Below are 52,439 nucleotides of genomic sequence, written 5' to 3'. Positions count from 1 at the left end.
GAATATTTATAGTACGAGATCTAAATTATAGTTGTTAGTTTTTCCCTGAAATTAGTTTTTATCTGGAATTGACTCTCAAGGAGTTGATGTTATTTGTAGTATGTATATACTTCAAAAAGAAACATGTCTGTGACTTTGAGAGAAATCGATCAAGATAACTGGCAAGAGTGTATTAAACTAAAGCCCGATGAGACACAAGTAAACTTCGTCGCTTCTAATGTTTACTCACTTCTAGAATCTAAGTTTGAAAAATCTGTTTTTCCTCTAGGAATCTACAACAACCAAACGATGGTAGGTTTTGTGATGTATGGTTTGGATAAAGATGATGATAATTGGTGGATTATTCGTTTGATGGTAGATCGAAACCATCAAAAAAATGGGTATGGTAAAGCTGCAATGTTAAAAGCGATCGAGATCTTGAAAAATAAGCCAGGGTGCGACTGCATTTTTACAAGTTATGTCCCCGAAAATTTGGTCGCTGAAAAATTATATTTGAGTCTGGGTTTTGAAAAAACCGGAAAGATAGAAGACGGAGAAATCGTAGTTTGTCTTCCACTGGACAAAAAAATCGATCGCTAAGTTAAGTTTTGACTAAATTTCTTAAGAAGGAGATATTGTCATGGAACCAAAATTTACTGGTGGTTGTCTGTGCGGATCTGTCCGCTACGAATGTTCAGCAGAACCTATTGCAATGGGAAATTGTCATTGTCGCGATTGTCAACGGGTGACAGGAAGTGGTTACGCTTCTGGTATGTTAGTTCCACGGAGTGCAGTCACAATCACCGGGAATGTGAAATATTATGAGGTGACTGGCGATAGCGGAAGCACAGTTGGTCGAGGCTTTTGTCCTAATTGTGGTTCCCGATTATTCAGCAAACCCCCAAATCCAGAACTGATGGGAATTATGGCTGGAAGTCTTGACGATCCAAGTTATTTTCAACCAACCATGGATATTTACACCGACAGTGCTCAACCTTGGGATTATATGAATCCAGATCTACCCAAGTTCGCCAAAATGCCAGTAATTTAACTACCAAGCAAATTAATTAGCAAGCAAACGAATCTTGAACAAACTGAGCCAGGGATATTAATTTTATTCTCTCATCATTCTTGGCAGCTTCTCGCTCTGAGGCTGTATTGTATCCCCAACTCGCAAGAAAAAGCTTCACATCCTGTAAATCCGGGAGCTTCTTAACTACTTGTAAGGTTTTTAATCTATCTTCTACAAACCAAACATTTCCAGGCGAAATATTATGTTTTTTTATTAATTCTCTGATAATTTCATACTTTGGACGTTTGACTTCCTTACCAAAAATCAGTTCGGAGTTTAATTCAACCCCCCATCTTTGCAAAAGCTGTTTGACAAAACGTCCTTCCTTAGTAGTAATGATATACAGTTGAACAGAACTGCTTGCAATAGACCGAATTTTCTCAATTGTACCGGGATAAAATCGATTTAAGCTTAACCACCCATCTAAATCATTTTTGATCCATTCATCCCGGATATTATCTAGTTTTTTGGCAACATTTTGAGATTTGAGATTATCTTTCTCTAGAATCTGTTTAGAAATATCATGCCATCCTTGATAAATTTGTTCTTCAGGAACTCCTTCAATAAGTGCTTTGATTAAAACAGGCATTTCCCAACCTGTTTCAATTACAGCTCGCAGTGGGTAAAATGTTTCCGCCAGACCATCAGGAGGTATTTTGTTCTCGACATACCAAACTCCACAGTAAGCACGCCAAGCGACCTGAAAATATTCAATTAGTCCATCACAAATAACACCATCAAAGTCCAAAGCTAATATAGAAGGACTATTTTCCATCATGCTGTCAAGTATATAAGCTGCTTTTTCAGCTTACCTGAAGGAAGATTTTTTTTGTGTTCAACAACATATTTCATTGAGAACCTCCAGGAAATCTAGCAATAACTTAAGCCTAATGTATATAGCTTTTAGGGTTAATATATTTGCTAACGTGCCTTCGTAGCCCTATAAATATCCTCAAATCGTCTTTACCAGTTACAAAATTTTTCCAGTTGTCAGTTACCCTATGATTACTTTTTACATCTGAAACACACTCCTGGGACAGGGCACTGACCGACTCGCTAAGATTTTACAATAGGTGTTTGTACTTGCAAATTCACAGGTGAATTTACATGCAAGTTTGCAGAAGAATTTACGGGTGATTTCATTGGTAAATTTATAGGAGAATTTACAGGCAAATTAACAGATAAATTCGCACATGAATTTCCACCCGAAGACTGACCAAGCTTTTTTCTTAGCCAAGCAGCTTTATCAGTTATGGCTTTCCAGTTACCACTAGCTACTAAATTCTTAGGAAATAGTTGTGTACCCACACCTACCGCAAGAGCTCCAGCAGCGAGAAATTCTTCGGCATTTTCTAAGGTGATTCCACCGCACGGAATTAACGGTATTTGACCCAGTGGGCCCTGCAAGCTCCTAATATAATTGGGACCACCAACTGGTTGTACGGGAAATACCTTGACACATGTTGCACCCCATTGCCAAGCAGTAATAATTTCTGTAGGGGTTAGCGCCCCTGGAATTATTGGTAAGTCCGAATCTTTTGCCGCTTTAATCATTAGAGGGTCTACGTGAGGAGCAAAGAGAAATTGTGCCCCAGCCATGATCGCCTCTTTCACTTGAGTTGGATTCATTAGCGTACCCGTACCAATAATGCAATTTGGTAATTGAACTCGTAGCTGAGAAATCAATTCTGCAGAGCGAGGACTATTCCAAGTAATTTCAATTAACTCCATTCCTCCTTGCGCTGCAGCTAACGCCATTTTTCTTCCAAGCTCGATTTCCGAAGCACGAATCACTGCAATTGCACGATTTTTTTTCAGTAAGGTTAACCAAGAGTAAAGTAACATTTTTAAAGTGAAGGGAATTGTAGCTGTAGGAGTTTGCCACCAGTTATAGTTATCTTTTTACTGAGTAAACATCAGTAAATCAATAAAAAATCTCTTTATGAAGATGTTTTTTGATTTTTAAAGACCACCAGTGACAATAAATATTAGTACGCAATTTAACAGAAACTAGGGAATTTATATGTATTTTAAATCACAAGGCTTCCAGCTTCATCAACTCGTTACACAACGAACAAGTAAACTTAACTTTAAGAAATAATTAATTAAGTACCTGCTTCACTAGGATGCAGCACGAGTTAAGAACATTTATCTTCAGAGTTTGTGAATATATTAATTTTTGCAACGATTTTTCCCTTGTAGTCCTTACATATCTCCATGATTAGCAAAAATGCTGGAAAACCCCTATGAGTTAAATCACAAATCCTATTACGAAAACAAATTCTTAGGGTATTTCCTGATTTGCAAGAGGTCTATTATTTATGACTGTTTTTAGGCTGCTGAGATATGAACTGTAAGATATTGGCAAATTGTAAATGGCGTAGTTTATGTGTGGACAAGAAGCAACCATTTTGTGTTTGTAAAACTCCATAGAGCGCCAGTAATGAGTTTTATCCACACCTAACCAGAAATTCTATCTACGCAGCAAAGATCCGTGATAAAGCAGTACTCAAACTACCTTAACGTTATCTTAACTAGCTCAAACAGCCCTTTCTAAGTTGTGAAAGCACAAGCCGTCAAGACCAAGATATATAAGAAAACAGAAAAAATGAGGTGTGTCTTGATTAGTCAAACACCCTATTTTTCTCTTGGGAGGCGTGTTATGTATATTCAACCAAAAGAATATCTACCAGAGATATTCTGCTCTCAAAAGAATAGATAAAAATCCTATTTACCAAGCAAAAGACCGCATCATTAGAATTTAGAATTTGAACTATTTTCAAATTCTATGAAATGTTGATTTTTATCAGACGTATGCCAACTAATGTTAAGACTTTAAGGCTTACAAAAATAACTATCTAAAGAAATACAAAAAAATTACAATTTGGGATAAACAACAAAAAGATTGGCAGACAACCCAATAACGACCGCAAAGAATATTATAATCGGCATTTAGAATTTAATAAAATACAGCTTTAAAGGTACTGAAGAATCGAGTTACGATACTTTTTTATTCGCTTATTTAGCACCCACTCCAGATAACCTTAAATTACCGATTATAAATTAGCTTCTAAGAACTTCTAATAGTCACCATCAGAGAGTCGAAAACTAAAATAATTCAATCTGATGCACAAATATCGCTTCCTCTGATTTGGAGATAGATAAGATGGAGAAATATTAATTATGACGGCGTGGTAAACCATAAAATGTTACCTGTCAACTAATCGGATTTGTATTGTCAACAAAACAAAATATTCAATCTAGACGTTAAAAAAACTTATTTCCAAATAATTTGGCATTGACTTGTGGTTAATGTTGCGTCCAGTGATGTTGACATTAATAGCCAATACTTTACAGCTGATATGCGATCTATTACACATATCTGCACAAAAACTAAATATTAAGAAATGCTTATTAAAAAATATTGCATAAGCTTGATGAAGTTGTTAGTGTGTGTTTGTGCGACAATGCTGACAATCGTTTATGTCCAAAATATCTAAACCGATACCTGTAATTAAATTGCATAGGCTTATGTTTTGAGTCAATAATGCTTATCTTTCTTGGTAAAACTTGGGTGGTGCTGCGCCTAGAAATTTGTACATTTTGTACTGAATAATAATAAAAGTGGCTCCTCACCATTGGTCAGAACTTAGCCTTAGCAGGAATTATAGGTATTGTAGGGTTGTATTTCTCTTCTAAACATTCTATTGAGAATCAGAGCTTGCGTAAGCAAAACTAATCATTGACTTCATAACAGGAAATCAAAGCTTTGTATTAGACATCTCCAGAAATGAGATATCACCCCTGACTACATAAGGCTTTTATATTCTTTTTCGGAGATGTCTATTGGTAAAATTGCAGATTTATTGAGGTTTAATAGACGAGTATCCTAATGTTAGATAGAAACTAGATTAACTATTTTGCCATTTGTGTGACCTTAGATCGGGCTCACAACATAAAAACTTACTACCACGACAAAGTCTCAACGAAAAAAAACGACGTGGTAGGACTTTAAATTTTAGGGGGAAACCATGAATATTCAAAACAAAGTTGCTCTGGTAACAGGAGCATCAAGGGGTATTGGGCGTGCGATCGCCATTAAATTAGCACAACAAGGTGTAAAACGATTGATACTCATAGCGCGCGATCGACAAAAATTAGTGACCGTAGCCCGAGAAGTAGAAGAAATGGGAACGGAAGCAGTAACAATGGCTCTAGATCTGACCAAAACTACCTTCGTTCATATTGCTGTTGCTCAGTTATGGCGCAGTTATGGACCAATTCATTTGCTGGTTAATTGTGCGGGTGTTGCACATCAAAACTCTTTTTTGCGTTCTAAATTACCTCAAGTGCAAGAAGAGTTATCTCTCAATGTGTTAGGAACCTATACTCTTACCCAAACCATGGCGCGTCGAATGGCGACCAAAGAGGAAGGGACTATAGTCAACGTCTCTAGTTTGATGGGGAAAATCGCCGCACCAACCATGGCTACATATTCAGCAACTAAATTTGCACTCCTAGGTTTTACTCAAGCTTTACGTCGCGAATTAGCTCCACAAAACATCAGGGTAATAGCCTTGCTACCTTCTCTGACAGATACAGAAATGGTTAGAGATTTGCAGTTATTTCGCTGGGTTAGACCAATTACACCAGAGCAAGTTGCTGATGCATTAGTCATTGGTTTGAAAAAAAAATCGCCAGAAATCCTAGTCGGATGGCAAAGTTATCTTGCTGTTTGGTGTCAACGCTTTGCTCCTTGGTTGTTGGAGGTAATTTTACATATAGCTAGACCTCCAATTAAGCCTTCTCAAAGATCACCAACTCGACAGGAAAACGAGTCCAAGCGATCGATAGAACGTTTGCGAAAAATTAATCCTTGGAAGAGGGTAAATGCTATGCGCTAAGTACTTTTGGAAGTCAGGATTCACGAGTCAAGATTTAAGAGTTATTCCCCAGTATGTCCTTCCAAATGCCTAATCTCCAAACTCCCCACACTTCTCACATTTCCCACACTCCCCACACTTCCCCAATCCCCAACACACACCAAAAAGCGTCATACTTAAAATTGTGTATCCGAACTCACCATAAATAGCCATGCTTCCTACAACAGCTAGCCTTCCTTCCTTACCAGAAATTATTGATGGTTTACCAAATATTTCTGGTTGGGAATCAGAAGTTCTCGATACCGTCAACCACGACCGAACAGTATTTTTACCAAGGACTAACATCTCCTTAGACAATATCAAAGCAACTTTTGCGATCGCCCTACACATGCACCAACCAACAATTCCCGCAGGTGCAAATGGGGAATTGATTGGTAATTTGCAATATATGTTTGAACATCAGGGTGAAGGAGATAACCACAATGCTGGACCTTTTGCTTGGTGTTACAGTCGCATGGGGGAGTTTATTCCTGAGTTGGTAAATCAGGGTTGTAATCCTCGCATTATGTTGGATTACTCGGGTAATCTTTTATGGGGACTGCAACAAATGGGTCGGAAAGATATTCTGGATAATCTCAAGCGGATAACTTGTGATTCTACCTATCAACCATACGTTGAGTGGTTAGGTACAATGTGGGGTCATGCGGTTGTTCCATCTACACCCATACCAGATATCAAACTGCATATATTAGCTTGGCAACATCATTTTGCAGCAATTTTTGGTTGGGAAGCATTGGCGCGAGTTAAGGGTTTTTCACCTCCAGAGATGCACTTACCAAATCACCCCGATACATTATTTGAATTTATCAAAGCCTTGAAAGAGTGTGGATATCGTTGGTTGCTGGTTCAAGAACATTCGGTGGAAACACTAACAGGTGAAGGATTGAAAGACAAACATTTACCCCACCGTTTAGTTGCTCGCAATTCCCAGGGTGAAACCATTAGTATTACAGCTTTAATCAAGACTCAGGGCTCAGATACAAAGTTAGTTGCTCAAATGCAACCTTATTATGAGGCAAAAAGTTTATCTCGATTCAAGCCACCAGCAATAGTTAGCCAAATTGGTGACGGTGAAAATGGTGGGGTAATGATGAATGAATTTCCCAGCGCTTTCAAACAAGCTTGGCATGAAATAACCCCTGATTCAGATGTTGTTGGCGTGACGGGAACAGAATATTTAGAATTAATTGCAGCAGCTGGTTTTAGTTCTGATGACTATATACCCTGTCAGCCAGTAGGACAACATTTAATTTGGGAGCGAGTTTCACCGAAAAATGCAACTTCCAATGCTGTTGAAAATATCATTACACAACTAAAGCAAGAAAATCCCCAGTTTCATATGGAAGGAGCTTCTTGGACAAATCATATTAGTTGGGTTGAAGGGTACGAAAATGTTTTGGCTCCGATGAATGAACTTAGTAGTTTATTTCATCAGAAAATTAATACCTTATCTCATGAAGATGGATCTGAACCTTTCACTAGAAGTTCGGATTATCGCCAAGCTTTACTGTATAACTTCTTGTTGCAAACTAGTTGCTTTCGTTATTGGGGACAAGGAACCTGGACTGAATATGCAAAAACAATTTACGAGCGCGGCAAAAATTTAATGTGAATTAGTAAGTGAATCAGTCACGCCAAATTTTACAGCAACAAAAATCGCTAATTTGTAATTCATCACCTCACCTATGGGCTAAATCATTACGAATTACGAATTACGAATTACGAATTATCAATAATTTCGTATACTAGCCTACTGATACATTTTGTCCCACGTGCATTCACCATGGTCTTATCGGAACAACCCGGTCAATTCAATCCCGAGGAATGGGTAATAGACGATAATGGAAAAATGGCATTATCGATTCGCATTCAGGGTGATCGCATTTTTCATGAAGTTTCTCCTTATCAAACTGTAGAAGTTTTTGATACTCCCGGAAATGGGAAAATGCTGACTATTGACCGTATGGTGATGTGCACTGAAGCAGATGAGGCAGCTTACCATGAAATGATTGTCCATGTGCCGATGTTAACTCATCCCCAAGTCAAAGATGTTTTAGTAATTGGTGCTGGTGATGGCGGTACAATTCGCGAGCTAGTACGCCATCAGGAAATTGAAAAGATAACAATGGTAGAAATTGATGAAGCTGTAGTGCGTGCTTCAAAACAATTTTTACCAAAAATTTCTTCAGCCCTAGAGCATCCAAAATTAAATTTATTAATTGATGATGGGATTAATTTTGTCAAAAATGCTGCTGATAGTTCCTATGACTTAGTCATAATTGATTCTTCCGATCCTGTGGGACCTTCGGAGGGATTGTTTACTAAGTCATTTTATCAAGATGTATACCGCTGTCTGCGTCCTGGTGGGGTAGTCACAGTACAAAGTGAATCGCCAATCTTTCATCGCAATGCATTTATAGATTTAAACAAATGTTTGAAAGAAGTTTTTGGTATTGAATCCGTACATTGCTACTTGGTATTTATTCCCATGTATCCAACTGGTATGTGGAGTTTGACTTATTGTTCTAAAGCAGGACCCCATCCAGTAAAGAACTTAGATGTTATCAAAGCAGAGAAAATAACTCGGGAGCACAACCTGCGTTACTATAATGCAGATATACATAAAGCAGCATTTGCACTGCCTAATTTTATTCAGAAAATCATTTAATTGCTAGCCTAATTTTTCCTAAAATTTGAGCCATTAAAACTTGAACCATTTTGGGTCTAATCTCAGACTATTCAGATAATTTTCATCATATAAACGCTCGAATGGAAGTAGTCCTTGGTCACTATACTTATGATAAAACTCTCTGGCATAACGATGGGCATATTCTTCCTTATCTAAATAGGGCTTGGAACGGTACAGACGTTTTATGGAAGCAGATTCTTCATCTGTTTTTGCTGCAAGAGATGGCTTGAGAGAATTTTCTAGATAATCTACAGCATGACCGATTTCATGGGGTAATGTGCGGAAAAGCTGTGTATTTCGCAGACTTTCTGGTGTAGTTATAATATCGTAACCTCTTTTTACTTTCTCGATTTTATGACCATCTTTTTCTAAAGAAAGCAGTTCTTTGCGCCCATAAGAATCGAGCTTGTCAGTCCATTTGAGAATCAAACCGATGGGTACAGCTTCAAGAATAATACTGACTCCAGAATACTTGTAATTAATATCTGCATTACTTGTAAAGCGACCCCAAACAGGTTGTAATATTTCTTGTTTTTTTGTTGGTTGTCGCAAAATCACTAATTCAATTACTTCCAGGTGTTCGCGATCTATCAATTCGAGGACTCTAATAATGTCACTAGGCGTACAAGTATAAACATACCCTTGTTTAGTCGGTTCAACCAGCAGAGTCATTTGATGTCCTTGAATTTCTAAGGGACATGCTACTGGATCTATTAAACGCTCCCAATAAATGTGACTATCTTGCGATTGCTCTGGGATAACCAACTTGTTATTTTGCGAATAGCCATGTTTCTTTGTACCAATCTTTTTATTTCTTCTGATTGGATTCCACCCACTGTGCTTCATAATTCTCAAAACACGAAATCAAAACGCGCAAATCTTAACAATTATCAAGTGAATAAATTTTTGTTTTTAGTGACAGCAAATAGTTTATATTGAACAATTAATTCCTTTAATGGAGGACATCATAACAACATCTTCTCATCAATCTTAACTATTTTTTTCAAGAACATCAGTATCATAATTTAGCTTTATTTTTGGAGGAATTAATTAGTAAAAAATTTTTCTTTAATACCCCAATAAAGGTTATAAAACTGTTACCAAGTTGATGTAATTTTTAATCCTTGAAAATTACAATTGTTTAATTTTACCTATCTCAAGTAAAAGATAATTTATTTTACTAGATATGTTAAAATTTTCTTTCTCAAGACATAACGCTCAAACTTTATTTATTTGATATTCTGGCATTCACTCAAGCATAAACATAAATATGTTTCAAAAAAAAAACAGACTTTGAGTTTGACATTGACTCTGTTAATTTCTTCAAGCTTAATTATTGGAGTTTTTTGGTGGAAATCTCACTTTTATAATATTAGCTTCTTTAATTCAGGGACAAATCGGAGTAATAAGCAAAAACAAAAATCATCACCATCCCTAACTCAGGAGTTTACGAAAGTTAAAAATGTCCCTTCTGGATTATTCCGCTATGGAGGTAGCACCACTTGGGCTTCAATTAGAAATAGAACTGAAAAATCGCTCGCAAAAGTATTTCCAGAATATGAATTAATTTATACCGATCCAAAAAAAGGAAGCCCTGGCTCTGGTGTTGGAATCGATATGCTTCTCAATAACGAATTAGATTTTTCTCAAACTTCTCGTTCTCTAAAAGAGGAAGAATATGAAAAAGCACAACTCAAGGGATTTACACTTAATGAAATTCCTATAGCCATAGATGGTATTGCTGTTGCTGTTCATCCTGAGATGAATATACCTGGCTTAAAACTAGACGAACTCAAAAAAATATATACAGGCGAAATTACTAACTGGAAAGATTTAGGAGGACCGAACTTAAAAATAACACCATACTCCAAACAAAATGAAGGTGGTACTGTAGAGTTTTTTCTGAAAAATGTTTTACAGAAAGAGAAGTTTGGTAGAAATATTCAGACAGTAAAAAATACAACAGAAGCCTTGAGAAAAATTATTAACAATCGGGGTGGCATTTACTATGCATCTGCACCTAAAATTGTTACACAATGTGGTGTTAAACCTTTACCAATTGCACGAGTTGGTGAAAAATTTGTTCCACCTTATAAAAAACCATTAGTTCTTCCTTCGCGATGTCCGAGACAGCGCAACGAATTGAATATAGACGCTTTTAAAAGTGATGAATATCCCATGACCAGACGACTATTTATAGTTGTAAAAAAGAATGGTCAAATAGAAGAACAAGCAGGGATGGCTTATGCAAATCTCATGCTGACAGAAGAAGGTCAACAATTAATCTTAGAAGCAGGTTTTGTCAGGATTCGCTAACACAAAACACATCATGCAAATATTCGTAATTCTCGATAAAAATTAGAAAGATGTTATTTGCGATCGCATGCAAAAACATTAGATAAAAAACATATTTTAGGGGTTATTCCCTTCCCAAACAATCAAGCAACTTTTATTACAAAATAATACTATCTAGAATCTTTAACTACTTAAAATTTTATTAATTTGGTTGAGCTTCTAATTATGTTGCAAAAACTAATAACAGCTTTTTGATACTTTATATAATGTTAGCCCACAGCAAAGTACACTGCAGGCTAATTTATAAAAATACAGAGATCGGCAGTATAAAATACTGACCGAACGCAAGCTTATTGGGTTGTACCCTGAGTACAAACTTTTACATCACCTTCTTTAGTAATGGAAAAAGCATCAAACTCTCTACCATCAAATTCTCCATCCACAGTAACTCGATCGCCTTTAGATAAGTTACGAGACGTGTTGTCTCCACAAACATCCCAAGAGTCAACCCTCAAAGAACGTTCCTCAGTTTTTAATCTAAATCCATCTTCCCAAACTCGTTCAATGGTACCGGAAAAGGAATTACCTCGTGCTTGAGCAATTGAAGTTACGCTAGCAGTAACCGCTAGACCTGTTAAAGCAAAAACTGTTATAACAAACTTCATCCTTCCCCCCTTAAATTTTAAGGCACTTAATATTTGCTTCATAATCTTAAGGATACTGGATTTATAGAGGTTATATTATTGACATTTCTAATTATGGTAATTGGTAAAATCTTTAGATAAGTCTTATCACTGATAATAATAGCGATGCTTATTTAAATATGTAATTTAAGACAATAAATACTTAGGTAAATATAATACAAGCATGCGAATAAATAAACATCATATTAAGTGGAAATATCGTGTAGTTCTGCTCCTCAGTATAGCGATAATTGTTCCTCTAGGTTACATCATTAGGTTTTCCCCAATAACAGGATTTGAGTGGTTAAATGATGTTTTTGGAAGTATTGCTTACGAAATTTTTTGGATTTTACTATTTGCTGCGATCGCTCCGAAAATTTCCGCATTCAAAGTTGCACTTGGAGTTTGTATTGCTACTTGTGGATTAGAGTTTTTGCAGTTATGGCAGCCATCTTTTTTACAAGCTGCTCGTTCCACTTTACCAGGAAGACTAGTTTTAGGTAATACCTTTGTATGGTCAGATTTTCCCCCATACTTTATCGGTAGTTTCTTGGGATGGGTATGGATAAGCTCGCTTAAAAGCTATATTTTCAGAACTTCTAGTTGATTTTAGGCGCAAAAATGTATACTCACTCAGCCACAAAAGTAGAATTTACGCTTAAAAAGGAGTTAAAAAGAGATTGTTTTAATTTGAACTGACAACAAATGACCAATCAACTTCAACTCTTAAAACGATAATGAAGAAAAACTTCATCTTCAACAGTATTTACCGATAGTAAACTTAACCTTGGGGCAATAGTAGGAATAAATCCCGAACCATCTACAGGGGTAGGAGCAGTTTGACCGCCTAACATTAACGGACAAATAGTCAGCCATAACTCATCAATTAAACCCAACTCCAGCATTGCTGCAACTAGTTCACCACCACCCAAAACCGCTAGACGATTAATGCCAAATTTTCTTAAATGCTCCAATACTGATGTAATATCAATTTGTTTCGATTGAGTGTCAAAAACTAATATTTTCTCAAACAGTTGGTTAGAATTATCTTGGTGTTTTGTAATTTTTTTCTGGTACTGTTGCCAAAATTGCGCTCCTTGGGCGGTTGAAATTAACCAACGCCTAACAGGTTGCTCAAAAAAACGCATTTCGGGATCTAGATCTCCGCTCTTAGAAATGGTTATATGAATAGGTTGGGGGGGTTTACCTAACTTGTTTCGATGTCGTAGCAACTCTAAATTAGATATTGTTAGTGTTGTATGATAGGCACGTAAAGTACCAGCACCGAATAAAACGGCATCTGAAGCAGCAATTTGTTTTTCTAAGTGTGTTTTATCAGCTTTCGAGCCAAATCGAGCTGGCGATCGCATATAATCTGCGATTTTACCATCTGCACTCATTGCCAAAACAATGGTGGTGTAAGGACGAAGTTTTTGCACCATTTATAGGGGTAATTTTGATATATTTTGTACTTGTGTAGGTTTTTTAAAAAACTATTGGCGATATTTTATGGTTGCCAATTTACAGTTTCCCATTTTATTTTTTGCTTCCCATTTTTTGCTTCCCAAAAATCAGGCAACGGCAGTCAGTTTTACAAGTAGTTAAATAAAAATTGTATAATATGCTGCAGTTTCTTGGTGGAGAATTGTCAAAATCTTAGATAAAAATAAGTAAATTTTGAAACTGAAATGACATTAGCTGAACTACTTGCATATTGTTGCTATTGTTAACCGCACATTAAGTTGTGAGAATGCCGATGGCTAAATCTCGTCAATCATCTTTTCGCCGAATTTTAGTATCAAGAATTTTGCTTCTATCTGTTCCGGTTTTATTGATAGGAGAAATTATCGTTTTTAAAAAAGCACGTTCAAGTTTACTGGAGACAGCCCGTCAAAACCTCACAGAAAGTGCAGTAATTAAAGGAGAAATGATTACTAATGGGATCGCAGCCCTTAAAAGTAATCTAATGAGTATTTCCCAAACTAGCGTGATTCAGTCTGGTTCCCAGGAAAAAATTCAGAAGTATCTCGAAGGATTAAAAGATTATCTACCAACAAATGTAGAGTGCATTCAATTAACAGATGTTACTAACAATAATGTAATCAACAGTACGTGTGGCAATGATATTATTAAGGAATCAAGACTTCCTCTAGCCAGTAACGAAGTTGACCTTGATGTGAGATTACCGCCACAAAATGGTATTACCGGGCAGAAAGAAATTAAAAATAAACTAAGGTTAATATTTTCTGTTCCCGTATACGACCAGAATCAAACTATTAAATATATTCTCAATCTCCAAACGTTATTACAGGTCAGAGTAAAAAATAAACGAGGAATACTTACAGGTTCAACAGTTGTAATTGATGAAGATGGTAGAATTTTAGCCCATCCCATTGCTACACGTGTCGGGACTAACATTAAAGAACATGCAGATTCTACTCGACTGCAAAAGATTGTAAAAAATGCAGTAGCAGGGAAAAAACACTTTTTACACCTATTTTTTGAAAATGAAGGACAAGAATTATTAGCTGGTTACAAAGCGATCGCAGCTCCAGTTACCGGAAATCAAAAAGAAAAATGGGTTATCTTGGCTGTTACTAGTTTAGATAATGCTTTATATGGATTAGGGCAAATAAAAATTATATTATTGATTTTAACTTTATGTTTGGTCGGTGTTAGCGTCTTAGCCTCCTTATATCTAGCCCGCGACTTAGCACTTCCCATGGAAGAATTAGGAGACTACGCTCAAAATCTCCATCTTAGAAAGGATGTTAAGCCAGTACCCCATAATTTTGAAATTCGGGAATTTAATCAATTAGCACAAGCTCTCGAGCAAATGGTAGAACGTTTAAAAGCTTGGGCTAATGAATTAGAGATAGCTTGGGAGGAAGCCAAAGGAGCGAATCAAAGTAAAAGCCAATTTTTAGCCGCGACTTCCCATGAATTAAGAAATCCTTTAAATATCATCATTAACTGCGTGCGGTTAGTGAGGGAAGATATGTGCGATAGTCGCGAAGAAGAACTGGAATTTTTGAAGCGAGCAGATGATACCGCAATTCATTTGTTGGGGATCATTAATAGTCTGCTTGACATTTCGAAAATTGAAGCAGGTAAGCTGTCGGTATATCCAGAACCGATTGACCTTAGGAAATTACTGTTAGATGTCATTAATATTCAGTCGGTTACAATCCAACAAAAAGGATTGCAATTAAATACTCCACAAATGGATGAAATAATTCCAGTTAATGCCGATCCCAGCAAATTAAAGCAGGTACTAATTAATATTATTGGTAACGCAACCAAATTTACAGAAGCAGGTAGCATCACAATTGGTACAGCTACGGAAATAATTGAGGATAAACCACAAATAATTATCTCTGTAACAGACACAGGTCTGGGTATAGAACCATCACAACAGGAAAAACTTTTCCGTCCATTTGTGATGGTGGATACTTCCAGGAGTCGTCAGTTTGGCGGTACGGGTTTAGGGCTAGCAATTTCCCGTAATTTAATGGAAATGATGGGAGGTAAAATCACACTTGAAAGTCCTGGTTTAGATCAAGGTACCACAGTTAAAATTTCTTTACCTTTAATCGATCCTGCTTTACTTTCATCCCCAAGCACAGAAGCAACAAATAATAAATCAAAATCAAAATTTTCACCTCAAATCCAACCACACATACCACTACAAAGTAATAACAATTGTGCTTCCTTGGATAAAGAATCTCAGAATAGCGATTCATTACGATCTATAACTGAAGCAATAAACTCAACAGAAAAAATGAATTTACTGGAGAAAAATTCATCCCAAAGTAAATGTGTTTCTTCCCTCCCCAAACAGTTCGATAATAAATCCGGTTGTTCTCCCCAAAATTCCATTAAAAAAACTGGAGATCGCGGCGGAGATTCCCTACCAATTTTGATCCAGAAAGGTCGATTTTCCACCTTGATGGAGAGAAGCAGTCAAAGCAGTGAGGATTTTCACTAATTCCGTACCGACCCAACCGGATGAAACAGTAACAGGAGTATTGTGACGAATGCAATGAACAAAGCGATCGCACACTCTTCTTAAAGGTTCTGCTGTTTCTATTGGTATAACTTCACGGCTTTGATTAATTGGAATAAATTGATTTTCCCGAACCTCAAATTCACCCCCCAAAAAACTTAAAGGGGAATCTTGAGACATTTCGTCAAAAATCAAATTACCACGGGAACCAACAATTGCTAGTCGTCTTTGTTTATCCGGGTTAAGCCAACATAGGTGAATATGTGCTTGAAAGTTGTTTGGATAGATTAGTTTTAACCACACAAGATCAGATAGTCCTTGGTTGGGGTTTTTAGGGGAAGAAGACTGAAGCGGAGAAAAAGCAGAAATATTCTGATTTATTGTTTGCGTATCTTTTACTGGTGTGTTCTCTATTTGTGTACTCGTTGTTTGCAACCATACGGAACCTGTAGCTTGCACCTGTACTGGCGATTGACCCAACCAATAGTTAAAAATAGCAATATCGTGAATGGCTAAATCCCACAAAGCATCTACATCTTGACGAACTGGTCCCAAATGGGTGCGGGTAGCATAACCATAACGCAAATCTCCTAGCTTTCCTGAAGAAATAACATTTTTCCCAGACTCTACAGCGGGATGAAATAAGTAGGTATGATCTACCATTAATAATCTTTGAGAAGCTTCTGCTAGCTGACAAAGCTCTTCACATTCCTGGGAATCCAGGGTCAAAGGCTTTTCTGCTAAGACATGATATCCCCAGCGTAAAGCATCACTAATGAGTTTATAGTGAGTGGTAGCAGGAGTCGCAACAATAACAGCTTCTAATTTGTCAACTTCCTTGAGTTGTTGTAAGTGTGCTGTTAATAATACACTCTCATCTAAGTTATATTGTTTTCGAGCTATAGCTAATCTTTCTTGGTTTGGTTCTACTACAGCTGCTAACTGTGTTTGAGGGTGTTCTAAAATATTTCGCAACCAATGAATTCCCCAGCGTCCCACACCAACAACAGCTGTTTTGATTTGATTAGTCATTTGTTACTTTTTTAGTCAATTGTCACGTTCACATTACTTAACCCAATATAGTTAATTTTGAGTTCAGGGTTTTCCCTGAGAGTTAATTGACAAAAAAGCAACTTTTGCAGCAGCCTGCTCAGCAGACTTTATAGAGCGTCCTTTACCCCAACCCAACTTTTCACCATTCAGCCAAACTTCAGCTTCAAAGCGATTTTTATCAGTTTGGGAATGATTTTGAGTTACCCGATATTCCGGCAAAGTTTTAAATTGACCTTGAGTCCATTCTTGAAGTGCTGCTTTATAGTTCAATCTAGCAGGGTCGAGGCGAATTTCTGCAGCTAACTTCTTAAAGTGAGGATCCAACCAAGGACGAATTAATTCTAAATTATTAGTACTCAAATACAATGCTCCCAAAACAGCTTCAAAAGCATCTGCTAACCTTGACTCCATCCCAGCTCGATCGTTGCTTGCACCTCCAGCAACCTGCAAATATAATTCCAAACCGTATACTCGAGCTAATTTAGCAAGAATGCGATCGCTAACCAACACCGAACGAATTGCTGCAAATTCACCTACAGGGAATTCACCATAGTTTTCCCATAACACTTGAGCTGCAACCAAGCGTACTACCGCATCACCAACAAATTCCAATTGCTCGTAGTTTGCTTTTTCAGAAACGCTAGGATGAATCAATGCCAAATCTAACAACTGCCATTTAATTAAGTCTTTATTTGGCACACCTAATCTTTCAATTAAGCTTTCTAGTTGTCTTTGTCGACGTGGATAAGCAAGGGTCATGGGGGTTAGAAATTGGGAATTGGCGACTGGCGACTGAGAAGTGAGGATTAGGCTTTTAAGTTATGAACAATCTTTTAAGTTATGAATAATCTTTTAAGTTATGAATAATATCACAAGCAAGCATTACGCTACAGTAACAAAATTTTATTTTTATCAATAACAAATTACGAATCTCCTATAGCTAAAGCCACGCTAAGTGCTTTGCTAGACGTTAATCCCCAATACCCAATCCCAGGTAAAAATAAAAGAGAGAGTCGGAACATAAGCCGGGTTCTGTTCTCTCATTTACAGACATAGCGTACTACATCCATAAATTTTGAGGGCGGTCATCTATCTGGGATGTTTGTTACCAAACACCTCTAGCGGCTCTTAATTACGGAACTGGGAAAAGACCAACCGTAGTTCCTTTACCTTGCACCCAACCGGGGTTTACCGAGCCAACACCTCTCGATGTTGCTGGTGAGCTCTTACCTCACCTTTGCACCCTTACCTTTTATGGCTAACGCCACAAAGGCGGTATGTTTCTGTGGCACTATCCTCACGCTCGCACGCACTGGGCGTTACCCAGCAAGTCTGGTCTTTCGGGAGCCCGGACTTTCCTCAAACTAGTCACTAGAACTAGTCTGTAACCACCTACGCCTACTCTCTCCCAATTTATTTTAATCTCGGATTGCAATTATTTCGTGCAACTTAATTTATTTTGTATTTGCAATCATTGAAGCGATCGCACTGTAAATGTTCTTATTTGAGAGAAGAATTTATTTGGGAGAAGAATTTGTCACAGCATAAACTGCGATCGCATGGGGTATGGGACGATTTGTAGAAATCAAAGATTGACCATTAACAATTAGTCCTGTGCTACCCCCACCATCAAGCATTGCTATGGTTCTACAGCGAAAATCTCGTAAAACTTTAATAGCATCTATTTGGCGAGCATAGTTGCTAGAGTAAAGTACTACACTTTCTTGAGTGCCGTTGTTATCTAAATCGCTTACACCAATAAATGTGCGTGGCAAGTATTTTTGACTAGATTTATCAGCTAGTGGATGTAATGCTCCTAATACTTCTGGAAAATGTGAGAATAATTGCTTAGTATAATTCTGAATCCTGGCGATCCCTAAAAATGGTCTGAAAGCGAATGCACGTATTTGACCAGGATATTCCTTACCAATTGCATAGCCATAGGTAATCAAATTATTATCAGTTTTTAAACCAAAAGCAATACCTGTCGGGTTGTCATTAGTGGAAAAAAATGCCCCATTAACCATTGCAACAACTTTATGGGATGCAGTATTTCGAGTGAGTGCATCTTGCCAGAAGTTAGACAGTAATTTTTTACTGACTTTACGCTCGTTAGTTTCTGTAATATTTCCAGTCAAATGTTTGATAGCAGCTTTTCTGGTATCAATTACAGTGATATATTCCTGTTTTTGAACTTGATACTGGAAATAATTAATAAGTACACTTTGGTATACTTTAATTCCATTTTCATCGATGATTTTTTGATAACTAGGAATTTTGGCTTCTGCTACCACTGAAATGGGGTTATGTGCCACAAAAAACACTACTAAACTAAATTTTATTTTCCACCAAAATAAATATAAGAAATTTTTTTTCTCTTCCCAAACGCTAATTTTATTATTGTTACTTTTCACATTAATTCGATTGTAGCTACGGAAATTGTACCAATCGCAAAATTTACGGATTCCGAGATTAGATATTTTAAATTTTTTATGGAACATTATGGAACATTTCTGTTATATCAATCTTCATTATTCTTAATGAATACTAGCTCAGTTGTTACGAAAGGATATAAACAAGCCTTAAATGCAGTTAACCTGAGCTTTATTTTGCGAAATACATTTTCCCAGTTGGGGAAGTAAAAACTTGACAATTAAACCCATTCAAAATATTTCGGGATTTGCGTATCAGAAAATTGAATATATTAAGTAATTCAAACTAAATGTATCTTTATGTAAAAAATATTATTAAGCAATGTATAAAAAAATGTTTTTTTTTGCAATATCTCGTTTTAACATCGATTGTTGAGCAAGCCTATCTATAGAGGTTCGAAAAAGTAAAGGTATTGCTCAGAAACAGGGAACAATAAATTTAAACTTTCTGATTAAAAATCAGGTCACATGTGAGTCTAGCCTGAATAAAAAGGCGCAGTAAGTATATTAATCAATAACTTTGGCTATCAATTAAATTTATGAATCTGCTTGGAACTTCTTGTGACTCAATAATTCATTTTTAGTATTGTGTTTTCAACTAAAGTATCAAGCGCTCGGAATCAAGAAAGCTAATTATTTGAATTTAATTATTTGAAGTTAATTATCCTCATACTTCATTCAATCTTCAAAGTTTCTCAAAATAATCTTATTTTCATTTCGTCCACATTATTCAGTAAAGTATCAGGTTTTTTAAGCAATGTTACACCTAGCCGCTCATAACTCAGGTCAAGCCCACAACTTGACGGATTCTAAGGGTACCCATGTAATTGAGAGAGGATTTGACCCACAAAAACTACACCATCAAGAGACAGTTTTTAACTTGTCCAATGGTTATTTAGGAACAAGGGGAACATTTGAGGAGGGATATCCCCGAGATTCTCCAGCAACTATGATCCACGGCGTTTACGATGACGTAGAAATTGCCAAAACGGAACTGGTGAATTGTCCGAATTGGTTAGCTTTAACCATAACTATTGACGAACAACGCTTTGGAATGGAAAGTGGTGAAATTTTGACCTACGAGCGTGGATTAGATTTACGTTTGGGTGTTCTTAGTCGTAATGTTCGTTGGCGATCGCCTAAAGGTCAGACTGTAGAGTTTAACTTTGAACGTTTTGTTTCCCTAGCCGATTGTCATACTCTGGCCATTCGCTGTCAAATAACATCTATAGATTTTGAGGGTGAAGTTAAGATTACATCGGGTTTTAATGCTGAACCAACTACTCAAAGAAGACCCCACTGGAAAACTATCGAACGGGGTAGTAAAGATAGTGTTATGTGGTTGCATACCCAAACTAAAAGTTCCCAAATTCAATTGGGAATGGCAGCTAAATTAACCACGCAAGACGATGAATTTGTCATATCTAGTACTGATTCAGAGGTAGAAGCTAAGTGCTATTGTCTACCCGGACAAACCTTTGGCATAGAAAAAGTTGTGACTGTTTTTACATCTCGAGACACAGAAATTCCCCTTGATATTGCATTGGATAGACTTGCAGAAAATCCAAGCTATCCAAGTTTGCTCGCTGCGCATATTGCTGCATGGGATCTGCTCTGGAAAGATAATGATGTAATTATTGAAGGGGATACCTTAGCCCAGTTGAGCGTTCGTTACAACATTTTTCAACTGCTTGCAGTTGCACCGCGCAATGACGATCGAGTTAGTATTCCACCTAAAACACTTTCCGGTTTTGGTTATCGCGGACATATTTTCTGGGATACAGAAATTTTTATTCTTCCCTTACTCGTCCTAACTCAGCCAGCACTTGCTCGTAATCTCCTGAATTATCGTTATCATAACTTGCCCCAAGCGCGCCTGAAGGCACAAGAAATGGGATTTGAAGGAGCAATGTTTGCTTGGGAAAGTGCTGATACAGGTGAAGAAGTAACTCCCCGTTGGGTACCCGATCCTAACGGTAAGATGGTGCGAATATGGTGCGGAGATTTAGAAATACATATTAATTCTGATATTGCTTATGCTGCTTGGCAATATTGGAAAATTACTGGAGATGACGAATGGATGGGCTCTTATGGAGCTGAAATGTTCCTAGATACTGCAAACTTCTGGGAAAGTCGGGTTGAATGGAACGAGACGCGCAATTGCTACGATATTCGCGATGTTATTGGTCCTGACGAGAATCACGATCGCGTAGATAACAATGCTTTCACCAACCTGATGGTAAGGTGGCATTTAAAGTCTGCTATTACCCTTTGGGAATGGTTATCTCAAGGCTATCCGGAAACAGCTTCACACTTAGCCAATACTCTGAAAATAAGTCCAGAAAAACTACAAAACTGGGCTGAAATCGCCGAGCAAATATTTATCAATATCGATTCTTCTACTGGCTTAATCGAACAATTTGATGGTTTCTTTGATTTAGAATACATTAACTTTGCTGACTATGAATCGCGAAAGACATCCATGCAAGGTTTGCTGGGGGTAGAAGAAACTAGCAAGAAACAAATTCTGAAGCAACCAGACGTATTAATGGTGCTTTATTTACTGCGGGATTTGTACGATAAACAAACCTTACAAGCAAACTGGGATTACTACACTCCCCGTACAGATCATAGTTATGGTTCTTCTCTCGGTCCAGCAATTAACGCTATTGTGGCTTGCGATCTCAAGCAACCAGAAACAGCATACGACCACTTTATGCAAGCAGCTTTGGTAGACTTAGTTAACGTCCGTCTCAACGCCAATGATGGGGTTCATGCTGCAAGTGCGGGTGGAGTTTGGCAAGCTGTAATCTTTGGATTTGGTGGTATCAGAATGACAGAATCTGGTCCAGTTGCTTGTGCGAAACTACCTGCTAACTGGAAGCGGCTGCAATTTAAGCTCAAATGGCGTGATCAATGGCATGAATTCGATTTGCGCCTAGAGTTGGCTTGCAATAATGATGAAACAACTGAAGTTTTTCAAGCATCAGCATAAAACCAAAGCCAGTATCTATTTACACAGCACTAAATCTCAAATCCTTTGCTAGAGAAGTATCGTGTTGATGTTGGTAGAGACGCAATATATCAGAGACGCGATATATCGCGTCTCTACGGGGTTGTAATGATAAATGGACACCCCATAGATTGCTAGAACATAGCACCTATAATAATTGAAGATCCTGAAAACAACGGCGCATCAATTCCTTACGAGCAGCAATATCTTTTTTGTTGCGAATATCGATGTTAACTGCAAAAAGCCAAATCACTGATTATACGGATTACGAGATTACACGGATGGGGATAATCAGGTTGTAGAATCTTTTAATCGGTGCAATCATAGAATCCGTTTAATCCGCGTTCAGAGAATGAGTAACCTAAAATATGCCGATATCACGCAAAAAATAATTGGAGCATCTTTTGAAGTTCATAAGTTTTTAGGTAACGGCTTCCAAGAAGTTATTTATCAACGTGCATTAGCCTACGAAATGCGTCAAGCAAAACTAGAGTTTGCCCGCGAGATCGAACAATACATATACTACAAAGACCTTCCCGAAGCTATTGGAAAACGCAGAGCTGATTTTGTTGTTGAAAATAAAGTCCTCGTAGAGCTAAAAGCTGTCATCCAACTTGAAGATGTTCACTTAGCACAGGCACTTAATTATTTAAAGGTTTATAAATTAGAAGTGGGATTACTAATAAATTTTGGTAGCAAAAGTCTAACTTTTAAACGTCTTGTTATGTAAAATAATACTTAATCTGTTAATCGATAATAAAAATCGGGATGACTGGATTCGAACCAGCGACCCCTTCGTCCCGAACGAAGTGCGCTACCAAGCTGCGCTACATCCCGATACAGTTATTCCAAATTAAGTGAATAGTATCACAAATATTTGCAAATCACAAAAAATTTAGCCATTAACTCTCAGGTACTACTGTTTTATGTGCCACAAAAGCTGTATGACCTTTGGACAGATTGTACTGACCAAAACTATTTAAGGTTTGAACCTGAAAACCAACTTTCTCTAGTTCTTCGGTAATATATGAAGCTTTATATAACTGGGCTCGATGTATCTCATCATCACGTCTGTAGTATTCTCCCACTTGACGAAAGGTAGTAATCCGCCGAGTTAATATCTTCTGTTTCAAATCTTCTTCTTTCTCAACCAGTACAATCCAATCTTCGCCTTCAGTAAAAGTTCTGCTTGGATTTCCCTGAGATAATGGTCCTGGTTCTAAAATATCAAAGATGAAAATGCCACCGGAAAGCAATGCGTTGTATATACGATTGAAAAGTTCAGCTAATTTTTGATGATTATTATTTGGGTCGAACAGATAATTAAGACATTCACCAAGAGATGTAACAGCATCACAGGGTGGAATTTCTACATTAAATAGCGAAGCTACCACAAAATTGGCATTGGGAACTCTTTGGCGTGCAATATTAATCATTGATTCGGAAATATCTATTCCCAGAACCTGATAATCGGCTAGGATAAGTTCTTTCGCCCACAGTCCACTTCCACAACCCAAATCGACCACAAAACCCTTACTTAGGTTATTTTGATTCAGTATATCTAATATTCCGGGAGCAGACTCAAGAGCATAATACCTGAAACCAACATCATGAATATACGCCAAATCTTCCCTATAAAAGTTTGTCATTTATCTTCAAAACCTAGAACATTTCTCTACTTATAGTCAAAATAAAAATCGCAATATGCAATGCATTCAAGATCCCAGTACAATAACTGACTGATATTTAGCATTCAATGCGATCCAAAATACATTTACATTGCTCTTGAGTTGTTATTCCTTGTTAGTATTAACTCTGTATAGCTATAAGTGATAAAGGCGAATTGTGACAGTTAAACCGGACTGGTTGCGGGTAAAAGCGCCGCAATGGCAACGTGTTGGTAATGTCAAAGAAATTTTGCGGGATTTATCCCTGAATACGGTTTGTGAAGAAGCGTCTTGCCCAAATATTGGGGAATGCTTTAATGCGGGAACTGCAACATTTTTAATTATGGGTCCAGCTTGTACCCGTGCTTGTCCCTACTGCGATATTGATTTTGAGAAAAAACCACAGGCTTTAGACCCTACTGAACCAACGCGCTTAGCTGAAGCTGTTAGCCGCATGAGGCTCAATCATGTGGTGATCACCTCCGTCAACCGCGATGATTTAGAAGATGGTGGAGCTTCCCAGTTTGTTCGTTGCATTGAAGCTGTGCGCTTGCGATCGCCACAAACCACTATTGAACTATTGATTCCTGACTTATGCGGTAATTGGAAAGCCTTAGAAATAATTTTGCAAGCACAACCGGAGGTACTAAACCATAATACTGAGACTGTTCCCCGTTTATATCGACGCGTGCGTCCCCAAGGTGATTACGAACGGACGATAGAATTACTGAAACTTTCTCGCGAAATATCAACTAGGGTTTATACTAAATCGGGTATTATGGTCGGATTAGGTGAAACTGATACCGAGATTCGTCAAGTAATTGAAGATTTACGTGGCGTAAATTGTGATATTTTAACTATCGGCCAGTATTTACAACCTACTGCGAAACACTTGGGTGTAAATGAATTTATCCACCCAGATCGATTTGCAGCTTGGAAGGCGTTTGGTGAGGAAATTGGATTTTTACAAGTAGTTTCCTCCCCTTTAACCAGAAGTTCTTATCATGCAGAGCAAGTTAGGGAATTAATGGAGTTATATCCTCGAACAAACGGTAGTTAAAGTTAAAAGTGATGAATGAGGAAAGATATTGCCATTCTAAAATTTCGATGGCAATTCTCGGAACGGGTGCGTGGGGCTCAGCTTTATCTACTTTGGCAGCAGCAAACGGTTACCATATAAAATTGTGGTCGCGAAGGAGCTGTCAAACCCTAACTGAGGTTGTCAAGGATGCTGATATTATTCTCAGTGCTGTTTCAATGAAGGGAGTAAGAGATATAATCTCTCAACTCCAATTAGTGAAAATATCTCCGAAAACGATTTTAGTTACAGCAACTAAAGGTTTGGACCCTCAAACTACATGCACCCCGTCGCAAATTTGGCAAAAAGCCTTTCTTAAAAATCCAGTAGCAGTGCTATCTGGTCCAAATTTATCAAAGGAAATTCAAAAGGGATTACCTGCAGCAACAGTAGTTGCAAGTGAAATTGATGGCGTTGCAGAAATGGTGCAGTTGATTTTCTCTTCATACCGGTTTCGGGTTTACACCAATCAAGATCCTTTAGGAGTAGAGTTGGGCGGTACCCTGAAAAATGTGATCGCGATCGCTGCTGGTGTATGTGATGGTTTGGAACTAGGAACTAACGCCAAGGCTGCTTTAGTAACTCGTGGTTTGGCTGAAATGGTAAGAGTTGGTGTGGATTGGGGCGCACAACAAGATACTTTTTATGGTTTATCTGGATTGGGAGATTTACTCGCAACTTGCAATAGTCCCTTAAGTCGTAACTATCAAGTAGGTTATCAACTTGCAAGTGGAAAAAAACTTTCAGAAATTATCGAACATTTAGAAGGAACCGCTGAGGGAGTTAACACTACACAAGTCTTAGTAAGACGCGCCCGAGTACAAAAAATTTCTATTCCGATCGCAGAACAAGTACATCGTTTGTTACAAGCAGAAATATCACCTCAACAAGCACTCTGGGAACTGATGCAACGAGATGTTAAACCAGAGTACGAGTGAATTCTTAATACGGGATTACTCCTTACTACATCAATAGTACATTGTAACTGCGCATAAGTATATACCTTTGAACCCTATTATTGAGCATGTACTTCAGCACTTACAAAACCGTATACAAATCAAAAAAAATCAAAACCAAAAACTGCAAATACTTTATACAGAGACAATCAGCAGACTTAAAATATTACCTCAGGCTATTGCCTCAAAAGTATTGTCATCAATTTTCAATATTTATGCATAAAAAATTATCAAATCATCAGGAAAACATTTATATAACTATGTACATATAGCTATGTATAAATGAAATGTGATTTTACTTACATGTTTATATCATGCGAGAAAAGTAACAGTCAATCCTATTCTCATAATTTTTGGAATTAGACTTTAGTAAAAATAAGAGCATGCAAAAAGGCTTGAATAGCTATTGGTTTGAGCATTTGTAGCTCTGTCTTAATATTAATTGTCATATAAAACAATTGAATTTTTGAGAAAAAACTAAATCTCTATCGTAAACCGTGTTAGTTATTGCAAGATCGCGGGAACAATAGCAACAGTTGATTAGCTGACCGCAATCTGTTGTTACCTGGAGCCATTGAGACGAACTTATGCCAGCAACTTCTTTTTACGCAGATGCTACCTACGATTCCCAACAGTCTAACCCACAGGTCTTTGACCCCGAAATTGCAGTTGATGAGAATGAATTACCTACAGATTCTATAGAAGATTTAGAGATTGCTGCTCAAGAATCTGTAGAATCTGTAGAATCTGTAGAATCTGTCAGTAATAACACAAATACCAGCAGACGTAGTACAGATTTGGTGCGCTTATATCTTCAGGAAATAGGACGAGTTCGTCTCTTAGGAAGAGATGAAGAGGTTTCTGAAGCTCAAAAAGTCCAGCGCTATTTGCGACTAAGAATCTTACTTTCTGAATCAGCCAAGCAGGATTGTGAAGATATTATTTCCAGCTACTTACAAATCGTTGAAATTCATGAGCGTCTAACATCTGAATTAGGACATCGCCCCTCTTTTGAAAGATGGGCAAAAACTGCTGGAATGGAAGTAGTTGAACTCAAGCAGATGTTATCTCGAGGTAAACGACGCTGGGCAGAGATTGCTAATTTAACTGTAGGAGAACTGGAAAAACTTCAAAGCCAGGGACTACAAGCAAAAGAGCACATGATTAAAGCCAATCTTCGCTTGGTAGTGTCTGTCGCGAAAAAATATCAAAATCGTGGTTTAGAGTTATTAGATTTAGTCCAGGAAGGTACTCTGGGCTTGGAGCGTGCAGTAGAAAAGTTTGACCCTACAAAAGGTTATCGTTTTAGTACCTATGCCTATTGGTGGATTCGTCAAGGTATCACTAGAGCGATCGCTACTTCTAGCCGTACTATTCGCCTACCAGTTCACATCACTGAAAAGCTAAATAAAATCAAGAAGGCTCAACGCAAAATTGCCCAAGAAAAAGGTCGTACCCCTACTTTGGAAGACCTCGCAATTGAGTTAGAAATGACTCCCACTCAAGTTAGAGAAGTTTTACTCCGAGTTCCCCGTTCAGTCTCTTTGGAAACTAAGGTAGGGAAAGATAAAGATACAGAGTTGGGAGAATTACTCGAAACAGATGGTATTACACCAGAAGATATGTTGATGCGAGAATCTTTACAAAGAGACCTGCAAAATCTACTGGCAGATTTAACTACCCGCGAGCGTGATGTTATACTTATGCGCTTCGGCTTGGCTGATGGTCATCCCTATTCTCTGGCAGAAATCGGACGCGCTTTAGACCTATCGCGGGAGCGAGTACGCCAAATTGAATCTAAAGCATTACAAAAGCTTCGCCAACCCAAGCGACGCAACCTTATTCGCGATTATCTGGAGTCCCTCAGCTAAATATATGCCGGGGGGTTTAACCCCCTGAACATAATATAAAATACTCTTTAGTTACTAAATAATCCTTAGCATTATTTATTTGATTAAAGTCCACATGTTGATTTGTTAAGTTTTTTGCTTTTTCTGAAATGATCTGAAGATTAGCAAATTATCAGAAGTAGAAACAAAAGATACTATCTCACTTGCTTATTGTTTTCCATAGTTTCTGATTTTAATATTGCGCTTTAATGATTCTAAACTTCTGAACTCTAGTATACATCCTTCTGATTATCTGAAAAAGAAACTTTGCGCACATCGGTTTGCACTCATGGGAGTGTCAACGTTTCATGACCTTTAAGTTTTTTTTACAATTCTTTTCAATAAGCTACAATTGTTGCAAATTATCTAAAGTTTTTGCTATATTCTCAACTAATGAGCTTTGTTGAGAATTTTTAGCTATGACCGCATACTCATCTGCCTCACTTAAGGCAGAACTAAACGAAAGAGGTTGGCGATTAACTCCCCAGAGAGAAACAATATTACATATCTTTCAAGAATTACCTCAGGGAGAGCATCTCAGTGCAGAAGATTTGTACCAGAGACTTGAAGAGCGCGGTGAAGGAATTAGTCTCTCGACAATTTATCGCACCTTAAAATTGATGGCGCGCATGGGAATTTTACGCGAACTGGACTTGGGAGAAGGTCACAAACATTATGAGATTAATCAGCCCTATCCCCATCACCATCACCATCTAATTTGTATTAGGTGTAACGAAACAATTGAGTTTAAAAATGAATCTATTTTAAAAACTGGTGCAAAAACTGCCCAAAAAGAAGGTTATCACTTACTTGATTGCCAGTTAACAATACATGGAGTTTGCCCAAAATGCCAGCGCTCCCTAATACCTGTATGAGGCTGTAGTCACAGCAAATGGAAAACGCTGGCATTAATTTAAAGTCAAATAAGTTTGACTTTGTATGTAGCTCCTAGCTCATCTTGACCAAGTAAATATATCAACATTAGGACAAAATGAGCGTTTAGATCTAGTCATGGGTAAACATTGTAAAAATAACAGAAATGTTACCAGTAGCGCCCATTTTTGAGATCGTTGAGGCTAATATCATAGAATTGTTGTGCCTGCTTAATTGCGCGTTTGGTGGATTTATCCATCACGCCATTAAGTGGTCCTTTATAAAAACCTCTTACTTGCAATCTTCTTTGAACTTCCATAACGCTAAACTGACTCTTGGGAGCAGTTTTAACTTGGCTGTGTAATTTTCCTCTTGTTGTTGGACCAGCAATACCGCTAGCTGCGAGATAATTATCTGCTTGGAATCTGCGGACTGCAGCGGCGGTATACGAACCAAAATAGCCGTTGGGTTCGCCTTTTAAATATCCAGCTTCAATTAATTGTGCTTGTAAAACTCGAACAGCTTCGCCGCGATGACCTTGACGAAGATTATCAGGATTTACTTTTACTGAAGTTGTTCTTGCTTCACTCCCGAAACCAATCCCACTTGGTGGTAATTTTTTCCGCGTATTGGGACCAACTACACCATCAACATCCAAATTGTAAGCTTTTTGAAAACGTTTGACTGATTCTTCGGTAATCGGACCAAATATTCCAGTGGCATTACCATAATAATAACCAGCTACACGCAGTTGTTCTTGTAATACTCTAACGACTTCCCCTTCATCTCCTCTTTTCAGGTATTGGGTTGTCTGCAGCTTTTTAACAGGTGTAACTTTAGGAACTTGATTCCTAATGATTCTGGCGCTGACAATCTGGGTTGGCTTGGATTGAGGTTTGATTTTCGCAGGACGCCAACTTTCTAATTTTTGTAGGGTAGAAACTCCAGCAATTCCATCAGCCGCAATTCCTGCTGCTTTCTGAAATCGACGAACTGCATCTTCGGTAGGTTTATCATACACCTTAGTGATGGGAGCCTGATAAAATCCAGCTTTTTGTAACTGCTGTTGTAAGCCCGATACAGAAGGACCATTATCTCCTTTTTGTAGTGCTAAAGCACTACCTACTGTACTTAACAGGGATACAGTCAGAGCAAGGGGAAGTAGGTGTTTCCATGCTTTGCTAGAAAACTTCCCCCATTCCGGTGCAATTCCCCGATTCAGCAGTTGACTAAGGGAAATCAATTCACTACTAGGGCAATCTTCGTAGGTTGAAGCTAAGTGTAAATACGCAATGTTTTCCATGTTTACCTCATCCCGTTATTTTGTTTCAATTGCTGCTTCGGCTTGATGAACAAGGTTTCTCAAGTTTTCTATTATTTGTATGTTTACATCCTGCCATAAATTGCGCTTATGAGCTTCTAGCAATCTTTCCGCAATATCACGTAAAGCATGTGGATTGTGTTGCTCAATAAAGTCGCAGACTGGGGAATTAAATAAATAAGTATTTGCTATTCCTTCATACATGTAATTTTCAACACAGTGGGTTGTAGCATCATAGGCAAAAAGATAGTCTACTGTTGCGGCAATTTCAAATGCCCCTTTATAGCCATGGCGCATAACTCCGGCGATCCATTTGGGATTAATTACCCGCGAGCGATATACTTTGGCAACTTCTGCCTTGAGATGGCGAATTTTGGGGCGAGCAGGAATAGAATTATCGCCAAAATATGTTTGAGGATGCTTACCACTGATAGTGCGAACTGCTGCGGTTAGACCACCTTGAAATTGGTAGTAGTCGTCGGAGTCAAGTAAGTCATGTTCGCGATTATCTTGATTGTGCAATACTATTTGCATTTTGCCCAGACGTTGCTCGAATGCTTCTGGTGCAGATTTTCCTTCACTTTTACCTGTATAAGCGTATCCACTCCAATTCATATAAGCACGGGCTAAATCTCGGTCATCTGTCCAATTTTGGGATTCAATTAAACCTTGCAGTCCGGCTCCGTAGGCTCCTGGTTTGGAACCAAAGATGCGATAGCGCGATCGCGTCAAGGCTTCTAATTCGGTCAAACCTAGTTTTTGCCAATGTGCAGTTTCTTGACGTACCTGTGCAGCTAAAGGATTAAGATGGGGTGGTTCATCTAATGCTGCAACTGCTGTTACTGCTTTGTCGAATAAATCGACTAAATTAGGAAAAGCATCCCGGAAAAAACCCGAAATTCTCAAAGTCACATCTACGCGGGGACGACCGAGAACGGAAAGGGGCAAAATTTCAAAATCTACTACTCTTCTGGCGGTACCATCCCATACCGGTTGTACTCCTAAACAAGCTAGGGCTTCAGCAATATCATCACCTCCAGTTCGCATCGTGGAAGTTCCCCATACTGATAATCCTAAAGTTTGGGGATACTCGCCATGTTCTTGGGTATAGGATTCTATCAAAGTTTCGGCAGCTTTTCTACCTACATCCCAAGCTGTCTCTGTGGGTAGGGCACGAATATCTACTGAGTAAAAATTATTGCCAGTTGGTAATACTTCCGGACGTCCGCGAGTGGGTGCACCAGCAGGTCCGCTGGGAATATACTCACCATTAAGACCGCGTAACAAATTTTCAATTTCGCGGTCTGTTTGTTTGAGGGCTTTTAAGAGATTTAACTGAATCCAATCCAGTACTGATTGGGTATAGGAGACTCCATTTTGGGATAGTTTTTGAGATAGTGAATCACAAACAATTTTTTGTTCAGGAGCCAATTGTGTAGTTTTTGGATTAATGTTTCGATCTAGATAATTTTCAATTAATTGTTCGACGAGTAAAGCTGCATATTGTTCCAAAATCTCGATCGCATCGCCAATATTACGAAAACAGTTGGGATTTGTTGAGTGGGAGTTTTGCTCTGAAGTTTTAGCAGCTAAAATTTTTCTGTCGTTTGTAGATAACTCTGTCCCTAAATCCGTTGTAATTGGGTCAAAATCTAAACCCCAATCCCGAGCAATGGCTCTGAGCAAACCAGGATATTGGCGGTTGGGATGGCGAGCGATCGCAATGATTAAATCTCGTAGTTGTCTTCCTTGGGGACATTGACCAAAAATATGTAAACCATCGCGAATCTGGGCTTCTTTTAGCTCGCAAAGATAACTATCTAAATAGTTCAAAACTGAAAGCTCAAAACTGGAAGTATTTTGAGTCTCTTGGTTTTGGTTAATCGGATTTTGGTTAATTTGCTTTTGGTTAATTTGGTTTTCATTAACTTGGTCATTTGTAATTCCCAGATCGAGATGAAGATTTTCTTTGAGAACCAAAGAATGAATGCGATCGCAAATTAAACTCAAACGTGAAGGATCTAAACTTTGGGCTTCATGATACTCATCAATTAAATTCTCCAGTGCTTGTAGATCGCCATAGAGTTCTGCTCTGGTCAGGGGTGGAGTTAAATGATCTAAAATCACCGCCGATGCGCGACGTTTAGCTTGGGAACCCTCACCAGGGTCATTAACAATGAAGGGGTAGAAGTGAGGAAGTGCGCCCAAAGCGACCTCAGGATAACAATTTTCTGATAGAGCTAAACTTTTACCTGGTAACCATTCCAAATTGCCATGTTTACCCACATGAATTATTGCATCAGCAGCAAAGCATTCTCTAATCCAGTAATAAAACGCCAGATAATCATGAGTTGGTTCCAGATCGGGAGCATGATAATTCAAACTCGGGTCAAGATCGTAACCCCGAGCGGGCTGAATACCAACAAATACATTACCTAAATTCATCCCAGAAACTGAGTATTCATGTTCTTGTTTGGGAAAACCCCAGCGTTGAGAGATACCTGTCTGTACTGATGGGGGTAAATTCGCAAAATATTTAGCATATTCCTTCGCGTCAAGACTTTGTGCAACCGGACGTAAATCCCTTCCTTCTGGGTCATTTGTCACATTTTTGGTTAGATGTTCGATTAACTCCGTTCCTGTGTGGGGAATATTATCGAGCTGATAACCGGCAAACTTCATCGCCTTAAGAATTTCTACACAACTGGCTGGGGTATCTAATCCAACGCCATTTGCTAAACGTCCATCCCGGGTAGGATAATTAGCCAAAATCATGGCGATACGACGTTCCTCAGGTGGTTTAGCAGATAACTTGACCCAGTTTGTTGCCAAATCAGCAACAAATTCTATCCGCGAATTTTTTGGTTCATAAACCACTACATCTGTTTCCAGGGAGGAATTGCGGCTCTGTAAAGTTTTAAAAGAAGCAGCACGAGTGATAATTCGCCCGTCGACTTCTGGAAGTGCTACATTCATGGCAATATCCCGGGGAGAAAGCCCTTGTAATCCTGACTCCCATTCTTTTACAGCAGCACTACTGTTAATGACTTGCAAGATTGGCACATTTAATTTATTCCACAAATCCACTTGTGGTTTTTCTATATCTAACTTTGCCAGGGAAAAACTAGTAGTGTTGAGTAAAAGTTTAATTGGCGAAGAAGTATTGGATTCAAAAAACTGGCTGAGTTCGGTTTGAACTTCCAAGTCCCGTAACGAAGAAATAAATATTGGTACCGGTTCCAAATTTCGTTTTACTAAAGCTGCACATAATGCATCAATGGTCTTGGTATTACCAGCCAAGTAATGGGCGCGGTAGAAAAGGATAGCAATTTTTGGGGGTTGGGGATTAGATATCAGGGATTGGTTTCCGTTCCCTACTTTCTTCCCTGCTCCCAGTTCCCCTATTCTCTTTCCTCCTTTCCCAGTCGCTAATCTCCAGTCCCCAGTCCCCAATCCCCCATAAAACCCAACCCTAGGAACAGTTTTAGGAGGTACAGGATTAAATGATGTTGAAAGACATTTATCCGCAATTAACATCAAAGCATTGGCAATATTTTCCGTTCCACCCTCATTAAAATATCGCCATACCTGATTTGCAGTTGCCAAAGGTAAAGTAGAATGGGCTATTAATTCTGTGTCCAGAGCATCATCCCCTGGCATTACAATTAGATTTGTACCTTTGCGCTCTACTATTTGAGAAACTACCTCTAAACCATAAGCCCAATAAGAACGTCCTCCTAACAGTCTAAGAATAATTACTTCCGCAAATTCTAAAACTTGCTCGCCATAGGTATCGATACTGATTTGATGCTGTAAGTCTAAAAGTTTAGCAACTCTAACTTGAGGAAATTTCCCTGGTAATTTTGGCAGCGCAGCTGCTACAGTTTGAATTTCAGTATCCGCAGCCGTAATTAATATGATTGGTGCTGGAGTTTGTTCTATAAATCTTATGTCGTCTGACTGAAGTTCCCATTTATTAGTAGTGACACTTGTGCGATGCATAATTTGCTAATACCGTCTTAAACTGTTGATTAGGAAACAATCACAACTTTAAGCGACTGCAGCTAACTTCTCTCATCAAATCATCAAAACTTGAAAATGCTTGGTTCTCCCGATTTAAGCTTTTCTCGAACCTTGTCTTTGGGTGTATTTAATCAACTTGTAGAATTATTAGACCAAATGGCTCAAGGTGTAGGAAAAGCAAATTTTGTCATCATCACAGATGCTATCATTGCGCGGATACCTACACCCACTCACTGGGCAAAAAAAAGGTTTAAACTCCTACTATCTGACGGTTTTAGCGCCTTATTGCTGGGAAATCCAGAAGTCGGGGACAGGGAAGCTGCAAAAATTCCTGCGAAGGAAAGTGAATATTTATCTTTGAACGCACAGTTGATATTTGATGCAGATCTAATCTCTGCTTTCCTGATGGAGTTAAGAGACTTGTTTTGTCATGATTCCATAACTTTTCAAGAAATTGAGCGCTATCAGCAAATCATTTCTCCTAATAGTGCCGAGCTCCAAAGCAAATTTACTTTGTTGCTATTAGAGTATCTCCTATCAGAAGAAAACCAAGATTCACTAACCAAAAGTTCATCATATTCTCATCTTGCTTTTCAGGAAGTAGAACAAGCTTTAAAAAAGCAAATAGCTCAAGAGCAACTTTTAAATCAAGTCACAACTCAAATCCGTAAAAGTGTAGATTTATCAGTGATTATGGCTACAGCATTGGCGGAGGTGAGGGAGTTTTTAGAATTAGATAGATTGGTAATTTATAAATTTGAGTATTCAATTGATCCTTCAAAGTTTAAATCTCAAAACTTTAAATCTCAAAATACTTCCACATCACCTTTGAATTTACAAGAGCAAGACACTCCACAAGAACAGGAAAATTTACAGCAACCAGACAAATTCAAAGATTTTACTCGCAGCCAAGGATATATTGTTTACGAAGTTTGTGGTGATGATGCAATCCCTTCAGTGTTGAATTACCGAGAACGAAATTGTTTTACACCGACCTCTAAATGTTGGAATAAATATTGTAATGGTTTTACTTTAGCTGTAAATGATATCGAAGAAACCTATTATTTAGAAGATTGTTTGTTGAATTTTTTACGGGAAATTAAAGTAAGAGCGAAATTAGCATCCCCAATTATGTTTGAAGAAAATCTTTGGGGATTACTGATTGCTCATCAATGTCATAGACCACGTAATTGGAGTGATAGTGAAAAAAATTTATTGACTTCAATTGCAGAACAACTAGCAATTGCAATTCATCAATCCGAACTAATGAATTTTCTCACAAAAGAAAAGCAAAGTTTAGAAAAAAGAGTTAAAGAGAAAACTAACGCTTTACATGATGCTTTAGTTGCTGCTGAATCTGCAAGTCGTTTGAGAAATGAATTTTTAGCTACCATTAGTCATGAATTACTAACGCCATTGACCTACGTAATTGGGATGTCTTCTACCTTACTGAGGTGGTCTTTTGGAGATTTGAGTCAACGACAGCGAGATTATCTGCAAACAATCCACGATAGTGGCGAGCATTTATTAGAAATGATTAATGATATTCTCAACCTATCTCAAATTGAAGCTGGAAAAGCCGTTTTAAATATTACAGAATTTTCTCTGAACAAATCAATCGAAACAGCAGTTAAAACAGTTGCAGAAAAAGCCATAAAACAAAAGATTAATTTAATTTTAGATTCACAAATTGAATTAACACAAGATAAATTTCAAGCTGATTATCCCCGCATACAACAAATATTGTGGAATTTATTAACTAATGCAATTAAATTTACCTCTGAAGGTGGTGATGTAGTTTTACGTCTGTGGATGGAAGGTAAGACTGCTATTTTTCAGGTGGAAGATACAGGAATTGGAATTCCCGTGGAACAGCTACCCCTGTTATTTGAAAAGTTTCATCAACTGGATACCCCTTACCGACGTCGCTATGGGGGTACGGGGTTGGGTTTAGCTTTGACTAAGCAACTGGTGGAGTTACATCGCGGTCGAATTGAAGTTGAGTCGAGTGTTGGGGTTGGATCGGTTTTTACTGTTTGGATACCTTATCAGCAGAGTAAGTAGTTTGGGAACTAGGGATTGGGGATTAGGGATTGGGTACTTAAGGGATGTGGATTAAATAAAGTACAAAAGTAGGGTGCTGTTAGCATCGCGTAACGCACCATTGCAAATTTCAAAATTACAGGTTATTAAATTCTTATTCCTAAATAATTTTCAAATCTGCACAAAGTAGCAGGTGCAAATATATTATTGGTGTTAGTAACATCACAAGCAGAGGTGTAGAATGCTATGCCCATTTAAGATGTGCTCAACAAAGGCAAAATACTGCAGAAGCACTTTAATGAATAAATTGCATATCAATCATAATTTATTAGAGACGCGGCATGCCGCGTCTCTACATGATTTTTAATTTACTGAACTTGTTGAGATTCGTTTGTAGGTCTAATTCTGACTTCTACCTTTTGAGAATAATCATTTTACTTCCCACAACAGGGTTACGCGCTATGAGCTTATTTTTGGAATCGGTAATTTCTAGGTGAACAAAATCAAGCTCTTTGGAGCGTTCTAGGATTTCTGCTGCAAGTTTATCTTGGTCTGGATGGGTGAGAGAGTACCAATCATCACTAATTTTCAAGGTCAGGGTACTACTAGCAAAATCAACTCGGACAGCATCAATCGGATTACTAGAAAAAGTTTCAATTTCGGTGTCTTCGTGCAGACTAGCGATCGCTTCTGTAATTTGATTTTCAATTATCGCAAACAATTTGTGTTCCAGGGTTAATACTGGGGTTGATTGTTGTTTTTTTTCTATAGTTTGTTTTTTGTCTAAATTTGCAGAAGTTTTTTCTTGTGGTAGAGAAGATGAAGCTTTTGGGGTTTGTAAACTCGTATTTTTTAACTGTGATTTATTTTGTTCTGTTAGAACTGGAGATTGAGCGATTTGTTGTTTCGGTGGTGCGATCGATTTAACTGATTCTGTTTTTGGAGTTATTTGGGAATCAGAAGCTTGTTCTGGGGTCGGAACAGTCGCGATCGCCTTGGATTTGGGACTAAAGGTATTTACACTTATACCGACAACTAGGAAAGTGATCGCGATCACAATTCCTGTTAAAGCCCGATCTGACAACTTTGCAGCTATATTTTCTGGTAAAAGGGAACGAATTTTAACTAAAGCGCCATTCCAAATCGACTGGAGTTTTTCAAGAACACTAGGTGTTGGTGACGGGTTAATTGTCTGACCCAAAAATGGTTCTCGATCCTCTGAATAACTGTCTTCCAGTTCTGGACTTGATGGCGATTGTGGCGATTGTGAATTTGGCTTTTCTTGTGACATGGAAGTTTCCTAGAAAACAGCGGATCGAAAAAAAATAAGATAAATTCGGGAAGTGCATCACATCTTCAGCCATAATTTATCACTTGACTACTTTTGGTCAAGTTGTTGAATTATTAATTATCAGATATGTCATTAAAACGACGTAAATTTATATCTCTGGGTAGTTTTAGTTTTATTAATTTTATTAACTCTGGATCTATTAAATCTGGATCTATTAAATTTGGACCGGCTTATCTTGCTAGTAGTATAACTACTTTTAATCGCCCAATTTTTGCTTCAGAATTACAATCCCAAATTTCTAGCAAGGACAGATCTAACAAAAATGATTTACTTTTACGATTTATATCCGTAGCTGATACGGGAACTGGTGGAGATGGTCAGTATTCTGTAGCACAATCTATGATAAATTATCGCCGTCAAAATCCTTACAATCTGGTTATTTTAGCTGGAGATAATATTTATACAAACGGTGAAATTGAAAAGATTAATTCCGTTTTTGAGCGTCCCTATGCTTCCTTACTGAAGCAAGGTATAAAGTTTTATTCTGTTTTAGGAAACCACGATATCCGAACTGCAAATGGCGAGCCCCAAGTTAAATATTTTGGGTTTAATATGCAGGGAAGATACTATACTTTTTATCACGGTTCCGTACAATTTTTTGCTTTAGATACTAACCATAATGCTGATTGGCAAAATCAACTTATCTGGTTAGAAAAAGAACTGAGCAATAGCAAAGCAATTTGGAAAATTGTTTTTGGACACCATCAAATTTATTCATCAGGGGTTTATGGAGTAAATAAACCTTTTATTGATGTCTTAACTCCATTATTTCAAAAGTATGGCGTTCAGCTTTATATTAACGGACACGAGCATAATTATGAGCGTACCCGTCCAATAAATGGTACGACTTATATGGTATGTGGTGGTGGTGCTAATACTCGTCCGGTAGGACGTTCCGAATGGACTGAATATTCTGCAAGTAAATTAAGTTTTGCTGCATACAATGTATACGCAGATCGGATAGAAATTAGCGGAATTGGTACTGACAATGAAGTTTTTGACCGAGGTGTAATTCCATTAAATTCAGGTCATTTGCAGGTTAATTCCAGATTAATTTAATCAAATTAATTTCAAGCATGAAAATCAAACATATAAAAATGCACTCTTTTCGGGGGGTTAGCGATATGACCCTAGAATTCCAAGAGTGCGAACCTAACGTGTTTATTGGTATTAATGGCGTTGGTAAATCTAGTATTCTTGATTGCATCGCCATTCTTCTTTCTCGGTATACCAGTCCGATTCAATACCCCAGCACTTCAGGTAGATTATTTCGAGAACAAGATATCAGAGATGGATGTCAAGAAACATGTAATGAAATAACAGTTACAACTACGGAAGGTGACGTAACTTGGTCCTTTGGAAAACTCCAAAAAAAACGTAGTAAAAATAGTAGTACTGATTTAACACAATTACGTAAATTAATTGAATCGACCCAGGATCATCTGAAGACTGACCCAAATTTTAATTTAACTGTCATAGTTCATTATTGTGTAAATCGTGCTGTTGTTGATATTCCTTTAAGAGTTAGGAAAAAACATTCTGTAGATCGAGTAACAGCTTACGAAGAATCCCTACATGGTACGAAAATAAACTTTAATAACTTCTTTCAGTGGTTTAGAAAGTGGGAAGACTTGGAGAATGAAGAGAGAAGAGATGATGCTAATTATACCAATCATCAATTAGAAGTTGTTCGACAGGCTATTTATTCTCTAATTCCAGGATTATCCGATTTGAGAATTCGTCGTTCCCCTCTGAGAATGACAGTGAAGAAGCAGGAGCGAGAACTCAATGTTAGTCAACTTTCCGATGGAGAAAAATGTCTCCTTGCAATGGTGGGAGATTTAGCAAGACGTTTAGCGATCGCAAACCCTGGACTTGAAGAACCTTTAGAAGGGAATGGTATTGTTTTAATTGATGAAATTGAACTACATTTACATCCCCAATGGCAAAGGGAAATTATTCCGGCTTTAAGTAAAACTTTTCCTAATTGTCAGTTTATTGTTACTACCCATTCACCCCAGGTAATTAGCCACGTTAAACCTGAGGGAATTCATATTATTGAAAGTACAGCAGAAGGTATCGTCGCACTGAAACCTGAAAATTCTTTTGGTAGAGATACCAATTGTATTTTGGAGGACTTAATGGAGGTTCCCGAAAGACCTCAAGAAATTAAAAATAGCTTGCAGCAGTTATTCAAATTTATTGATGAAGGAGATTTGGAAGGTGCAAAACAATTACGTCGGGATTTAGCTGTCCAGATTGGGGAAGATGAACCGGAATTTGTCCACGCTGATGTTCTAATTCGTCGCAAGGAAATTCTCAACAAATGAAATATATCCGCAAGGATCCAGAACCAGGTAGTTTGACTAGCTATAATCACAGACTCGGGAATAAAAAGCTTCCGAATTGGAGATCCTTTAATAAATCAGTCAAAACTGATGTGTATCATGCTCTGTTAAAGGAACAAGGTCACATTTGTTGCTACTGTGGAATTCGTATCTTCAGAAAAAATTGTCACATCGAACATTATCGACCGAAGAGTCAATACAAACATTTAACCTTCAACTATACCAATTTGATAGCTTCTTGTCAGGGAGAAGATGAGCAAAGACCAACCAAACCAGTCCACTGTGGTCATAAAAAGGGTGGTTGGTTTGATGAGGATTTAATGATTTCCCCCTTAGACCCAAATTGTACAGATTATTTTAAATACACAGGTTATGGGGAAATTTTAGCCGCAGACAATCCCGACAAACAAGATGCAGCTGAAACTACGATCGCAAAACTTGCTTTGAATATCAATAAACTGACAAAAATGCGCAGAAAGGCGATAGATGCAGCATTACAAATAGTTGAAGGGCTAGATGATGGAGAGATACAAACTCTCGCCCAAGCCTATCAAGAAATGGATTCCGAGGGACAATATACGCCTTTTTGGGCTGCTGTTACCTATACATTTAAGCAATATTTTTAGTCCTTTATATTCATGATTATAGGACTTATGCAACCGGCACATTTTTCTTGTAGGGTGCGTGACACAAGCGAGTTAACCTGAACGTATTAATAAGGTTTTGAGTGTCACGCACCACCGGTGTATTGTGACTATTGCGTAAGTCCTGGATTAGTTTAGAAATTTATGCACAATTAAATAATTTACACTGCTAAAATTTATTTTTCCAAGTATTTACAATTGATGTAGTAATGTGTATAAATGCAGTTTTAATATTCTTGCTGCAGACAAATATTCATGTCTAAAAATAACTTTATATATTTTGTAATGGTTAAAATACAAATGTATTTTTAGTAAAAATTAGAATTATCTTAAACTAGAATAATTAGACTTGTAAGCAAGTATTTAAATTTAGAAGATTTAAATTTCTAAGATTCTGAATTGTATCCATATACGGGTGATTTCGTAAGCATAATGCATCAAAATTAACAGATAGACTAATCTGTTAATATAACTACTTATGCCTATTGAAAGATTATTTGGTCAAGAACCAGAAGAAAACGATTTTAGTGGTCAAGACCTCAGATATGCAGACTTTCATTATAAAAATCTCCAAGGTGCAAATTTTCAAAATGCAAATCTTGAAGGTGCAAATTTCCAAGATTCAAATCTACAAAAAGCTGATTTTACAAGAGCTAAACTTCAAGGAGCTAACTTTAAAGATGTAGAGCTTCAAGGTGTAAATTTTCAAGATGCGCAGTTAAAAAATGCTGATTTTTGTAGAGCAGATTTGCGAGGAAGTAATTTTGAGCAAGCTAATCTTCAAAATGTGGATTTACAAGAAACCCGACTAGGTGGAGTAAATTTTCAAGGTGCGGATTTAAGAGGTGCTAATTTCAAAGGTAGTCAAATTAGCGTCACAACAAAATTTGATCGCAAATGGAAACTTGTTTGGGAAATTGTAAATAAAAGCGTTGTAGGTCGAGATTTAAAACAAGTTGACTTGGAAGAAGCAAATTTGAGTGAAGCAATGCTTGAGAAAGCCGATCTTGAAGGAGCTAATCTTCAAAAAGTAAATCTCCAAGGAGCTAACCTTGAAGGGTCAAATATTAGGGAAGCAAACCTCCAAGGTGCGGATCTAAGTTATGCAAATCTTCTAGGTTGCGATCTTCGTTCGAGCAATCTCCAAGAAGGAAATCTAAGTTACGCAAATCTATATCATGCAAATCTACGAACAGCTAATCTGAAAGGAACCAATCTCAAAAATACTGAAATTAGTAATGAAACTCAGCTAGACCCTAAGTGGAAGCTAGTTCAAGAATTGGTTAGCCAGATTATTCCCGATCGTGATGTAACTGCGATTTTGCGAGAAAAAAAATTAGACTTGCAAGATGCTAATCTCCAAAATGCTTATTTGGAAGGAGCTAATCTTCAAGAAGTCGATTTGAAAGGTGCAAATCTCCAAGGAGCTAATCTCCAACAAGCCAAACTTTGGGGAGCAGATTTACAAAATACTAATTTTTCAGAAGCAAATTTACAGCAAGCAGATTTACGGGAAACTAAATTTCTTCCCCAAGCTAATTTCTTTAAAGCGAATCTACAAAAAGCTAATTTAGTTGAAATTACTTTGCAAGCAGCTAACCTCCAAGCAGCTAATTTAGAAAAAGCCGAACTAAAATCTGCAGATTTGCGAGGAGCTAATCTCCAAGAAGCTAATTTGCGAGAAGCACATATCCAAGGAAGCATTTTAGAAAAAGCTAATCTCCAAAAAGCAAACTTAGAAAATGCTTATATTCGCAGAGCATTTCTACAAGAATCCCAACTACAGCAAGCAAACCTAAAAGAAGTTTATCTTTCCAACAGCAATCTCTATAAAGCTCAATTACAAGGTGCAGACTTATACAAAGCTGAATTAGGTAACGCTAATCTTCAAGAAGCTAACCTTGAGGAAGCTAACCTCGAACAAGCTAAACTCAAAGGAGCTAATTTATGGATGGCACATCTTCAGAATGCTAATCTTCAAGGAGCAGAACTGTTAGAAGCAGATTTAAGAGTAGCAGATTTGCGTCGTGCGGTCTTATGTAAAGCCGATCTCCACAAAGCTCATTTACAAGTCGCCGACTTTTATCGAGCAAACTTGGAAGCAACTAAGTTTACAGGAGCGAACTTAGAAAAAGCAATCTTGGAAAAAGCTGTTCTAAAAATAGCCGACTTTCGAGGAGCGAACTTTCGAGGTGCTTATCTACGCAGAGCAAATTTACAAGGAGCAAATCTCCGAGATGCTCAGCTTCAGGAAGCTAACTTATCCGGTGCTGAACTTTATTTTGCAGATCTTTGTGGAACCAATTTTGAGAATACCAATATCGAAATTGCTGATTTTTCTGGCGTAAAGAATCTCACAGCAGAACAAATATTTTTCGCACAAAATTGGAAGCAAGCAAAATACGATCCAGATTTACTTGCCAGAATAGAAATATTGGATTATCAATATAACACCTGTATATTACTATTTTTAATAGTTTTACTTTTGATTATCCGCTCGCGCGAAGATGTAAAGTTAGAGCGCTTGATATTTTATATCTTGTCCTGCTTTACGGTTGAAGTACCCAAGAGTTGTGAAGATGACAAGCATGAACACTCGTCATCCAAAAAGCAAAAGCAGGTAAAAATCACAAAAACTATGAAAGTTATTTTTCCCAACGAGCAATAAGTCATTAGTCGTAGAGACGTAGCATGTGTAGAGACGTAGCATGCTACGTCTCTACAGGAGTCACAAACAATAAGTCAAAACTCATTTGCGATGCAATTTAATTCATCCGTTGTAATTGAGCTACTTGAGGATCGATAATTTTCTGACCCAAACCAGAAAACTTAATTGCTACTGATATTTTTTTACCTCCGCCAAAAACATGTGTAATTTCACCGATACCAAAAGCTTTATGTAAGACTGTTTCCCCAACCTGCCAATTTTGGTTACTATCTACTCCATTAAAAGCAAATGCAGGACTTTTAATTCTACGTTCCATCCGTCTTCGCAATTGAGTAGTTAATAACTCTTCTGGTAACTCGTCGAAAAATTGCGATCGCATAGCTGGTTCTCTACTACCATAAAGACGTCGTTCCCGTGCGTGAGATAAAAATAATCTTTCTTGGGCGCGGGTAATTCCTACATAACAAAGACGACGCTCTTCTTCCAACGCAGCCGGATCATTCATTGAACGGTAGTTAGGAAATAGTCCCTGTTCTAAACCAACTAAAAATACTACGGGAAATTCCAGTCCTTTTGAAGCATGGAGAGTCATTAATGAAACAGCTTCACTTCCTTCTTTAAGGTTATCTAAATCCGAGCTTAAAGCCGTACTCGCAAGAAATGCTTGTAAAGAAACATCGTCGCTATCTTCTTCAAATTGCAATGCGGCGTTATAAAGTTCTTGGACGTTCTGTAACCGATCTTCTGCTTCATCAGTACCTTGGGTTTTCAAATCTTTAATGTAGCCAGATCCTTCCAATACTGCTTGTAAAACTTCTGATACTGAAACTGTTTCGATTTGGGTTTGCCAATCGCCAATCATTGTAGCGAATTTATTCACTGATTTTGTCGAACGTCCCGCCAAGGTATTTACCGAAGTTTCATCGCTAAGTATTTCCCAAAGGTTAACACCTAATTCTTGAGCCGCATTAACTAAGTTATCAACTGTAGCTTTACCAATACCGCGACGAGGAGTATTAATAATTCTTAACAAACTGACCGTATCAGCAGGGTTAGCTAAAGTCCTTAAATAAGCAAGGACATCTTTAATTTCTTTGCGATCATAAAACTTTAATCCCCCAACTACGGAGTAAGGAATACCTTGGCGCACTAAAATATCCTCAAAGGGTCGGGATTGGGCGTTGGTACGGTAGAGAATAGCAAAGCTACCCCAGTTAATATCTGGATTTTCTCGTTCCAAAGTCCGAATTTGGTGAATTGCAAATTCAGCTTCAGCAATTTCATCATCAGCTTTATGAGCATAAATCTGCTCCCCAGAACCACGGGTTGCTTTAAGGATTTTATCAATACGCTGGGTATTATTTTCAATTAGTTCATTAGCAGCTTGAAGAATATTTTCACAGGAACGATAATTTTCCTCCAGCTTCACCATCGTCTGGGTTTCTTCATCTGGTAAACCATCACCGAAATCTTCTTGGAATTCCAGCAAAATTCGGAAATCAGCCATCCGAAATGAATATATGGATTGATCCGCATCTCCAACCACAAATGCAGATCTTTTGTCCCAGTCCCACAAACTCTTATTGGTTTCACCGTTAGTTGCTAACAAACGAATAAGTTCGTATTGAGTACGGTTGGTATCTTGATATTCATCAACTAAAATATGACGAAACTTATAATGCCAATATTCCAATACCTGATCATTTTGCTGGAATAGGCGAACGGGAATCAAAATTAGGTCATCAAAATCGAGAGCATTATTTTCCGCTAGTCTATCTTGATAGATACCATAAACCTGAGCAATGGTTCGACCTTTGTAATCTGGTCGCTCTCGTTCTAATTCCTTGGGTGAAAAACCTTGGTTTTTGGCGTTACTAATTGCATAACGCACCGAACGGGGATTAAATTTTTTATCGTCGAGGTTTAGCTGTTTGGTAACAATTTCCTTAACCAAACTTTGAGCATCAGATTCGTCAAAAATAGAAAAATTACGTTTCCACTGACGTCCTTTTTCATCTTGATATTTTTCGATATCGAAACGAAGAATCCGAGATAGTAAACTGTGGAAAGTTCCACACCACAAATCTTTAATAGTACTTTTATAAACTTGGGATTTTAATTTAGTTTGTTCATATTCTGGCAACAAATCAAATTTTGTAGAATGATACTGCATTGCCAGCTGCTCAGAAAATAATTTCTGAATACGCTCTTTCATTTCCCGTGCAGCCTTATTAGTAAAAGTTACTGCCAGGATATTTTCTGGATTTACCTGATGCTGCAAAATTAGATTGGCGATGCGAAAAGTAAGCGCTCGGGTTTTACCAGAACCCGCACCAGCAACAACTAGCAAGGGACCACAGTGATGTTCTACTGCACGGCGTTGAGAGGGATTGAGGTGACCTAGGAAGTCAGAGGTGGCGTTCATAAGTGGAGCAATTGTAGAATTTTAACTCAAGCAACTGATATGGTATAGCTTTTGTTGTTTAAAGTTAAATATGTTAATCGCTACGGTGAACATTTGAAGCCATTATTTGAATAATTCTGCAATAATTTGAGAAAAAACGTCATAAAACTTTATCTTTGTACCATGAAACTGGGGAATATCCCAAGACGGAGGTTTAGGTAGATCGAGTTGGTCTTCTTGGAGATAAACGTGATACCGAACTTCAATTTGTAGAGTTTCTACATTTGGTATTTGACTGTAATGTCTGGTGATATATCCACCGTTAAAAATTTGGTTACGAACAACTTGATAACCATGTCGAGCAAAATTATTTTCTACAACCCTTATTAAGGATTCTGAGCAACTTTGATTATTAACATTTCCCAAACAAACATCTGCAGTAATCGGTCCAAAAAAGCTGTGTAAGTCCAGAAGGTAAACCTTACCAAATTCTTCCAATTTTTGTTCCACAAGTGCTCTTAAGCATTCATGATAGGAAGTATAATATTTTTTGATACGTTGTTGAATTTGTTCGTTATTGGGTTTTTGTTGGTAAATATCGCGATTAAAAGCCGTTTTTTCTGGAATAACTGATGTCCAAAACGAACCAAAAGTCGGTTCTTTAATCTGACGATTCAAATCCACCACATATCGACTATGGGTTGCTTGAATGACTGTCACCCCAAGACTTGGTAAAAAATCGTATAACTTATCAAGATACCAATCAGTATTTGGTAAAGACTGGAGATGCTCCTCGATAAATTGGGCTGAAATGTCTGAAGGAACGAACATTCCGCTATGAGGAAGATCGGCTATTACAGGTAATTTATTTTCTTGGGGTTGGTAGATTTTAAATATATCGGACATTGTGGTGATTGGCGACTGGGGATTGGTAAATCGCGACAGGAGATTGAGAATTGGGGTAAGTCCGAACCTAACTGCGAATGGAGAAAGAGTAATGAATAAGACCAATTACTCATTACTAATTACTTCTTACTCCTTACTAATTACTCATTAATCAGTGGTAAACGAACAGTAAAAGTAGAACCGACTCCCGGTTCGCTATCCACATAAATATCCCCACCCATCATCAAACAAAAATGACGGCTAATTGCTAAACCTAAACCAGTTCCACCATATCTTTTTGTAGTTGAAGCATCCCCTTGAGTAAATGGCTGAAACAACTGCTCTTGTTGTCTTGGCGACATTCCAATCCCAGTATCTTTCACCACGAAAGTAATCATTTGAGAAGTTATATCTTCTACTGAATAGGATTTTAAATCGTCTCTTTGCTTACTCACCACCAAAGATATTTTGCCATTAGTAGTAAATTTAGCAGCATTACTCAGTAAATTTAAGAGTACTTGGCGCATTCTGGTTTGATCGGCATACATCGAACCTAAATCGCGATCACAGTCGATTTCTAGAACATTACCGTTTTTCTCAACCGAGGGCTTAATCGTAAGAATAAGATTATCGATCAATGACGACACTTCAAAAGTTTCTGGGTATAGAGTCATTTTCCCAGCTTCAATTTTTGATAGATCGAGAATGTCATTGATTAATTCCAGCAAATGTTTACCAGCTGTATTGATAGTTTCAAGGTCGGTAATAAAATCTTCGGAAGCACCGAGATCAACCGCATCATCTTGTAAAAGCTGACTCAAGCCAATTACAGCATTTAATGGCGTACGTAATTCATGGCTCACATTTGCCAAAAATTGACTTTTAGCAGTACTTGCAGCTTCTGCTAACTCTTTTGCCTGTTGTAATTCTTTGGTTCTTTCTGAGACTCGCTCAATCAAACGATTAAGTGATTTTGCCAGTAAACCAATTTCATCTTCTGTATTTACAGGCGCTCTTAAATTGAAATTAGATTTTCTTGCAACTTGCTCGGCTACTTGAGTAACTACAATTACAGGTTCGGCGATCGCACGGGATGTACGCCATGCAATTAAAGCTGCTACAGCGACTGAAACCAAGATACTGAGAATAAAAATTAATCTTTCAATCGCCTTAGAACTTTCTAAGGTTTGTTTCGACTCCTTTTCCTGATTTTTAGCAGTTTGTAAGAATCGAGTTAAATTATCCCGAATTCGATGTAATTCTATGACAATCGGACCACCCATTATTTCTTGGAGATTCTTTCGCACCAAGGAATACTGTTGCGGTTGCAATTCTTCTTTATCAATCGTCTCTAGTACTTGTTCGATTTGCTTGACATAATTTTCATAGTTTCTTTCGTAATCTCGTAATAAAAAATTTAAATTTGATGACGTTGCTGCGAGCTTTCCGGGTTTACTGTCAATAAATTTTTGTATTTCCCCTTGGACTTGCTGGGATTTTTTGTAATTTTCGATAAAATCTTCTTTTTTGCGAGCGAGTTTATTTTTATCTTCTACTACGATAGGCAATTGAAAACTTTGTACGAGACCTTCTACTAATGCATCTTTATATTCAGTTAGCATCTGGACTTGGAAATGAGCATGATTTAAACGCCCAATTTCCATTCTTCTGTAATAGTTTGCTATTACCAAACCAGCGAGCGATCCAAAAAAACCAATCCCAATCGCGAGAAAGTAACCGTAACCAATCTTTTGGTGAATTCGCCAAGAACTGGCTTTCAGCTTCCCTCGTGAGGGAAACTCTATAGTCGGTAGTTCGTCTGTCAATTGCTGTTCGGCTGACACTGCTTTACTTTCTGAACTGTTTTGGGAAGCGGTTGGTTTTTGAGGAGGGTATTTTTGAAGTCTTGTATTTTTAAGTCTTATCTTTTTAAGTCCTATATTCTTAAGTTTTATGAAACTCAATCTCCTTCATTACCATTCCGCGAAAATATTACATCAGTATGGGTTGTAAAATCATTTCAACCGCCAACTTAAAAATACTAAATTATTTTCTTTTATAACAGGAACAGATTTATTCAGGCATAGTTCCCCAAAGGTAAATTTATAGCCTAAATCTCCCACCTGTTTTTTCTATAGACTTTCAATATGTTTTCTCAAGCCCATATCTTAATAGATATACCCACATAATTTCTCAGCCTACGATATGATTCCCGGATAAACCAATATAATTTGTACCATACACTCAAACTAAATCAGTCATAGTACATAGACGCGGAGGTCGGAGTCTTTTTTATTGGAAAATGTATTTTGAAACATCATTACTTAGGGGAGGATAATATTTCCTATTGTGTCCCGTATACAAATGAATTTTTCAAAATACGGTATTTGCGAATATCTCAAAGTTTGAGACCTACAAACATTATTACGGGTTAATTTAACTAATATATATGCTATGTCGTTAATAAAAATAATAATTTTTTCTAAATTTCAGATGAATATAGTATATACATTAGCCAGTTTTCAGGTAAAAATACTTGAGTCTATATATACATGAATGACATTGTTCTGCCAGGTTGTTGGTTGAACAGCTTATTATAGTCAGGGTTAGTTGAGAGAATTCATTAAAAGTAAAACAGGAAAAACCTCATAAAAAAGAGTATAGACAAAAAACTCAAAAGTTTTATCTACACTCAAAAATTAATTAATAACTAACTTAAGTTGTCAAAAGTTCAAGTTGTAAAGGTTTATTTAAACTCTTACACCCGCAGAAAGTAAATTTTGTGCAGCAGCTTTTAATTCTGCAGCTTTGTCAGTACGTTCCCAGGGCAAGTCTAAATCGTCTCGCCCAAAGTGACCATAAGCCGCGACGTCCTGATAAAAACGTCCGCCTCGATCACCAGGTAATGTACGTAAGCCAAAAGTATGAATAATTCCTGCTGGACGCAGTTCAAAATTCTCTTCTACTAATTTAAGCAAAGTGTCTTCATCCACTTTACTGGTACCAAAAGTCTCAACAAAGATACTCACGGGACGAGCAACCCCGATCGCATAACTTAGTTGTACTTCACACTTATCAGCTAAGCCGGCAGCTACAATATTTTTAGCTACGTAGCGACAAGCATAAGCAGCAGAACGATCTACCTTGGTGGGGTCTTTACCGGAAAAAGCACCACCGCCATGACGGGAATAACCACCGTAAGTATCAACAATAATCTTACGTCCGGTCAAGCCAGAGTCTCCTTGAGGTCCACCAACCACAAATTTACCTGTGGGGTTTACCAAAAAGCGAGTATTAGCATCTGGTTTAATTTGAACGTCACCAAATACTGGCTCTACTACCGCAGTTAACAGGTCTTGCCTAATTTTGGCTTGGATCTGGGCATCGTCGGTAATATCGCCAATACTAGCTGCATGCTGAGTAGAGATTAGGATTGTGTCAATTCCAGCCGGACGTCCGTCTTCGTAAACGACTGTGACTTGAGTTTTACCATCAGGACGTAGATATCCCAGTTGACCTGTTTTGCGTACAGCAGTTAATCGGCGAGCAAGTTTGTGTGCCAAACTAATTGGCAAAGGCATTAGTTCGGGAGTCTCATTACAAGCAAAACCGAACATGATACCTTGGTCGCCAGCACCAATTTTATCAAACAAGTCTTCACTATTTTCTTCGCGGGTTTCGCTTGCGGTGTCTACGCCTTGAGCAATATCTGGTGACTGTTCGTCTAATGCTACAAGTACTGTACAGCTTTGGGAACAAAAACCATTATCGGCGTTGATATAGCCAATTTCTGCTACTTTTTTACGTGTTATCTCGGCATAATTTACATGCGCTTTGCTTGTAATTTCGCCAGTGATTAATACCAAGCCAGTATTCACGACTACTTCAGCTGCTACGCGGCTGCTAGGGTCAGCAGCGAGCAAAGTATCCAAAATAGTATCAGAAATCTGATCGCAGATTTTGTCAGGATGACCTTCTGTGACTGACTCGGAGGTGAAGAGATAGCGATTAGACAACAGCAATTCCTCCATTTTTTATGTTATTTGGAACACTAAATATTTTCATTTAGCTTAAATATCCAATCTTCCAAATCATAACAATTTTTTTACAACTAAATATTGCTATTTCAATATAGTTGTTTCAATTCTGAAAATCATTTTTTAATTTTCTAAAAAGATTTGACATTTGTGACTTTTTGATGTGCGATACCTACTCGCCAAATTTGAGATCAAAAATTAGATCAAAAATTTAGATAAAAAAAGGACACCTCTGAAGGTACCCTAACTACTAGCCTAAATATTTAAAATTTAGACTTTAGCTGCCATTTTTGCTTCTTGAGATGTTAATTTCTCATATGCCGCACGCATTTTTAAACCTGTCAACACTTGGAATAGTCCCGTACCATTATTAGACCCAGGATACTCTCTGTGTTGTAACAATAAATGGGTCATTTCACCTTCATACTTAGTAGAGGTGTTGCTAAGATGGGTTTCAATGTAGATAACTTCATCCAGATTATCGAATTGACCATCTATTTCCAAAACTGAAACGTAACGGCCATAATAAACATCGGAACCGTAGTAAACTTGCATTCCGGGATAGGAACAAGTTAGTTTTCTGCCACAAGGGGTCCAATTGATGGTAGAACCTTCATCAAATAGATATACTGGTTCAAAGCCTTCTGTATCTTCCCTCTGTAGCATTCTTACTCGTAGAACCTTCCGTTCTTTATCATCCTTGATTAGATTGGTTGGTAAGACTTGTAATACGACATCCGCAAACTCTCTTTGTGGTTCAATATATTTTTGGAAATCGGGTTTACGAGAATTGATAGCCGCGAGAACATCTTCGTAGCGATGACCACGCTCAGCCATATCTCGCTGAATCTTCCAAGCAATTTTTACTTCATCACTAATGTCCAAATAAACGCTAAAATCGAGCAGTGATCGCACGCGCTCGTCGTACAAAGGATGTAATCCTTCCACAACAATGATATGATTTGGTTCTACTCGTTCAGGGGGATCAATTTCCCCTGTTTCGTGATTATATATAGGTTTATCAATGGGTTGTCCTTCTTTGAGCGCCTTGATTTGCTCGTACATCAAATCAAAGTTGTTTGCTCTGGGGTCAAGGGCTGTAATACCTGTTGCTTTTCTTTGTTTTCTGTCTAATGAATGATAGTCATCTAAACAGATAACTGTCATCAACTCTTCACCAAAAAGATCTATTAGACGACGTAAAAAAGTGGATTTTCCACAACCAGAATCTCCGGCGACTCCAATTAAGACCACACGTTCCGGCTTACTTATCATAAATCTCCTTTAGTTTAGTAAAGATGAGTCAATCAATAATTTTTCACACAACTATTTAACAAGATAGGAATTCATCCCCAAGGTCTGCTCTATCTCGATGTAACTCAGCAAGTCCATTAAAAACGTGTAGGGAGACAATAAAGTAACAATTATCACCCTTGCATCCAAGCTTTATTGGCCGCTGGTAAGTATTTAATCCTAGTTATATATGGGATCTTAACAGAATGAGGTATTCTATACAAGATTTGATGTCAATCCAAATTTGGCATTTTTTTGGGTGCGTCAGATTTTATCTCTGTTGTTAGCTATATGGGCGTCAAGACCTTCACTTACACAAGCTATTATCCCTGCAGAGATAGTTATTTTGCGATAAATAAAGATCGGGACAAAAAGTCCTAGTTAATAGTTGAATTATGGATATTTTTTTTCAAAAATGATTGATTATTTCATTTTTGATTTCATTTGTGACAATGTTACTTTTGTTGCACTTAGATTTTGATAATGCAGTATTTAAACTAGTATGTAAAAATCAAAAAAGAAAAACTTATTACTTTTCTTATTCTGGAATGCTAAAGATTTTCTACCGGAAAGTCTTTAGCTCTCACCCAAAGTCTTAAATTCTGAGTTTTCAACTCCAAATCCAGGCTCTTAGCCCATTTTCTCTTAAAGCTGAATTAAAACTTATAAAGTTCAAAGCTTGAAGTTCAAAGTTTTTACTCAAAGTCTTAAATCAAAATTTTGAACTTGAAATTTTATTTACCTTAAAATTTTAAGTTTTGTATGGTTTTAAGTTTTATATGAGTTTTGGATTT

35 protein-coding genes, 1 tRNA gene, 1 other RNA gene and 1 pseudogene are annotated in these 52,439 nt (G+C 37.7%); 19 read left to right on the top strand and 19 right to left on the bottom strand.

Annotated features, from left to right (window positions below):
- Positions 1-123 precede the first annotated feature (123 nt).
- Positions 124-579 carry a GNAT family N-acetyltransferase gene (locus tag QNJ50_RS11240; RefSeq protein ID WP_300635298.1) on the top strand — a complete coding sequence of 152 codons (456 nt, stop codon included), beginning with the start codon at positions 124-126 and terminating at the stop codon, positions 577-579.
- A 40-nt stretch (positions 580-619) separates the two neighbouring features.
- Positions 620-1,030: a GFA family protein gene (locus QNJ50_RS11235; RefSeq protein WP_300635296.1), complete on the top strand. Its 411-nt coding sequence runs from the start codon at positions 620-622 to the stop codon at positions 1,028-1,030.
- A gap of 16 nt (positions 1,031-1,046) precedes the next feature.
- Here the strand turns inward: QNJ50_RS11235 and QNJ50_RS11230 are convergent, their stop codons facing one another.
- Positions 1,047-1,829 (bottom strand): HAD hydrolase-like protein, encoded by a 783-nt coding sequence (locus tag QNJ50_RS11230; RefSeq protein WP_300635294.1) that lies wholly within the window; start codon positions 1,827-1,829, stop codon positions 1,047-1,049.
- Positions 1,830-2,269: 440 nt separating this feature from the next.
- Positions 2,270-2,896 (bottom strand): annotated as a pseudogene (locus tag QNJ50_RS11225) (bifunctional 4-hydroxy-2-oxoglutarate aldolase/2-dehydro-3-deoxy-phosphogluconate aldolase); the annotation flags it as partial.
- A 2,186-nt stretch (positions 2,897-5,082) separates the two neighbouring features.
- Here QNJ50_RS11225 and QNJ50_RS11220 point away from each other — a divergent pair.
- From QNJ50_RS11220 to speE, 3 genes are all read left to right on the top strand, one after another.
- On the top strand, positions 5,083-5,955 hold the full coding sequence (locus QNJ50_RS11220) for an SDR family NAD(P)-dependent oxidoreductase (protein WP_300635292.1): 873 nt from the start codon (positions 5,083-5,085) through the stop codon (positions 5,953-5,955).
- Between the two features lie 190 nt (positions 5,956-6,145).
- Positions 6,146-7,606: a glycosyl hydrolase family 57 gene (locus tag QNJ50_RS11215; protein ID WP_300635290.1), complete on the top strand. Its 1,461-nt coding sequence runs from the start codon at positions 6,146-6,148 to the stop codon at positions 7,604-7,606.
- Between the two features lie 171 nt (positions 7,607-7,777).
- Positions 7,778-8,662 (top strand): polyamine aminopropyltransferase, encoded by an 885-nt coding sequence (gene speE / locus QNJ50_RS11210; protein WP_300635287.1) that lies wholly within the window; start codon positions 7,778-7,780, stop codon positions 8,660-8,662.
- A gap of 33 nt (positions 8,663-8,695) precedes the next feature.
- Here the strand turns inward: speE and QNJ50_RS11205 are convergent, their stop codons facing one another.
- The gene (locus QNJ50_RS11205; RefSeq protein ID WP_300635285.1) at positions 8,696-9,529 is read right to left on the bottom strand and encodes a hypothetical protein; all 834 of its coding nucleotides are present in this window, start codon (positions 9,527-9,529) and stop codon (positions 8,696-8,698) included.
- 459 nt (positions 9,530-9,988) lie between these two features.
- Between QNJ50_RS11205 and QNJ50_RS11200 the strand changes: the two genes are divergently transcribed.
- Positions 9,989-10,999, top strand: coding sequence for a PstS family phosphate ABC transporter substrate-binding protein (locus QNJ50_RS11200; RefSeq protein ID WP_300635283.1), 1,011 nt, complete (start codon positions 9,989-9,991; stop codon positions 10,997-10,999).
- 329 nt (positions 11,000-11,328) lie between these two features.
- Here QNJ50_RS11200 and QNJ50_RS11195 read toward each other — a convergent pair whose 3' ends face one another.
- A complete protein-coding gene (locus QNJ50_RS11195; RefSeq protein ID WP_300635281.1) occupies positions 11,329-11,643 on the bottom strand; it encodes a hypothetical protein in 315 nt (104 codons plus the stop codon).
- Between the two features lie 202 nt (positions 11,644-11,845).
- Here QNJ50_RS11195 and QNJ50_RS11190 point away from each other — a divergent pair, with 202 nt between their 5' ends.
- Entirely contained in the window at positions 11,846-12,268 is a 423-nt protein-coding gene (locus tag QNJ50_RS11190) for a DUF2809 domain-containing protein (RefSeq protein ID WP_300635279.1), read from the top strand.
- Between the two features lie 112 nt (positions 12,269-12,380).
- On the opposite strand, the gene QNJ50_RS11185 is transcribed toward QNJ50_RS11190, so the two are convergent.
- On the bottom strand, positions 12,381-13,103 hold the full coding sequence (locus QNJ50_RS11185; protein WP_300635277.1) for a RibD family protein: 723 nt from the start codon (positions 13,101-13,103) through the stop codon (positions 12,381-12,383).
- 314 nt (positions 13,104-13,417) lie between these two features.
- Here QNJ50_RS11185 and QNJ50_RS11180 point away from each other — a divergent pair, with 314 nt between their 5' ends.
- Complete coding sequence (locus tag QNJ50_RS11180) at positions 13,418-15,649, top strand: sensor histidine kinase (protein WP_300635275.1); 2,232 nt, start codon at positions 13,418-13,420, stop codon at positions 15,647-15,649.
- Here the strand turns inward: QNJ50_RS11180 and QNJ50_RS11175 are convergent.
- From QNJ50_RS11175 to QNJ50_RS11160, 4 genes are all read right to left on the bottom strand, one after another.
- On the bottom strand, positions 15,572-16,699 hold the full coding sequence (locus QNJ50_RS11175; RefSeq protein WP_300635273.1) for a Gfo/Idh/MocA family oxidoreductase: 1,128 nt from the start codon (positions 16,697-16,699) through the stop codon (positions 15,572-15,574). The genes QNJ50_RS11180 and QNJ50_RS11175 overlap by 78 nt on opposite strands.
- Before the next feature lie 63 nt (positions 16,700-16,762).
- Complete coding sequence (gene rnc, locus QNJ50_RS11170) at positions 16,763-17,479, bottom strand: ribonuclease III (RefSeq protein WP_300635271.1); 717 nt, start codon at positions 17,477-17,479, stop codon at positions 16,763-16,765.
- 246 nt (positions 17,480-17,725) lie between these two features.
- Positions 17,726-18,125, bottom strand: an RNA gene (gene rnpB / locus QNJ50_RS11165) — RNase P RNA component class A.
- Positions 18,126-18,237: 112 nt separating this feature from the next.
- On the bottom strand, positions 18,238-19,035 hold the full coding sequence (locus tag QNJ50_RS11160; RefSeq protein ID WP_300635269.1) for a phosphodiester glycosidase family protein: 798 nt from the start codon (positions 19,033-19,035) through the stop codon (positions 18,238-18,240).
- Between the two features lie 874 nt (positions 19,036-19,909).
- Between QNJ50_RS11160 and QNJ50_RS11155 the strand changes: the two genes are divergently transcribed.
- Positions 19,910-22,147 (top strand): glycoside hydrolase family 65 protein, encoded by a 2,238-nt coding sequence (locus tag QNJ50_RS11155; RefSeq protein ID WP_300635267.1) that lies wholly within the window; start codon positions 19,910-19,912, stop codon positions 22,145-22,147.
- Between the two features lie 370 nt (positions 22,148-22,517).
- Positions 22,518-22,895: a GxxExxY protein gene (locus QNJ50_RS11150; protein WP_300635265.1), complete on the top strand. Its 378-nt coding sequence runs from the start codon at positions 22,518-22,520 to the stop codon at positions 22,893-22,895.
- Between the two features lie 33 nt (positions 22,896-22,928).
- Here the strand turns inward: QNJ50_RS11150 and QNJ50_RS11145 are convergent.
- Positions 22,929-23,002: transfer RNA gene (locus QNJ50_RS11145), tRNA-Pro, on the bottom strand.
- A 65-nt stretch (positions 23,003-23,067) separates the two neighbouring features.
- Positions 23,068-23,814: a class I SAM-dependent methyltransferase gene (locus tag QNJ50_RS11140; RefSeq protein WP_300635263.1), complete on the bottom strand. Its 747-nt coding sequence runs from the start codon at positions 23,812-23,814 to the stop codon at positions 23,068-23,070.
- Positions 23,815-24,010: 196 nt separating this feature from the next.
- Between QNJ50_RS11140 and lipA the strand changes: the two genes are divergently transcribed.
- The 4 genes from lipA to QNJ50_RS11120 all read left to right on the top strand — a co-directional run bounded on the left by lipA (position 24,011) and on the right by QNJ50_RS11120 (position 28,630).
- On the top strand, positions 24,011-24,892 hold the full coding sequence (gene lipA, locus QNJ50_RS11135) for a lipoyl synthase (protein WP_300635261.1): 882 nt from the start codon (positions 24,011-24,013) through the stop codon (positions 24,890-24,892).
- 47 nt (positions 24,893-24,939) lie between these two features.
- Complete coding sequence (locus tag QNJ50_RS11130; RefSeq protein ID WP_366914255.1) at positions 24,940-25,848, top strand: NAD(P)H-dependent glycerol-3-phosphate dehydrogenase; 909 nt, start codon at positions 24,940-24,942, stop codon at positions 25,846-25,848.
- Between the two features lie 605 nt (positions 25,849-26,453).
- Positions 26,454-27,737, top strand: coding sequence for an RNA polymerase sigma factor SigC (gene sigC, locus QNJ50_RS11125; protein WP_300635256.1), 1,284 nt, complete (start codon positions 26,454-26,456; stop codon positions 27,735-27,737).
- 437 nt (positions 27,738-28,174) lie between these two features.
- Positions 28,175-28,630: a Fur family transcriptional regulator gene (locus QNJ50_RS11120; RefSeq protein ID WP_027843573.1), complete on the top strand. Its 456-nt coding sequence runs from the start codon at positions 28,175-28,177 to the stop codon at positions 28,628-28,630.
- A gap of 167 nt (positions 28,631-28,797) precedes the next feature.
- Here the strand turns inward: QNJ50_RS11120 and QNJ50_RS11115 are convergent, their stop codons facing one another.
- Both QNJ50_RS11115 and cobN read right to left on the bottom strand, forming a co-directional pair.
- Positions 28,798-29,931, bottom strand: a complete 1,134-nt coding sequence (locus QNJ50_RS11115; protein WP_300635252.1) for a peptidoglycan-binding protein — start codon at positions 29,929-29,931, stop codon at positions 28,798-28,800.
- A gap of 15 nt (positions 29,932-29,946) precedes the next feature.
- Positions 29,947-33,951 (bottom strand): cobaltochelatase subunit CobN, encoded by a 4,005-nt coding sequence (gene cobN, locus QNJ50_RS11110; RefSeq protein WP_300635250.1) that lies wholly within the window; start codon positions 33,949-33,951, stop codon positions 29,947-29,949.
- Positions 33,952-34,047: 96 nt separating this feature from the next.
- Here cobN and QNJ50_RS11105 point away from each other — a divergent pair, with 96 nt between their 5' ends.
- Positions 34,048-36,036, top strand: a complete 1,989-nt coding sequence (locus tag QNJ50_RS11105; RefSeq protein WP_300635248.1) for a GAF domain-containing sensor histidine kinase — start codon at positions 34,048-34,050, stop codon at positions 36,034-36,036.
- Positions 36,037-36,427: 391 nt separating this feature from the next.
- Here the strand turns inward: QNJ50_RS11105 and QNJ50_RS11100 are convergent, their stop codons facing one another.
- Entirely contained in the window at positions 36,428-37,306 is an 879-nt protein-coding gene (locus tag QNJ50_RS11100) for a hypothetical protein (protein WP_300635246.1), read from the bottom strand.
- 126 nt (positions 37,307-37,432) lie between these two features.
- Between QNJ50_RS11100 and QNJ50_RS11095 the strand changes: the two genes are divergently transcribed.
- The 4 genes from QNJ50_RS11095 (at position 37,433) to QNJ50_RS11080 (ending at position 43,026) form a co-directional block, all read left to right on the top strand.
- Positions 37,433-38,425, top strand: a complete 993-nt coding sequence (locus QNJ50_RS11095) for a metallophosphoesterase (protein WP_300635245.1) — start codon at positions 37,433-37,435, stop codon at positions 38,423-38,425.
- A gap of 17 nt (positions 38,426-38,442) precedes the next feature.
- Positions 38,443-39,696, top strand: a complete 1,254-nt coding sequence (locus tag QNJ50_RS11090; RefSeq protein WP_300635244.1) for an AAA family ATPase — start codon at positions 38,443-38,445, stop codon at positions 39,694-39,696.
- Positions 39,693-40,340 carry a retron system putative HNH endonuclease gene (locus QNJ50_RS11085; RefSeq protein WP_300635243.1) on the top strand — a complete coding sequence of 216 codons (648 nt, stop codon included), beginning with the start codon at positions 39,693-39,695 and terminating at the stop codon, positions 40,338-40,340. Before QNJ50_RS11090 ends, QNJ50_RS11085 begins: the two co-directional genes overlap by 4 nt.
- 496 nt (positions 40,341-40,836) lie before the next feature.
- Complete coding sequence (locus QNJ50_RS11080; RefSeq protein ID WP_300635242.1) at positions 40,837-43,026, top strand: pentapeptide repeat-containing protein; 2,190 nt, start codon at positions 40,837-40,839, stop codon at positions 43,024-43,026.
- A gap of 97 nt (positions 43,027-43,123) precedes the next feature.
- Here the strand turns inward: QNJ50_RS11080 and pcrA are convergent, their stop codons facing one another.
- The 5 genes from pcrA to QNJ50_RS11055 form a co-directional block, all read right to left on the bottom strand.
- The gene (gene pcrA, locus QNJ50_RS11075) at positions 43,124-45,451 is read right to left on the bottom strand and encodes a DNA helicase PcrA (protein ID WP_300635241.1); all 2,328 of its coding nucleotides are present in this window, start codon (positions 45,449-45,451) and stop codon (positions 43,124-43,126) included.
- Between the two features lie 102 nt (positions 45,452-45,553).
- A complete protein-coding gene (locus tag QNJ50_RS11070) occupies positions 45,554-46,336 on the bottom strand; it encodes an N-formylglutamate amidohydrolase (RefSeq protein ID WP_300635239.1) in 783 nt (260 codons plus the stop codon).
- 140 nt (positions 46,337-46,476) lie between these two features.
- Positions 46,477-48,159 carry an ATP-binding protein gene (locus QNJ50_RS11065; RefSeq protein WP_300635238.1) on the bottom strand — a complete coding sequence of 561 codons (1,683 nt, stop codon included), beginning with the start codon at positions 48,157-48,159 and terminating at the stop codon, positions 46,477-46,479.
- Between the two features lie 906 nt (positions 48,160-49,065).
- Positions 49,066-50,331 carry a methionine adenosyltransferase gene (gene metK / locus QNJ50_RS11060; protein WP_300635237.1) on the bottom strand — a complete coding sequence of 422 codons (1,266 nt, stop codon included), beginning with the start codon at positions 50,329-50,331 and terminating at the stop codon, positions 49,066-49,068.
- Between the two features lie 291 nt (positions 50,332-50,622).
- The gene (locus QNJ50_RS11055; RefSeq protein ID WP_300635235.1) at positions 50,623-51,627 is read right to left on the bottom strand and encodes a phosphoribulokinase; all 1,005 of its coding nucleotides are present in this window, start codon (positions 51,625-51,627) and stop codon (positions 50,623-50,625) included.
- Positions 51,628-52,439: the final 812 nt, after the last annotated feature.

Source organism: Mastigocoleus sp. MO_188.B34 (assembly GCF_030065675.1).
GTDB lineage: Bacteria > Cyanobacteriota > Cyanobacteriia > Cyanobacteriales > Nostocaceae > Mastigocoleus.
This window is presented reverse-complemented; position numbering and strand designations above follow the sequence as displayed.

What these genes read in the sequence shown, in the direction of transcription:
- QNJ50_RS11240 (WP_300635298.1), top strand. Translation starts at nt 124, where the DNA reads ATGTCTGTGACTTTGAGAGAAATCGATCAAGATAACTGGCAAGAGTGT.
- QNJ50_RS11235 (WP_300635296.1), top strand. Translation starts at nt 620, where the DNA reads ATGGAACCAAAATTTACTGGTGGTTGTCTGTGCGGATCTGTCCGCTAC.
- QNJ50_RS11230 (WP_300635294.1), bottom strand. Translation starts at nt 1,829, where the DNA reads ATGATGGAAAATAGTCCTTCTATATTAGCTTTGGACTTTGATGGTGTT.
- QNJ50_RS11220 (WP_300635292.1), top strand. Translation starts at nt 5,083, where the DNA reads ATGAATATTCAAAACAAAGTTGCTCTGGTAACAGGAGCATCAAGGGGT.
- QNJ50_RS11215 (WP_300635290.1), top strand. Translation starts at nt 6,146, where the DNA reads ATGCTTCCTACAACAGCTAGCCTTCCTTCCTTACCAGAAATTATTGAT.
- speE (WP_300635287.1), top strand. Translation starts at nt 7,778, where the DNA reads ATGGTCTTATCGGAACAACCCGGTCAATTCAATCCCGAGGAATGGGTA.
- QNJ50_RS11205 (WP_300635285.1), bottom strand. Translation starts at nt 9,529, where the DNA reads ATGAAGCACAGTGGGTGGAATCCAATCAGAAGAAATAAAAAGATTGGT.
- QNJ50_RS11195 (WP_300635281.1), bottom strand. Translation starts at nt 11,643, where the DNA reads ATGAAGTTTGTTATAACAGTTTTTGCTTTAACAGGTCTAGCGGTTACT.
- QNJ50_RS11190 (WP_300635279.1), top strand. Translation starts at nt 11,846, where the DNA reads ATGCGAATAAATAAACATCATATTAAGTGGAAATATCGTGTAGTTCTG.
- QNJ50_RS11185 (WP_300635277.1), bottom strand. Translation starts at nt 13,103, where the DNA reads ATGGTGCAAAAACTTCGTCCTTACACCACCATTGTTTTGGCAATGAGT.
- QNJ50_RS11180 (WP_300635275.1), top strand. Translation starts at nt 13,418, where the DNA reads ATGGCTAAATCTCGTCAATCATCTTTTCGCCGAATTTTAGTATCAAGA.
- QNJ50_RS11175 (WP_300635273.1), bottom strand. Translation starts at nt 16,699, where the DNA reads ATGACTAATCAAATCAAAACAGCTGTTGTTGGTGTGGGACGCTGGGGA.
- rnc (WP_300635271.1), bottom strand. Translation starts at nt 17,479, where the DNA reads ATGACCCTTGCTTATCCACGTCGACAAAGACAACTAGAAAGCTTAATT.
- QNJ50_RS11155 (WP_300635267.1), top strand. Translation starts at nt 19,910, where the DNA reads ATGTTACACCTAGCCGCTCATAACTCAGGTCAAGCCCACAACTTGACG.
- QNJ50_RS11150 (WP_300635265.1), top strand. Translation starts at nt 22,518, where the DNA reads ATGAGTAACCTAAAATATGCCGATATCACGCAAAAAATAATTGGAGCA.
- QNJ50_RS11140 (WP_300635263.1), bottom strand. Translation starts at nt 23,814, where the DNA reads ATGACAAACTTTTATAGGGAAGATTTGGCGTATATTCATGATGTTGGT.
- QNJ50_RS11130 (WP_366914255.1), top strand. Translation starts at nt 24,940, where the DNA reads ATGGCAATTCTCGGAACGGGTGCGTGGGGCTCAGCTTTATCTACTTTG.
- sigC (WP_300635256.1), top strand. Translation starts at nt 26,454, where the DNA reads ATGCCAGCAACTTCTTTTTACGCAGATGCTACCTACGATTCCCAACAG.
- QNJ50_RS11120 (WP_027843573.1), top strand. Translation starts at nt 28,175, where the DNA reads ATGACCGCATACTCATCTGCCTCACTTAAGGCAGAACTAAACGAAAGA.
- QNJ50_RS11115 (WP_300635252.1), bottom strand. Translation starts at nt 29,931, where the DNA reads ATGGAAAACATTGCGTATTTACACTTAGCTTCAACCTACGAAGATTGC.
- cobN (WP_300635250.1), bottom strand. Translation starts at nt 33,951, where the DNA reads ATGCATCGCACAAGTGTCACTACTAATAAATGGGAACTTCAGTCAGAC.
- QNJ50_RS11105 (WP_300635248.1), top strand. Translation starts at nt 34,048, where the DNA reads ATGCTTGGTTCTCCCGATTTAAGCTTTTCTCGAACCTTGTCTTTGGGT.
- QNJ50_RS11100 (WP_300635246.1), bottom strand. Translation starts at nt 37,306, where the DNA reads ATGTCACAAGAAAAGCCAAATTCACAATCGCCACAATCGCCATCAAGT.
- QNJ50_RS11095 (WP_300635245.1), top strand. Translation starts at nt 37,433, where the DNA reads ATGTCATTAAAACGACGTAAATTTATATCTCTGGGTAGTTTTAGTTTT.
- QNJ50_RS11090 (WP_300635244.1), top strand. Translation starts at nt 38,443, where the DNA reads ATGAAAATCAAACATATAAAAATGCACTCTTTTCGGGGGGTTAGCGAT.
- QNJ50_RS11085 (WP_300635243.1), top strand. Translation starts at nt 39,693, where the DNA reads ATGAAATATATCCGCAAGGATCCAGAACCAGGTAGTTTGACTAGCTAT.
- QNJ50_RS11080 (WP_300635242.1), top strand. Translation starts at nt 40,837, where the DNA reads ATGCCTATTGAAAGATTATTTGGTCAAGAACCAGAAGAAAACGATTTT.
- pcrA (WP_300635241.1), bottom strand. Translation starts at nt 45,451, where the DNA reads ATGAACGCCACCTCTGACTTCCTAGGTCACCTCAATCCCTCTCAACGC.
- QNJ50_RS11070 (WP_300635239.1), bottom strand. Translation starts at nt 46,336, where the DNA reads ATGTCCGATATATTTAAAATCTACCAACCCCAAGAAAATAAATTACCT.
- QNJ50_RS11055 (WP_300635235.1), bottom strand. Translation starts at nt 51,627, where the DNA reads ATGATAAGTAAGCCGGAACGTGTGGTCTTAATTGGAGTCGCCGGAGAT.